The organism is Eikenella sp., from assembly GCF_057315495.1.
On sequence record NZ_DBHKXY010000008.1, the window covers coordinates 1 to 56,694 of the forward strand.

The 56,694-nt window shown below is 55.7% G+C and carries 54 protein-coding genes and 1 tRNA gene; 21 read left to right on the forward strand and 34 right to left on the reverse strand.

The window, feature by feature from the left end; translation table 11 throughout:
- Window positions 1-269: 269 nt before the first annotated feature.
- Together rpoH and lnt are read right to left on the reverse strand one after the other, a co-directional pair.
- The gene (rpoH, locus tag ACO6EE_RS00845; protein WP_485958642.1) at window positions 270-1,121 is read right to left on the reverse strand and encodes an RNA polymerase sigma factor RpoH; all 852 of its coding nucleotides are present in this window, start codon (window positions 1,119-1,121) and stop codon (window positions 270-272) included.
- Window positions 1,122-1,312: 191 nt separating this feature from the next.
- Window positions 1,313-2,947 (reverse strand): apolipoprotein N-acyltransferase, encoded by a 1,635-nt coding sequence (gene lnt / locus ACO6EE_RS00850; RefSeq protein ID WP_485958643.1) that lies wholly within the window; start codon window positions 2,945-2,947, stop codon window positions 1,313-1,315.
- A gap of 221 nt (window positions 2,948-3,168) precedes the next feature.
- Here lnt and coaD point away from each other — a divergent pair, with 221 nt between their 5' ends.
- On the forward strand, window positions 3,169-3,684 hold the full coding sequence (gene coaD, locus ACO6EE_RS00855; RefSeq protein ID WP_485958644.1) for a pantetheine-phosphate adenylyltransferase: 516 nt from the start codon (window positions 3,169-3,171) through the stop codon (window positions 3,682-3,684).
- A 157-nt stretch (window positions 3,685-3,841) separates the two neighbouring features.
- Here the strand turns inward: coaD and ACO6EE_RS00860 are convergent, their stop codons facing one another.
- From ACO6EE_RS00860 to ACO6EE_RS00910, 11 genes are all read right to left on the reverse strand, one after another.
- Entirely contained in the window at window positions 3,842-4,267 is a 426-nt protein-coding gene (locus ACO6EE_RS00860; protein ID WP_485958645.1) for a F0F1 ATP synthase subunit epsilon, read from the reverse strand.
- Between the two features lie 10 nt (window positions 4,268-4,277).
- On the reverse strand, window positions 4,278-5,675 hold the full coding sequence (gene atpD, locus ACO6EE_RS00865) for a F0F1 ATP synthase subunit beta (RefSeq protein WP_070630162.1): 1,398 nt from the start codon (window positions 5,673-5,675) through the stop codon (window positions 4,278-4,280).
- A gap of 40 nt (window positions 5,676-5,715) precedes the next feature.
- Window positions 5,716-6,594, reverse strand: coding sequence for a F0F1 ATP synthase subunit gamma (gene atpG, locus ACO6EE_RS00870; RefSeq protein WP_003823560.1), 879 nt, complete (start codon window positions 6,592-6,594; stop codon window positions 5,716-5,718).
- A gap of 24 nt (window positions 6,595-6,618) precedes the next feature.
- On the reverse strand, window positions 6,619-8,166 hold the full coding sequence (gene atpA / locus ACO6EE_RS00875; RefSeq protein WP_485958646.1) for a F0F1 ATP synthase subunit alpha: 1,548 nt from the start codon (window positions 8,164-8,166) through the stop codon (window positions 6,619-6,621).
- A 9-nt stretch (window positions 8,167-8,175) separates the two neighbouring features.
- Window positions 8,176-8,721: a F0F1 ATP synthase subunit delta gene (locus ACO6EE_RS00880; protein ID WP_485958647.1), complete on the reverse strand. Its 546-nt coding sequence runs from the start codon at window positions 8,719-8,721 to the stop codon at window positions 8,176-8,178.
- Between the two features lie 4 nt (window positions 8,722-8,725).
- On the reverse strand, window positions 8,726-9,196 hold the full coding sequence (locus tag ACO6EE_RS00885) for a F0F1 ATP synthase subunit B (RefSeq protein WP_485958648.1): 471 nt from the start codon (window positions 9,194-9,196) through the stop codon (window positions 8,726-8,728).
- A 54-nt stretch (window positions 9,197-9,250) separates the two neighbouring features.
- Complete coding sequence (gene atpE, locus ACO6EE_RS00890) at window positions 9,251-9,505, reverse strand: F0F1 ATP synthase subunit C (RefSeq protein WP_003823565.1); 255 nt, start codon at window positions 9,503-9,505, stop codon at window positions 9,251-9,253.
- 55 nt (window positions 9,506-9,560) lie between these two features.
- The gene (atpB, locus tag ACO6EE_RS00895) at window positions 9,561-10,430 is read right to left on the reverse strand and encodes a F0F1 ATP synthase subunit A (RefSeq protein ID WP_485958649.1); all 870 of its coding nucleotides are present in this window, start codon (window positions 10,428-10,430) and stop codon (window positions 9,561-9,563) included.
- A complete protein-coding gene (locus tag ACO6EE_RS00900) occupies window positions 10,420-10,773 on the reverse strand; it encodes an ATP synthase subunit I (protein ID WP_485958650.1) in 354 nt (117 codons plus the stop codon). The genes atpB and ACO6EE_RS00900 overlap by 11 nt, the downstream gene beginning before the upstream one ends.
- 176 nt (window positions 10,774-10,949) lie before the next feature.
- Window positions 10,950-11,813 (reverse strand): ParB/RepB/Spo0J family partition protein, encoded by an 864-nt coding sequence (locus ACO6EE_RS00905; RefSeq protein ID WP_485958651.1) that lies wholly within the window; start codon window positions 11,811-11,813, stop codon window positions 10,950-10,952.
- 105 nt (window positions 11,814-11,918) lie between these two features.
- Complete coding sequence (locus ACO6EE_RS00910) at window positions 11,919-12,641, reverse strand: 16S rRNA (uracil(1498)-N(3))-methyltransferase (RefSeq protein WP_485958652.1); 723 nt, start codon at window positions 12,639-12,641, stop codon at window positions 11,919-11,921.
- Between the two features lie 67 nt (window positions 12,642-12,708).
- Here ACO6EE_RS00910 and ACO6EE_RS00915 point away from each other — a divergent pair, with 67 nt between their 5' ends.
- Window positions 12,709-13,497, forward strand: coding sequence for an inositol monophosphatase family protein (locus ACO6EE_RS00915; protein ID WP_485958653.1), 789 nt, complete (start codon window positions 12,709-12,711; stop codon window positions 13,495-13,497).
- Between the two features lie 20 nt (window positions 13,498-13,517).
- Complete coding sequence (locus tag ACO6EE_RS00920; protein ID WP_485958654.1) at window positions 13,518-13,640, forward strand: hypothetical protein; 123 nt, start codon at window positions 13,518-13,520, stop codon at window positions 13,638-13,640.
- Window positions 13,641-13,903: 263 nt separating this feature from the next.
- On the opposite strand, the gene ACO6EE_RS00925 is transcribed toward ACO6EE_RS00920, so the two are convergent.
- The 7 genes from ACO6EE_RS00925 to ACO6EE_RS00955 all read right to left on the reverse strand — a co-directional run bounded on the left by ACO6EE_RS00925 (window position 13,904) and on the right by ACO6EE_RS00955 (window position 23,150).
- Entirely contained in the window at window positions 13,904-14,464 is a 561-nt protein-coding gene (locus ACO6EE_RS00925) for a hypothetical protein (protein WP_485958655.1), read from the reverse strand.
- Window positions 14,465-14,604: 140 nt separating this feature from the next.
- Entirely contained in the window at window positions 14,605-15,417 is an 813-nt protein-coding gene (locus ACO6EE_RS00930) for a symmetrical bis(5'-nucleosyl)-tetraphosphatase (protein WP_485958656.1), read from the reverse strand.
- Window positions 15,418-15,514: 97 nt separating this feature from the next.
- Window positions 15,515-15,901 (reverse strand): RidA family protein, encoded by a 387-nt coding sequence (locus ACO6EE_RS00935; RefSeq protein WP_064085072.1) that lies wholly within the window; start codon window positions 15,899-15,901, stop codon window positions 15,515-15,517.
- A 146-nt stretch (window positions 15,902-16,047) separates the two neighbouring features.
- Window positions 16,048-17,142: a tRNA (uridine(54)-C5)-methyltransferase TrmA gene (gene trmA / locus ACO6EE_RS00940; protein ID WP_485958657.1), complete on the reverse strand. Its 1,095-nt coding sequence runs from the start codon at window positions 17,140-17,142 to the stop codon at window positions 16,048-16,050.
- 766 nt (window positions 17,143-17,908) lie between these two features.
- Entirely contained in the window at window positions 17,909-18,832 is a 924-nt protein-coding gene (locus ACO6EE_RS00945; protein ID WP_485958658.1) for a LysR family transcriptional regulator, read from the reverse strand.
- Between the two features lie 113 nt (window positions 18,833-18,945).
- Complete coding sequence (smc, locus tag ACO6EE_RS00950; RefSeq protein WP_485958659.1) at window positions 18,946-22,428, reverse strand: chromosome segregation protein SMC; 3,483 nt, start codon at window positions 22,426-22,428, stop codon at window positions 18,946-18,948.
- A 92-nt stretch (window positions 22,429-22,520) separates the two neighbouring features.
- Entirely contained in the window at window positions 22,521-23,150 is a 630-nt protein-coding gene (locus tag ACO6EE_RS00955) for a hypothetical protein (protein ID WP_485958660.1), read from the reverse strand.
- Window positions 23,151-23,448: 298 nt separating this feature from the next.
- Between ACO6EE_RS00955 and ACO6EE_RS00960 the strand changes: the two genes are divergently transcribed.
- The 13 genes from ACO6EE_RS00960 (at window position 23,449) to ACO6EE_RS01020 (ending at window position 33,381) form a co-directional block, all read left to right on the forward strand.
- Window positions 23,449-24,330, forward strand: coding sequence for a M23 family metallopeptidase (locus tag ACO6EE_RS00960; RefSeq protein ID WP_485958661.1), 882 nt, complete (start codon window positions 23,449-23,451; stop codon window positions 24,328-24,330).
- Window positions 24,331-24,375: 45 nt separating this feature from the next.
- A complete protein-coding gene (locus ACO6EE_RS00965) occupies window positions 24,376-24,819 on the forward strand; it encodes a bactofilin family protein (RefSeq protein ID WP_485958662.1) in 444 nt (147 codons plus the stop codon).
- A 159-nt stretch (window positions 24,820-24,978) separates the two neighbouring features.
- Window positions 24,979-25,311 (forward strand): hypothetical protein, encoded by a 333-nt coding sequence (locus tag ACO6EE_RS00970; protein WP_485958663.1) that lies wholly within the window; start codon window positions 24,979-24,981, stop codon window positions 25,309-25,311.
- 520 nt (window positions 25,312-25,831) lie between these two features.
- Entirely contained in the window at window positions 25,832-27,100 is a 1,269-nt protein-coding gene (waaA, locus tag ACO6EE_RS00975) for a lipid IV(A) 3-deoxy-D-manno-octulosonic acid transferase (RefSeq protein WP_485958664.1), read from the forward strand.
- 239 nt (window positions 27,101-27,339) lie between these two features.
- On the forward strand, window positions 27,340-27,480 hold the full coding sequence (locus tag ACO6EE_RS00980; protein ID WP_485958665.1) for a hypothetical protein: 141 nt from the start codon (window positions 27,340-27,342) through the stop codon (window positions 27,478-27,480).
- Window positions 27,481-27,527: 47 nt separating this feature from the next.
- Window positions 27,528-27,803, forward strand: a complete 276-nt coding sequence (locus tag ACO6EE_RS00985) for a hypothetical protein (protein ID WP_485958666.1) — start codon at window positions 27,528-27,530, stop codon at window positions 27,801-27,803.
- Between the two features lie 112 nt (window positions 27,804-27,915).
- On the forward strand, window positions 27,916-28,272 hold the full coding sequence (locus ACO6EE_RS00990; RefSeq protein WP_064087568.1) for a RidA family protein: 357 nt from the start codon (window positions 27,916-27,918) through the stop codon (window positions 28,270-28,272).
- 177 nt (window positions 28,273-28,449) lie between these two features.
- Entirely contained in the window at window positions 28,450-29,562 is a 1,113-nt protein-coding gene (gene lptF / locus ACO6EE_RS00995) for an LPS export ABC transporter permease LptF (protein WP_485958667.1), read from the forward strand.
- Window positions 29,559-30,629 (forward strand): LPS export ABC transporter permease LptG, encoded by a 1,071-nt coding sequence (lptG, locus tag ACO6EE_RS01000; RefSeq protein ID WP_485958668.1) that lies wholly within the window; start codon window positions 29,559-29,561, stop codon window positions 30,627-30,629. The genes lptF and lptG overlap by 4 nt, the downstream gene beginning before the upstream one ends.
- A gap of 82 nt (window positions 30,630-30,711) precedes the next feature.
- Complete coding sequence (locus tag ACO6EE_RS01005) at window positions 30,712-31,332, forward strand: riboflavin synthase subunit alpha (RefSeq protein WP_485958669.1); 621 nt, start codon at window positions 30,712-30,714, stop codon at window positions 31,330-31,332.
- Complete coding sequence (locus tag ACO6EE_RS01010; RefSeq protein ID WP_485958670.1) at window positions 31,329-31,949, forward strand: lysophospholipid acyltransferase family protein; 621 nt, start codon at window positions 31,329-31,331, stop codon at window positions 31,947-31,949. The genes ACO6EE_RS01005 and ACO6EE_RS01010 overlap by 4 nt, the downstream gene beginning before the upstream one ends.
- Window positions 31,950-31,955: 6 nt before the next feature.
- The gene (gene tsaA / locus ACO6EE_RS01015; RefSeq protein ID WP_485958671.1) at window positions 31,956-32,438 is read left to right on the forward strand and encodes a tRNA (N6-threonylcarbamoyladenosine(37)-N6)-methyltransferase TrmO; all 483 of its coding nucleotides are present in this window, start codon (window positions 31,956-31,958) and stop codon (window positions 32,436-32,438) included.
- 136 nt (window positions 32,439-32,574) lie between these two features.
- Entirely contained in the window at window positions 32,575-33,381 is an 807-nt protein-coding gene (locus tag ACO6EE_RS01020; RefSeq protein WP_485958672.1) for an RNA methyltransferase, read from the forward strand.
- A 238-nt stretch (window positions 33,382-33,619) separates the two neighbouring features.
- Here the strand turns inward: ACO6EE_RS01020 and ACO6EE_RS01025 are convergent, their stop codons facing one another.
- The gene (locus ACO6EE_RS01025) at window positions 33,620-35,056 is read right to left on the reverse strand and encodes a porin family protein (protein ID WP_485958673.1); all 1,437 of its coding nucleotides are present in this window, start codon (window positions 35,054-35,056) and stop codon (window positions 33,620-33,622) included.
- Between the two features lie 387 nt (window positions 35,057-35,443).
- Here ACO6EE_RS01025 and ACO6EE_RS01030 point away from each other — a divergent pair, with 387 nt between their 5' ends.
- Window positions 35,444-36,268, forward strand: coding sequence for a factor H binding protein domain-containing protein (locus ACO6EE_RS01030; protein ID WP_485958674.1), 825 nt, complete (start codon window positions 35,444-35,446; stop codon window positions 36,266-36,268).
- 177 nt (window positions 36,269-36,445) lie between these two features.
- Here the strand turns inward: ACO6EE_RS01030 and ACO6EE_RS01035 are convergent, their stop codons facing one another.
- Window positions 36,446-37,216: a class I SAM-dependent methyltransferase gene (locus ACO6EE_RS01035; protein WP_485958675.1), complete on the reverse strand. Its 771-nt coding sequence runs from the start codon at window positions 37,214-37,216 to the stop codon at window positions 36,446-36,448.
- Between the two features lie 53 nt (window positions 37,217-37,269).
- Between ACO6EE_RS01035 and ACO6EE_RS01040 the strand changes: the two genes are divergently transcribed.
- Window positions 37,270-37,446, forward strand: coding sequence for a hypothetical protein (locus ACO6EE_RS01040; RefSeq protein ID WP_485958676.1), 177 nt, complete (start codon window positions 37,270-37,272; stop codon window positions 37,444-37,446).
- 95 nt (window positions 37,447-37,541) lie between these two features.
- On the opposite strand, the gene dnaJ is transcribed toward ACO6EE_RS01040, so the two are convergent.
- Window positions 37,542-38,666, reverse strand: coding sequence for a molecular chaperone DnaJ (dnaJ, locus tag ACO6EE_RS01045; RefSeq protein WP_485958677.1), 1,125 nt, complete (start codon window positions 38,664-38,666; stop codon window positions 37,542-37,544).
- Window positions 38,667-38,987: 321 nt separating this feature from the next.
- On the opposite strand from dnaJ, the gene ACO6EE_RS01050 reads away from it, so the two are divergent.
- The gene (locus ACO6EE_RS01050) at window positions 38,988-39,596 is read left to right on the forward strand and encodes a Maf family protein (protein WP_485958678.1); all 609 of its coding nucleotides are present in this window, start codon (window positions 38,988-38,990) and stop codon (window positions 39,594-39,596) included.
- A gap of 106 nt (window positions 39,597-39,702) precedes the next feature.
- A complete protein-coding gene (locus ACO6EE_RS01055; protein WP_485958679.1) occupies window positions 39,703-40,896 on the forward strand; it encodes an NnrS family protein in 1,194 nt (397 codons plus the stop codon).
- A gap of 198 nt (window positions 40,897-41,094) precedes the next feature.
- Here the strand turns inward: ACO6EE_RS01055 and ACO6EE_RS01060 are convergent, their stop codons facing one another.
- Window positions 41,095-41,904: a DUF4198 domain-containing protein gene (locus ACO6EE_RS01060; protein ID WP_485958680.1), complete on the reverse strand. Its 810-nt coding sequence runs from the start codon at window positions 41,902-41,904 to the stop codon at window positions 41,095-41,097.
- 231 nt (window positions 41,905-42,135) lie between these two features.
- On the opposite strand from ACO6EE_RS01060, the gene ACO6EE_RS01065 reads away from it, so the two are divergent.
- Entirely contained in the window at window positions 42,136-42,930 is a 795-nt protein-coding gene (locus tag ACO6EE_RS01065) for a hypothetical protein (protein ID WP_485958681.1), read from the forward strand.
- Window positions 42,931-43,208: 278 nt separating this feature from the next.
- Here ACO6EE_RS01065 and rpoC read toward each other — a convergent pair whose 3' ends face one another.
- The 10 genes from rpoC to tuf form a co-directional block, all read right to left on the reverse strand.
- The gene (gene rpoC / locus ACO6EE_RS01070) at window positions 43,209-47,384 is read right to left on the reverse strand and encodes a DNA-directed RNA polymerase subunit beta' (RefSeq protein WP_485958682.1); all 4,176 of its coding nucleotides are present in this window, start codon (window positions 47,382-47,384) and stop codon (window positions 43,209-43,211) included.
- A gap of 194 nt (window positions 47,385-47,578) precedes the next feature.
- Window positions 47,579-51,760: a DNA-directed RNA polymerase subunit beta gene (gene rpoB, locus ACO6EE_RS01075; RefSeq protein WP_485958683.1), complete on the reverse strand. Its 4,182-nt coding sequence runs from the start codon at window positions 51,758-51,760 to the stop codon at window positions 47,579-47,581.
- 195 nt (window positions 51,761-51,955) lie between these two features.
- Window positions 51,956-52,327, reverse strand: a complete 372-nt coding sequence (rplL, locus tag ACO6EE_RS01080) for a 50S ribosomal protein L7/L12 (RefSeq protein WP_003823693.1) — start codon at window positions 52,325-52,327, stop codon at window positions 51,956-51,958.
- 46 nt (window positions 52,328-52,373) lie between these two features.
- Window positions 52,374-52,877 (reverse strand): 50S ribosomal protein L10, encoded by a 504-nt coding sequence (gene rplJ, locus ACO6EE_RS01085; protein WP_485958684.1) that lies wholly within the window; start codon window positions 52,875-52,877, stop codon window positions 52,374-52,376.
- A gap of 233 nt (window positions 52,878-53,110) precedes the next feature.
- Complete coding sequence (rplA, locus tag ACO6EE_RS01090; RefSeq protein WP_485958685.1) at window positions 53,111-53,806, reverse strand: 50S ribosomal protein L1; 696 nt, start codon at window positions 53,804-53,806, stop codon at window positions 53,111-53,113.
- Complete coding sequence (gene rplK / locus ACO6EE_RS01095) at window positions 53,806-54,237, reverse strand: 50S ribosomal protein L11 (RefSeq protein WP_035573849.1); 432 nt, start codon at window positions 54,235-54,237, stop codon at window positions 53,806-53,808. The genes rplA and rplK overlap by 1 nt, the downstream gene beginning before the upstream one ends.
- 99 nt (window positions 54,238-54,336) lie before the next feature.
- Window positions 54,337-54,879, reverse strand: coding sequence for a transcription termination/antitermination protein NusG (gene nusG / locus ACO6EE_RS01100; protein WP_485958686.1), 543 nt, complete (start codon window positions 54,877-54,879; stop codon window positions 54,337-54,339).
- 17 nt (window positions 54,880-54,896) lie between these two features.
- Window positions 54,897-55,343 (reverse strand): preprotein translocase subunit SecE, encoded by a 447-nt coding sequence (secE, locus tag ACO6EE_RS01105; protein WP_485958687.1) that lies wholly within the window; start codon window positions 55,341-55,343, stop codon window positions 54,897-54,899.
- An 82-nt stretch (window positions 55,344-55,425) separates the two neighbouring features.
- Window positions 55,426-55,501: transfer RNA gene (locus tag ACO6EE_RS01110), tRNA-Trp, on the reverse strand.
- Between the two features lie 7 nt (window positions 55,502-55,508).
- Entirely contained in the window at window positions 55,509-56,693 is a 1,185-nt protein-coding gene (gene tuf / locus ACO6EE_RS01115) for an elongation factor Tu (protein ID WP_003825050.1), read from the reverse strand.
- Window position 56,694: the final 1 nt, after the last annotated feature.

Sequence of the window (56,694 nt, forward strand, 5' to 3'; positions counted from 1 at the left end):
TTTGTTACTTACTGGCAAGGTTCTCTGAAATAGCACCTTTTTTGTTACTTATGCCAATTTTTCAGGTAGCCACCATCCCCATCTGCAAGCAAGCGACATACCATACACCGGCTACCTGAAATCCAAGCGGCAACGATGTTGAAGCGTAACAAGGCAGGGCTGGGCAAATACACAATGCGAGCTCAACCATAATCCATGCGAAGCCCAAACAATACCCAACGAAAAAAAGCTGCCCTTTCGGGCAGCCTTCATTTATCTATACCAGCAGCTCACTCTTCACTCATAAAGCCACGCAATTTTTGAATGGCTTTGGCTTCAATCTGGCGGATGCGCTCAGCGGATACGCCATATTCGGCAGCCAGCTCGTGCAGGGTAAGGCCGCCGTCGTCTTGCAGCCAGCGGCTTTCCACAATGCGGCGGCTGCGGTCGTCCAGCTGGGCAAGCGCGTTTTGCAGACCTTCGGTCTGCATGGCGTAGCGGGCTTTTTGGGCAATTTGCTGGGTGGGCTCGCTGCGGGTATCAGCCAACCAGTCGATGGGCGCGTAGCTGTCTTCGTCGCTATCGCTGTTATCTGGCAGCAAAGCAATGTCTTTGCCGGTCATGCGCTGTTCCATTTCCAGCACTTCGTCCATTTTCACGCCCAAATCGTCGGCGATGGTTTGCGCTTCTTCGGGCGAGAGGGCGTTCATGCTTTTACGCATGCTGCGCAGGTTGAAGAAGAGTTTGCGCTGCGGCTTGGTAGTAGCCACGCGCACCATACGCCAGTTGCGCAGGATAAATTCGTGGATTTCGGCCTTAATCCAATGTACGGCAAAGGAAAACAGGCGGGCGCCGCGATTGGGTTCATAACGTTTTACGGCTTTCATCAAGCCGATGTTGCCTTCTTGAATCAAGTCGGCTTGGTTGAGGCCGTAGCCGTCGTAGCCGCGCGCAATGGACACAACTACGCGTAAGTGCGACAAAATCAGTTGCTTGGCGGCTTCCAAATCGCCTTGCAGCTGGCGCACGGCCAGGCTGTGCTCTTCCTCTGCCGTGAGCAGCGGGATGCTGTTCACGGTGTGAATGTATTGCTCCAAGCTGCCGTGGCCGCTGGGGATGGGCAATGCAAATGCGTTATTCATTGTTCTTTGATTCCTTTTGGTATTTTCCACCGCCTTCGGCGGCATTTATCTTTTCTGTCTCTTTAGTTACAGGGGTGATTAAACACCTATATTGTGTGATTTTGGTTTACGATAGGTTAAATTCTGTATTTTTTAAGTTCTAATTTATTTTCTATATTGCAATAACCAGCAACAACTTCGGGCAACCGTATTTATTTGCCCTCATCTTTCGGCTCGGCACTTGGCTCGCTGCTTTTTTCAGGTAGCCTTTCCTCTATTGCATCGGAAGCAGGTTTGCGCCGAGGCAGATAGCCGGCCAGCATCAGCAATACGGCCAAACACAACAAACTGCACACCAATGGCAGCGAGCCGCCCATTTTCATATACGGGGTTTCGCCACGATAGCCTTCAATGCTGCCTTCGAGCACGGTGCGAGTGTCGGGCGGAGCGAGTTTCACCACTTGGCCTTGCGGGTTGATGATGGCGGTGGCGCCAGTGTTGGTGGCGCGCACCATGTAGCGGCCAAGCTCAAGCGCGCGGGTTTGCGATATTTGCAAATGCTGGTGGATAGCATTGGAGCGGACAAACCAGCCCAAATTGCTCACGTTGGCCAGGAGGCTGGCTTGTTTGGCAGAAGCAATCAGTTCGTCGCCGAAGCCGTCTTCGTAGCACACGTTAAACGCCACACGCTGGTTGGCCAAAAGCAGCGGTGCTTGGGCGCTGCCGCCGCGCTCGAAACCGGCCAGGGGCATATTCATCATGCGGTACAGCGGCTCGGTGATGGTGGGCAAGGGCTTGTATTCGCCGAAGGGAACGAGGTGGTTCTTGGCGTAGAACGGAATGTCGTCGGGGCGGTCGGGGTGGTAATTGCTCAAGTTGATTACGGCGTTCAGGTAGCCTGTGCGCTGCTGGTTGTATTGGGCAATACCCATGGCGAGCGCACTGCCGTTGCGCTGGGCTTCGTAGGCAAATTGGTCGAGGATGCCGGGATTGTATTCCTGCAAGTCCTGCCGCATCACGGGAATGGAGGTTTCGGGCAAGATGGTGATATCAGCATGACTGTTGGCTACTTGCTCGTAGTAGCTTTGCATGGTCTCGTTCAGATAGGCGGTATCCCATTTCAGAGTTTGCGCTATATTGCCTTGCACCAATGCCACGGTGGCGCTGCTGCCATCAGGCTCGGTGAAACGCTCTTGGCGCAGCCGCCAGCCGCCGATGATGACACTGATAAGCAGCATAAGCGGCAATACCCGCCGCTTCCAGCCTTGGTTGTACAACACCAGCACCAGCCACGCGCCGCAAAAGGCACACAGCAGGGTAAGCAAGTGCAACCCGCCCACAGGAGCATAGCCGGCCAGCGGGGAAAGGTCAGCCACCTGGCTGTAGCCCAATGCACCCCAGCCGAAGCCGGTAATCGCCCGCTCGCGGGCAAATTCAGCCAGCGTCCACAATACGGGCAATAAAAGGCCAATGCGCCAGCCACGCGGTAGACGGGCTTTTTCCAGCAACCAGAAGCAGGCGGCGGGATAAAGGGCGAGATAGGCGGGCAACAGAATGGTGAGCGGCAGGGCATACAGATTGGGCAGGCCGGATATGTCGTGCAGCGCGGTGTGTATCCAATAGAACTGTGCGGCGTAGCCCACCAACCCGAAGCAGTAGGCACCAAACACGCTGTTTTGCGGCCGCAGCTCGGTAAGCCGAATCAGGGCGCCGAACAGCAGCGGCATCAGCCAAAAATGGTAATACGGCGCAAACGCCAGCGGCGTGGCGGCTGCCAGCAGCATTACCAGCGGCCAATACACATAGCGCCGACTACACCAATCCTCAAATTTCGCAACCCAATTCATGTTTTCAGGTAGCCTTGATAAAGAAGCGGCATTATATAGCCAAATCATCGCTGCATGGTGTTTTCAGGTAGCCTTTTCTGGCTAGAGGCTACCTGAAAACGCACTGGCTGAAGATAATGCGCAACGGCTTCAACCCGCAAGCCTACCAAAATAAACTTGCGCTGCCGCAGCAAGCGGGGTAGGCTTCGCCCGTTTTTAATTTGTCCTATGCAGAACTGACTATGCAACCACACCACCGCCGCGCGGTTTACGCCGGCAGTTTCGACCCCCCCACCAACGGCCACCTGTGGATGATCCGCCACGCACAGGCCATGTTTGACGAACTTGTTGTGGCCATCGGCACCAATCCCGATAAGCATGCCACCTACACACTGGAAGAGCGCAAAGCCATGTTGGTGGCAATCACTGCCGAATTCCCCAATGTGCGCGTTACCCAATTCCACAACCGATTTCTGGTTGATTTCGCCGACAGCATCCAAGCCGATTTCGTGGTGCGCGGCATCCGCAGCGCTTCCGACTATGAATACGAACGCGCCATGCGTTACATCAATGCTGACCTGCAGCCGGCCATCACCACCGTTATCTTGATGCCGCCGCGCGAATTTGCCGAAGTATCGTCCACCATGGTCAAAGGCATGGTCGGCCCGCAAAACTGGCAGAAAACCATCCGCCGCTACGTTCCCGATGCCGTGTACCGCAAAATCCTGACCGACCATGGCTGTTCGGTTGAGGATTGATACCACCACCCGCCTATCAAAGCAGGCTACCTGAAAATGGTATTGTCGGCAAAGCAGATATGCCCCTTAACCTTAGCCTTTTCAGGTAGCCTGAGTCGCCAAGAAAAATAAAGCACGATGTAATCGTGCTTTATTTTCGTCCGTCAAACCGATTGGTTTAGCGCTTGTTTTTAATACGCAGGTAATTGAGAGCCTTCAGTTCGGCCAACGCAATCGCCAGTGCTGCCTGGGCTTTAGCCATTGATTCATCATCTTTGGCCTGTTTCACACCAGCTTCGGCAGCTTTTCTAGCTTCCTCTGCCCGCGCCTGATCCAGCTCGGCACTGCGCACAGCCACGTCAGCTAAAATCATGATTTTGTGCGGCTGCACTTCCAGAATACCACCGGAAATAGCCACCAAAACCTCTTCTTCCTGCTCCGGCACCTGCAAACGCAGCACCCCAGGGCGCACCAAGCTCATAATCGGCTCGTGACGAGGGTAAATACCGAGCTCGCCGTTTAGGGTCGGCACCACGGCGAAGCTGGCTTCGCCGGAGTAGATACTCTCCTCATTGCTGACCACATCAACCTGCATGATATTCATGCTGCATTCCTCAGTTCAGGGTTTTGGCTTTTTCCACAGCCTCTTCGATGCTGCCCACCATATAGAAGGCCTGCTCCGGCAAGTGGTCGTATTCGCCGCTCAAAATAGCTTTGAAACCAGCTACGGTATCGCGCAGCGAAACGTATTTGCCGGGCGAGCCGGTAAACACTTCTGCCACATGGAAAGGCTGAGACAGGAAGCGCTGGATCTTACGGGCACGCATCACCGTCATCTTGTCTTCATCAGACAACTCGTCCATACCCAAAATGGCGATAATATCGCGCAATTCTTTGTATTTCTGCAAGGTAGATTGCACGCCACGAGCCACATCGTAGTGCTCTTGGCCGAGCACCATCGGATCGAGCTGGCGAGAAGTGGAGTCCAAAGGGTCTACCGCAGGGTAAATACCCAAGGAGGCAATATCGCGGCTCAATACTACAGTCGCATCCAAGTGGGCAAACGTAGTGGCAGGGGACGGGTCGGTCAAGTCGTCAGCCGGTACATATACAGCTTGGATAGAAGTGATGGAGCCGGTTTGGGTGGAGGTAATACGCTCCTGCAAACGACCCATTTCTTCAGCCAAAGTTGGCTGATAACCCACAGCAGAAGGCATACGGCCAAGCAGAGCCGACACTTCGGTACCGGCCAGAGTATAGCGGTAGATATTATCCACAAAGAACAATACGTCACGGCCTTTGCCGTTTTCGTCTTTTTCGTCACGGAAGTATTCAGCCATCGACAAACCAGTTAGAGCAACACGCAAGCGGTTACCAGGAGGCTCGTTCATCTGGCCATACACCATTGCCACTTTATCCAACACGTTGGAGTCTTTCATTTCGTGGTAGAAGTCGTTACCTTCACGAGTACGCTCACCCACGCCAGCGAATACGGAAAGACCACTGTGCGCTTTGGCAATGTTGTTAATCAGCTCCATCATGTTCACGGTTTTGCCCACACCGGCACCGCCAAACAGACCCACTTTACCACCTTTAGCAAACGGACAAAGCAAATCGATCACTTTAATGCCTGTTTCCAACAATTCAGTAGTGCTGGAGAGTTCGTCGAACTTAGGTGCAAATTGATGAATAGCACGGGTTTGGCCAGAACCGATCGGACCTTGTTCGTCCACGGGGTTGCCCAGAACGTCCATGATGCGGCCTAGGGTGGCTTTCCCCACCGGCACAGTAATCGGTGCACCAGTATTTTGCACAGCCAAGCCACGTTTCAAACCGTCTGTACTACCCATCGCAATGGTACGGACAACGCCGTCACCAAGCTGCTGCTGTACTTCCAGCGTCAAATCAGTATCAACCAGTTTGAGTGCATCGTAAACACGCGGAATGGCGGTACGCGGAAACTCCACGTCGACTACCGCACCAATAATTTGTACGATTTTGCCTTGGTTCATTTATCTATCCTAAATATTCAAATCTGCCTGCTCTGCCCACCTATACTGCAGCGGCACCGGCTACAATTTCCGACAGTTCAGTAGTAATCGCTGCCTGACGGGATTTGTTGTAAATCAGGCGTAATTCCTTAATTGCGTTGCTTGCGTTATCCGTAGCGGCCTTCATTGCTACCATACGGGCAGACTGCTCGGAAGCCATGTTTTCACACAAAGCCTGATACACCACCGATTCCAAATAGCGGCGTACCAAATATTCCAACACCAAAATTGGCGACGGCTCATAAACATATTCTCGGCCGTATTCTTCTGCTTCCGATATTTCGTTCAGCACATTGTGACCGATAGGCAGCAAGGTCTCCAAATTTGGCTCTTGGCGCATGGTATTGATAAATCTAGAATACACCAAGTGCACAATATCCAAGCCACCATCAGCATAACGCTGAAACACTTCAGTCAGCGAACCAAGCAGCACTTCCATTTTCGGAGTGTCACCCAGATTCACCGCACTGGCCACCACATTGAGGCCTGCACGATTACAGGCAGCTAAGCCTTTACTACCGAAGCAGATAACCTCCACTTCCACGCCCTGCTGCTGATACTCTTGCACCTGCCCCAAAAACTTCTTCAGCAAATTGGCATTCAACCCGCCACACAAGCCCTTGTCAGTAGTGATCAAGATGAAACCGGCACGTCGAATGTTTTCTCGGCTTTCCAAGATTGGCAACTGCTTATGCTCAGTTTCTACCTGCGCCAAGTGGCTCATCACTATACGCACTTTCTCGGCATAAGGCCGTGCCAAACGCATTCTGTCCTGCGTTTTCCGCATTTTGGAAGTCGATACCATCTGCATGGCTTTGGTAATCTTCTGTGTATTCTGTACACTGCGGATTTTTGTGAGGATTTCTTTCCCTACTGCCATTTCAGACTTTTCCTTTTCTGCGGTTTAAGCCGAGTAGTTGCGGGAGGCTTTAAATGTGCTGATAGCTTCGGTCAAAACTTGCTCGTTCTCATCACTCATCACGCCCTGCTGATTGATTTGATCCAGCACATCGGCGTGCTGCGTACGCATATAGCCCAAGAAGTCAGCCTCAAACGCTAATGCCTTAGATACCGGCACATCTTCGTAAGAGCCTTTGTTAATCGCCCACAAGGTCAAAGCCATTTCAGCAATACTCATGGTGCTGAATTGTTTTTGCTTCATCAATTCAGTAACCACTTCACCATGTTGCAACTGCTTGCGGGTAGCCTCGTCCAAATCAGAAGCAAATTGAGAGAATGCTGCCAATTCACGATATTGAGCCAAAGCTAAACGGATACCACCACCCAGTTTTTTAATAACTTTGGTTTGGGCAGAACCGCCTACGCGAGATACGGAAATACCTGCGTTAATGGCCGGGCGGATGCCTGAGTTGAACAAATCAGTTTCCAAGAAAATCTGACCATCAGTAATAGAAATTACGTTAGTCGGCACGAAAGCAGACACGTCACCGGCTTGGGTCTCGATAATCGGCAATGCAGTCAATGAGCCAGTTTTCCCTTTTACTTCACCGTTTGTACGTTTTTCTACCTCATCAGCATTGATGCGTGCAGCTCGTTCCAGCAGACGACTGTGCAGATAGAAAACGTCACCTGGATAAGCTTCACGACCAGGCGGGCGGCGCAACAGCAAAGAAATTTGACGATAGGCAACAGCTTGTTTAGACAAATCATCATACACAATCAACGCATCTTCGCCACGATCGCGGAAATACTCGCCCATCGTGCAACCAGAATACGGAGCAATAAACTGCAGAGCCGCTGCTTCAGAAGCAGTTGCCGCCACCACAATGGTATGCTCCATTGCGCCATGCTCTTCCAGTTTGCGTACTACGTTAGCAATAGAGGAGGCTTTTTGCCCGATTGCCACATAAATACAGATAACACCGGTGCCTTTTTGATTGACAATCGCATCCAATGCAACAGCTGTCTTACCAGTTTGACGGTCGCCAATAATCAATTCACGCTGGCCACGACCAATCGGTACCATAGAATCCACTGATTTCAAGCCAGTTTGCATTGGCTGATCTACGGATTGGCGTGCAATTACACCTGGAGCGATTTTCTCAATCGGCGCAGTTTCTTTAGCGTTAATAGGACCCTTGCCATCAATCGGCTGACCCAGGGCATTCACAACACGGCCAACTAGCTCTCGACCAACCGGCACTTCCAAAATACGACCGGTACATTTAACTTGATCACCTTCTTTAATATGCTCGTACTCGCCCAATACAATCGCACCAACCGAGTCACGCTCCAAGTTCATGGCCAAGCCGAACGTGTTGCCGGGGAACTCTAACATCTCACCCTGCATTACATCCGACAATCCGTGTACACGCACGATACCGTCGGTCACAGAAATCACACCCCCATAGGTGTTGGCTTCCTGTTTTACATTCAGGTTTTCAATTTTAGATTTTAACAACTCACTGATTTCAGCAGGATTAAGCTGCATGAAACTCTCCTAATTTATCATGGCCGTATACAGGTTTTTCAACTTCCCCCGCACGGACAAGTCCAAAACTTTATCTCCAACTTCAATTTTGATACCACCAATCAGCTCGGGCACCACCTTTAAAGTAGCCTCCAGCTTGTGGCCAAATTTCTGCTGGCAATCACTTACCACCTTGGCGAACTGTCCTTCACTCATCGGGAAGGCACTGTAAATTATAGCCTTCTGTATATGGTCTTTTGCCAGTACCAATGCTTGATATTGGTTATAGACTTCTGGCAAAACTGTCAATCTACCACCTTCAGCCAGCACATACAGAAAATTTTTGAAATCCGTATATTGCGGCGCCTGGATATCGTCCAGCAATCCAATCAAGGCATCCGCCTTCTGGTGAGGAGCAATGCCAGCATCATCCAGCAACGTGGTAAGCTTAGGTTGTCCGACAGCCCACGCCAAATCTTTCAGCTTCTGCAGCCAAAGTTCAACTTGGCCTTTTTCAGATGCCAATTCAAATAATGCTTTAGCATACGGCCTAGCAATGGTGGCAAGTTCAGCCATAGTTTTACAGCTCCTGCTTCAACATACCCAGCAAGTGGGCATGTTTATCGGCATTAATCTCGCTGCACAGAATCTGTTCAGCACCTTTAACTGCCAGCGCAGCCACCTGCTCACGCAGAGCTTCGCGTGCCCGATTAACTTCCTGCTCCACATCGGCCTTAGCCTGCGCAGCAACACGAGCAGCCTCATCAGAGGCCTGCTTTTTAGCATCCTCAACGATTTGAGAGGCGCGTTTCTCTGCATTAGTGATGATTTCGGCAACTTGATCACGACCTTCAGCCATGAGTTCAGCCACACGCTTTTCAGCCTGTTCGAAATCACTTTTTCCACGCTCGGCAGCAGCCAAGCCTTCGGCAATTTTGCTGGCACGCTCATCTAAAGCCTTGGCAATGGGTGGCCACACGAATTTCACGGTGAACCACACCAGCAGGCAAAAGACGATTATTTGTATGATTAAAGCTGAATTAATATTCACTTTACTCAACCTTCACAGTTAGGGTTAAAACAAACGTCAAAAGTTTGTGTAATCTTAACCTGCAACTGCCGGGGCAAACGGATTCACGAAGGCGAACAGCAAAGCAACAGCCACGCCGATCAAGAATGCCGCGTCGATCAAACCGGCAATCAGGAACAATTTGGTTTGCAGCGGTTCAATCAGCTCAGGCTGGCGAGCAGAAGCCTCCAGATACTTTGAGCCCACGAATGCGATACTGGCCGCAGCAGCCACAGCACCGAACGCAACAATCAGGCCGCAAGTGATGGCCAATGCACTATTCAAATCCATTTAAAACTCCTTATCTAAAAGTGAAAGTTAAACTACTACAAAAAACAACAAACTACTAATGGGAACTATGCGCTTGGCCGATATAAACAAAAGCCAAAGCAACGAAAATAAACGCTTGCAACACAATAACCAGAATATGGAATACTGCCCAAATAAATCCAGCCAAGATATGGAAGAACGCCAGCACTGGGTCAATCCAGGTAACTGCTTCACCCGGCATCGCCCAAGCACCACCCAGCATGGCAATCAGCAAAAACACCAACTCACCGGCATACATATTACCGAACAGTCGCATGCCGTGCGAAATGGTTTTGGAAGAAAATTCCACCAGATTCAAAATAAAATTGAACGGAGCCAGCCAAATACCAAACGGCGCGGCAAACAGTTCATGAATCCAGCCGCCCAACCCTTTAATTTTGATATTGAACAGAAAGCAGGTAAGCAGCACGCCAATTGACATGCCTAAGGTAATATTCAAATCTGCGGTCGGCACCACACGCAGTAGGGCATGATGATTACCAGTTACATGCTGCCAAATCCACGGCAACAAATCTACCGGCAATAAGTCCATAGTATTCATCAGGACAATCCAAACAAACAGCGCCAAACCCAACGGCGCCACTGTTTTACGCGATTGCTCGTTGTGAATAATACCCTTGCACAGATTATCGATAAACTCGAACAAGATTTCTATAGCAGCTTGAAAACGCCCCGGCACCCCTGGCGTCGCCTTGCGAGCGGCATACCACATTGCCAGCGACCCGAGAATCGCCAAAAAAGCCGCAATAAAAAGGGAATCCAAATTGACAACCGAGAAATCGGCAATATTTCGCAGACCCTGCCCTTTGCTCACATCCGACAAACTGGTCAAGCTTTGTAAATGGTGCTTGATGTAGTCGGCTGCACTCATGCTTTCACCGGCCATACTTCTTAACCTTCAAAAATATCAATAACACCGCATGACTCACCGCGCCCAGCCCGACAATAAACGGGACGAACACGATGTGTTGGCGATAAAAAACGAACACCAGCGTCATTAACACGAGCGCCAGTACTATTTTTAAACTTTCTCCCAGCCAGAATGCGCTGCCACTCCATTTCGGAAACTTCAGGAAAAACCTTAAAACCAGTACCGCCAAGATGGTGGGCACGGTATAACACAAACAACCCAGCGCTGCCGACTTGGCTGCAACCGTACCGGAAAACACCCAAAAAACAGCAACAAGTATCGCCGTGATTACCAATTGGAGATAAATTGTTGCCGCCATACATCCATCTTCATACACTAAATGTTAGCTTTTTAAATATAAGCAAAAACGCCAACAAAGTCAAGAAAAATGTTAATTCTTGTCAAACAATATCAATATTCAAAGCATTACTAAGGCTACCTGAAAACCATACAGACATAACTTTCAAGCACCTAAAACCTCAGACAAACCTTTGCTCAATCAGGCAACTTCACATCCAGCTGCTGCATCAACCGCGCAAAGGTTTCCGGGCTGTCGAAATGCAACACCACCTTCCCGCGCTTGTGGTTGGCCGTTTGCACTTCTGCGCGCACGCCCAATTTTTCCGTAAGCGCCTCATTCAGGTAGCGTATATCCGGACTGACAGTTTTGGGTTTTTTCTCCTGCGGTGTCTGTTGCGCCAGCTGGCTGCGCCGTTCCACCTCGCGCACCGACCAGCCGTTTTTCACCGCCTTCTGCGCCAAGGAAAGCTGCTCCATCACTGGCAGCGACAACAAAGCCCGCGCATGCCCCATTTCCAGCTGGCGCAAAAACAGCATTTCCTGCACCGGCTCGGGCAGAGCCAACAAACGCAGGCTGTTCGACACCGCACTGCGGCTGCGCCCTACTGCCTTGGCCACGGTTTCGTGCGTAAGGCCGAATTCGTCCACCAAACGCTTCAAACCCTGCGCCTCTTCAATCGGATTGAGGTTTTCGCGCTGGATATTTTCAATCAAGCCCATCGCCAGCGCCTCTTCGTCGCCAATGCTCTTAATCACCACTGGAATTTCGGTCAACCCCGCCAGCTGACTGGCACGCCACCGGCGCTCGCCGGCAATCAGTTCGTATTGCGACAAGCCGTGCTCGCGCACGATAACCGGCTGGATCACGCCCTGCGCTTTAATCGAATCGGCCAGCTCCTGCAGGCCTTCGTCGTCCATTTGCGAACGCGGCTGATAGCGCCCAGGCTTGATGTCGCGCACCGGCACGCTGGTCAGCCTGTCGCCGCTGCTGTCGCCCACCGCACCGGCCAACAAAGAATCCAAGCCCCGGCCGCCGAGGCCGCTTTTCGGTTTTGCCATTTATCTGTTTCCTAATCCAGTTATTTTTTCAGGTAGCCTCTAAGGTAAGGAAGAAGGCTACCTGAAAACTTTCAATTCGCGCATTTTAGCACAGCGCCCATGCCGCTAAAAATCGCCCCACAAGGCCTGCATCGCCGCCAATGCCGCCAGCGCCGCCGTTTCAGTGCGCAACACCCGTGCGCCGAGCTGCACCGCCTGAAACCCATACGAGCGTGCCAAATCCTCTTCTTCTGCCGTCAACCCGCCTTCCGGCCCAATCAGCAACACCGCGCTTTGCGCCGGCGGCAGGCTGCACAGCGGCACACCGCCGTGCGGGCTCAACAACAGCCGCGCGCCCGAATCGGCCGGCAGCGCAGCCAGCACCTGCGACAAATCGGCAATCGGCGCCACCGGCGGCACTTCGTTGCGCCCGCATTGCTCACAGGCCGATACAGCAATTTCCTGCCAGCGCCGCACCTTTTTCTCCGCCCGCTCGCCCGAAAGCCGTACATTCGAGCGCATGGAAACCGCCGGCACGATGCGTTTCACCCCCAATTCTGTGCCCTTTTGCACTGCAAAATCCATCTTTTCCGAAGCCGACACCGCCTGAATCAGCGTAACCGCCAGCGGCGATTCGCGCGATTCCATGAGCAATCGATCCACCCGCGCCAACGCCTGTTTGCGCCCGATTTCCAGCAATTCCGCCTGCGCCGCCTGTCCCCGGCCGTCAAACAACACCAGCGGCTCACCCGCCTGCAAGCGCAGCACTTGGATATGCCGGCACACATTTTCAGGTAGCCTCAGCACCTCGCCGGCAACAAAAGTTTGCGGAACATAAAAACGCGGCATCTGTTGTTTACCCCGAAAAATGGTTAATATCCCGTTTCTATCAGAAAAGCATCGGGAAGGAAAGATTTTGCTCAACCGTTTAGCAGAACTGGTTCGCGAAGTGGCGCAAACCGCCGTAATGCCGCGTTTCCTCAACGCCGCCGTCAGCACCAAAAGCGACGGCACCCGCCTCACCGAAGCCGACCTGCACGCCCAAGCCCTGTTTGCCCAAAAACTGCCGCAAATCATCGACTGCCCGATGCAGGGCGAAGAAATGAGCGCCGAAGAGCAGCATGCCATGTGGCAACACGCCACAACCGGGCTGTGGGTGGTCGACCCTATCGACGGCACCAACAACTTCATCAACGGCCTACCGCACTTCGCCCTCTCCGTGGCCTATATCCGCCACGGCCGCGCCCAGCTAGGAGCCATTTTCCACCCCATGATGCAGGAAATGTTCACTGCCGAACGCGGTCACGGCGCACATCTCAACGGCCGCCCCCTGCCCTTACGTAACACACCGAAAAAACTGCATGAATCTATTGCCGGCGTGGAAGTGAAATATCTGCGTTCAGGCAAACTCGCCAACCGCATGCAAACCCTCCACCCCTTCGGCTCGCAGCGCAGTATGGGCTCCAGCACGCTCGACTGGTGCTACCTCGCCGCCGGCCGCTACGACCTCTACCTGCACGGCGGCCAAAAACTGTGGGACTACGCCGCCGGCGCCCTGATCTACGAAGAAGCCGGCGGCCGCCTGGCCACGCTAGAAGGAGACGACTTCTGGAGCGGCGAACACGTTTTCAAACGCTCCGTTATCGCCGGCCTGCAGCCCGACCTGTTCGACCGCTGGTTGGCCTGGATTCGGGCGAATCAATAGGCAGAAAGGCTACCTGAAACATGCTGCACACCCACACCCTCTTCCGTAATTCCAACCTATATAAAATCGAGTTCTCCCCTAGCGGACGAGATGTCGATTTACACTTCACTGATACCATCACAGGTAAAAACATGGCGGATTAAATTATTTTTCGATACAAGATGACGAGCGACAAGCATCAATCGAAGCCAACTCACCATATAGTGGATTAAATTTAAATCAGGACAAGGCGGCGAGCCGCAGACAGTACACACGTTACGGCAAGGCGAGCCAACGCTGTACTGGTTTAAATTTAATTCACTATAACCACAGGCTACCTGAAACCATCCACACCCTTTCAGGTAGCCTGTTCTCCCACAAAAAAAGCTGCCCATTAAGGCAGCTTTTCCATTTTCATCATACCGGCTTAGCGGCGGCGTTGCTGGCGGTTGCCGCGAGCCGGAGCGGCTTGGCGGCTCACTTGGCAGTTTTCCAGCACGGTTGTGAGGTTTACCGGGTTGCCGGCATCATCCACACTCTGTGCCTGCAGCAGGCCGATGGCGTTGGTGGTGGCTACGTTGGCAGGGGTGGCTTTGCCGGTTACCCAAATCACGCCTTCGCCATAATAGCTGTTTTGCTGCTGGCCGTTGCTGTCGTTGAGCACGCGCCACAGGCCGGGGGAAACTTTATCGTTGATTTTCAGCTGCGCTACCACCAAGGTGCCGCTCTTGATACCGTACATGGCGCCCACTTTTTGCTGCTGGCCGTTACCGGCTTGGCAGGTGTAGTGCACTTCTACGGTTTTGTCGATGCTGTCCACTTGGGCTACCTGAATCTTGCCAATGGCAGCAGTAGCTTCACCGTTGCCTTGCTGCGCTTGCTGACCCTGCTGGGTTTGCGGCTGATTGCCTTCCGGGGCTTTGCTGCTGGAACAGGCGCTCAGTGCCAATACGGCGATGGCGGCGGGGATGACTAATTTGCTGTTCATAGGAACTCCTTCAATTGGTTGGGAAACGCGCTGCGGTAAGCTGTTCAGGCAGGCGCGAACAGGCCGCATTGTAACAAAAGCCCGCCCTGCTTGCCCGCATGTTCGTGTTAATAAACATTAAATCATGTGGCGACAATATGTTAGCCAAATTTCTTAGGCTGCTTGGAGGCTACCTGAAAAATCTGCTGCGTATCTAAATCCAGCGCGGTAAGCTGGCCGCCCCACAGCGCGCCGGTATCGATGCCGCATACCTGCTCGCCGCGATACAGGCCGAGTGCCGACCAATGGCCGAATACGGTTTGATAACCAAGGGTTTGCCGCCCGGGCGCACGGAACCAGGGCATGAGGTCGGATGGCATTTCGGGCAGGGTGGCTTTGTAGTCGAAATCCATGCGGCCGTCGCAGTGTAGGGCGCGCATGCGGGTGAACACATTGGTGGCGAAGCGCAGGCGTTCGGTTTCGTTATCGGCGCAGTCGCTCTCGGGCTTGTTGCCATACATATGGGCAAAAAACCAATCGGGGCGGCTTTGCAAGGCGGCGGCCACTTCGGCGGCACGCTGCTGCGCGGTTTCAGCCGTCCATTGCGGCCAAATGCCGGCGTGCACGATCAGGTTGTTGCCGTGTTGCAGCATCAGGGGCTGGTGCCGCAGCCAATCGAGCAGCACTTGGCGGTCGGGGGCATCGAGGATGTCGGCCACCGTGTCGCTGCGTTTGAGCTTGCCGTGCCCATGGGCAATAGCCAAGAGATGGAGGTCGTGGTTGCCGAGCACGGTGCGGATGCTGCTTTCGTGCTGCTTGATGTAGCGCAGGCAGTCGAGGGATTGGGGGCCGCGGTTGACGATATCGCCTACCAGCCAAAGGGTGTCGCGGCCGTGGTTGAAGCCGATGTGGGCGAGCAGTTCTTGAAATTCGGCGAAACAGCCTTGCAGGTCGCCGATTGCGTAGTGTGCCATGATGTTTGTGTTAGAGGAGATTTATAGTGGGTCAGATAAAGCGAAAGGCTACCTGAAAACGCAAGCTGCAGCAGTTTTCAGGTAGCCTTTATTATGCTTAGGCGTTCAGCACCACCACGCCTTCCACTTCCACTAGCACACCTTTAGGCAGGGCAGACACCTGCACGGCGGCGCGGGCGGGGAAAGGTTCGTGGCAGTATTCGCCCATGATTTGGTTGAAGGTGGCGAAGTTGGAAAGGTCGGTGAGGTAGGCGTTGAGTTTCACCACATCAGCAAAGCTGCCGCCGGCGGCTTCAATCACGGCTTTGAGGTTTTCAAACACTTGGCGGGTCTGTTCGGCAAAGCCGCCTTCCACCACCTGCATGGTGGCGGGCACCAGCGGAATCTGGCCGCTCAAATAAATGGTATCGCCGGCGCGCACGGCTTGGGAATAAGCACCGATGGCGGCGGGAGCGTGGTCGGTATGGATAATGGTTTTGGCCATGATGAAACTCCTTTGAGTCGGTTGTTGGGAAGAGCTTGATTATATCGCCAACACCAATGACAAACCAAACAGGCAGCCGCAGCGCATGCAAAAGGCTACCTGAAAATCGATTTCCCCTTTTCAGGTAGCCTTTGGCCGCAACAGCCCTATCGCCGCCGCAGCAATACCCCGCTCTCAATATGCGGCGTAAACGGGAATTGGTCGAACAGCGCGGCGCGTTCGATGCCGTGGGTTTGTGTGAGCGTGGCGAGGTTGGCGTGCAGGGTTTCCGGATTGCAGGAAACGTAGATGATGTTGTCGAAATTCTGCAGCAGGCGCAAGGTGGCATCGTCTATGCCGGCGCGCGGCGGATCGACAAACACGGTGGAAAACGCATAATCCGCCAGCCCGATGCCCTGCTCCTGCAAGCGGCGGAAACGGCGCACGCCCTGGTAGGCCTGGGTGAACTCTTCGGCGGAAAGCCGCGCCAGGCGGATGTTGGCCGCACCGTTGGCTTCGATATTCCACTGCGCCGCCTGCACCGAGGTTTTCGACAATTCCGTGGCCAGCACGCGGCGGAAATAACGCGCCAGCGGCAGGGTGAAATTGCCGTTGCCGCAATAAAGCTCCAGCAAATCGCCGCCCAGCCCCGCCGCCGCGCCGCAGGCCCAATCCAGCATTTTCTGGCACACCAGCGCATTGGGCTGGCTGAAGCCGCCTTCGTATTGGCGGTAGAGCCAATCGCGCCCGTCAGCATGCAGGCGTTCGGTAACGAAATCCTGCGCCAACACCAGCTTCTGCCCGCGGCTGCGGCCGATAATCATGATGCCCAATTCGCGCTGCAATCGCGCCGCGGCCGCCTGCCATTGCCCGCACAGCCGCTTGTGGTAAATCATGCCCACCAGCATATCGCCGCTCAGGGTGGACAAAAATTCGCACTGATACCACCGCTCCCGCAACAACAGATCGGCCTGTACGGCAGCCAGCAATCGGGGCATCACGGCATTAATCGCGGCAGAAGCGGCAGGCAGGGAATCGATCCGGCGCAACGAGGCCGAACCCGCCTTCTGCCCGGGCTCGAACATGGCATAGCTGATGCTGTCGCCATCGTGCCAAACCCGAAATTCGGCACGCATCCGATAATGCTTTTCAGGCGAAGCAAACACCTGCCATTCCGGTGGGGAAAATTCGGTAAAACGCTGTTTCAGGTAGCCTGCTTTTTGTTGCAGCTGGGCGGTGTATTCAGGGCTGGGCTGGGTCATGGTGGGCGTGGGGAGTAGAAAGTAAAGGTGGGGATTATAGCGGGAAAGAGGGGGCTACCTGAAGGCTAGCCTCTAAGCAACTCGATTGATTTCAGGCAAGATTTAACGTTGCAACAGATAGTTATAAAACTCAATCTTACAGACATTTCTGACATAGAAAGCACTAGCATCGTTTGGCAGTATTTTTATCTGCAAATCATTATAAAAACACTATTTTCTTTTTCACATATTCTTCAACATAATCATCATTATTTCTTGCTTTAAAATACTCAGCATCACATTTCCCATAAATCGGTATATATCGCCTATCTGCTCGGGATAAGCTATTTCCATTTTCAGAAACAAACACTTTGAAATCAAACTCAGAGCTTACCCCCTCTCCGGCAGCATCCGTGTTGACATCAATATAGCCATCGACAATATCTTGGATTAGAACCTAGTTCTACGTTATTAATGTGGCTTAATGAAAAATGGAATTCGATGATTTCCTTATCTTCATCAATATACACCTCGATTAGATTCACTTTGCTGCTAATCAGATTAACAGTAGACAACACCGCATTTATATAGATTTTGTCTCTTAAAGAGCTACCTCTATCCATTACGCCACCTTTTTAAACACATCCCTGAATTCCGCTTACACCAAAATATTGAGAAATTGAGAATATGCCACGTATTTCCGGCGTACTCCCGAGCGCAATTGCTCTTGGCTACCGATTTTCAGCTCTGCAAACACCGTATTTCAGCCAACCTTGCCACTACACCGCTATTCCAACACACTCAGCCCGGGCAAATCGGCGAAGCCGCGGTCGCGGATGATTTGGCAGAAGTTATCGAGGTAGCTTTTATGCGTATCATCGCTGCGCATACCGGCATAGAGCTCGCTGGTGAGCGGGGGGCTGCCGATGGTGCGGGCGACGATATAGCCTTTTTCCAGATAGGGCATCACCGTCCAATACGGCAGGGCGGCAATACCGCGGCGGCTGGCCACCAGCTGGATGATGGCGATGGTGAGCTCGCTGTGGCGGCGCGGCGGGTTGATGCCGGCGGGCAGCAGGATTTTTCGCAGCAAATCAAGCATATCATCGGGAACGGGATAGGTAATCAGGGTTTCGGCGGCGAAATCCTGCGCCTGCCACACGGGTTTGGCCGCCAGAGGATGATCTTGGGCGCAGATGCCCACCATTTCGTAGGCAAACAGTGGCTGGTAACGGATGCCTGCCTGCGGCACGGCTTCGGACACGATGGCCAAATCGGCGCGGTGTTGCAACAAGAGCCCCACCGGGTCGGCCTGGAAGCCGGACACGATATCGAGCTCCACCTTCGGCCACAGCGGGCGGAAATCGCTCATGGCGGGCATAAGCCAGTCGAAACAGGTGTGGCATTCCACCGCCAGCCGCAACTCGCCCGCACCGCCACCGGCAATCTGCGCCAGATCGCGCTCGGCAGCGGCCAGATGCGGCATCACTTCGCGCGCCAGCTGCAACAGCCGCTCGCCGGCAGGCGTGAAATGCAGGGGGGTGGTTTTGCGCTCGAACAGCGGCGTGCCGAAGTGGTTTTCCAAGGCGCGGATTTGGTGCGACAGGGCGGATTGGGTAAGGAACACGCGTTTGGCGGCCAGGGAAACGCTACCGGTTTCAGCCAGGGCGAGCAGGGTTTTTAGGTGGCGCAGTTCGATGATGGATTCCATGTTTCAGGTAGCCTTTGGGGTAGGTCGGCAGGGGGTGCCGACATGTTGTTTTATCTGCCTTTTTGGCTTTCAGGTAGCCTCTGCCAAGGATGAGGCTACCTGAAAATTTAATCTCAATCCGTTTCCGCCATTTCCAGCGCCTGTTTGATGTCCACCGCCACGATGCGGGACACGCCTTTTTCCTGCATGGTAACGCCGATGAGCTGCTCGGCCATTTCCATGGTGAGGCGGTTGTGGGAAATATACAGGAACTGGGTTTGGGCGCTCATTTCTTTCACCAGATTGCAGAAGCGGGCGGTGTTGGCGTCGTCCAGCGGGGCATCCACTTCGTCCAGCAGGCAGAAGGGGGCGGGATTAAGGCTGAACAGGGCGAACACGAGGCTCATGGCGGTGAGGGCTTTTTCACCGCCGGAGAGCAGGTGGATGGTGCTGTTTTTCTTGCCGGGCGGGCGCGCCATGATGGATACACCGGCGGTGAGCAAATCGTCGCCCACCATGTGCAGGCTGGCTTCGCCGCCGCCGAACAGGGTAGGGAAGAAGGTTTGCACTTTTTGATTGATGGCATCGAAGGTGGCTTGAAAGCGCTGTTTGGTTTCGCCATCGATTTGGGCGATGGCTTCTTCCAGCAGCGCGATGGCGGATTGCAGGTCGGCGCGTTGGTTTTGGTAGTAGCCGTCGCGCTCGCGGGCTTCGGCCAATTCGTCGAGCGCGGCCAGGTTCACCGCGCCGAGGGCTTGGATGCGGCGGGAAATGCTGTCGATTTGCTGCGGCCAGTCGGTTTTCAGGTAGCCTGCCTGCTGTTCGGCTTCGAGCGCGGCGATATCGGCTTGGCGCGCCAATAAGTTATCGTGGAAGCGTTTGGCGTTGAGCAGGGCTTCCTGCTGCTGCAACAAGGCAGTTTGGGCGGCCTGCTGCCATTGCGGCAGCTCGGCGGCCAGCGCCTGCTGGCGGGCGTATTGCTGCCTGCCCTGCTCTTGGGTTTCGGCCAGTTCGGCGGCAGCGGCTTGGATTTGCTCTTCCAGCGTGAAGGCGGCTTCGGCCAGTTCTTCCAGCTGCAAGCGTTGTTCGTCTTCGCTGTCTTCGGCGTAGGTGAGGGCGAGCTCGCTCTGGCGGTGCTGCCAATCGGCTTTTTGCTGCACCAGCGCGGCCATGCGGGCGGCGAGGTTTTGCAGCTGCTGGGTTTGGCGGTGGGCTTCGATTTCGGCGGCGCTGCGGCGGCGGTCGGCTTCGAGCACGGCTTGGCGGGCTTGGCGCAGGGCTTGCTGTGCCTGCTGGCTGTGTTCGGCTTGGGCGCGGCTCTCTGCTTCCAGCTCGGGTAGGCGCTCTTCGAGGACGGCGGTCTCTTCGGCCAGAATTTCGGCGGCACACGCCAGCTCTTCCGCCTCCTGCGCCAGCTGTGCCTGTTCTTGGGCAATGTGTTCGCGCCGTTGCCCGGCTTGTGCGGCACGGGCGGCAAGCGCACCAGCCTGCTGTTGGGCGGCGGCCAGCTCGGCGGCAAGGCGGCGTTGCTCGGTTTGGGCCTGGCGCAGCTCGGTTTCGGCTTGGGCTTGCTGCTGCGCCAGTTTTTCGGCTTCGGTTCGGGCTAGCTGAAACTGCGGCTGCCATTCGGCCAAGGCTGCGGTGATTTCGTCGTGGCGGGCGCGGTGGCGCATTTGCTGGCTGCCGCTGTCGGCATGATGCAGCAGCACGCCGAGGCGGTCGATGCGGTGGCCTTGCGGGGTGAGCCATTCTTGGCCGGGCTCGAGGCGGCTGCGGTGTGCCAGCGCGTAATCCAAATCAGGGGCGCACAAGATGCCTTCGAGCCAGTGGGCTAAGGCTACCTGAAAAGGCGGCTCGGCTTGGATTTGGTGGATCAGCGCCTGAGCCGGGCTGGCGGCGCGGTGGGCATGGGCTTCGCGGTCGAACCAGGCGGCGGGGGATTCGGGCAACGGCGACGGCGGCTGGAAATCAGCGGGCAGCGCGCGGGCGTTGAGCCGCTCGCCCAGCACAGCGGCCAGCGCGCCCTGCCATGCTTCGGGCACGCGGATGTGCTGCCACAAGGCGGGGGCATCGGCTTGCTCGCTGCCCTGCCAGAAGTTGTGGCGGGCGTTGTCGGCCAGCAAGGCGGCGAGGATTTTCTGCTCGGCCTCGGCGGCGAGGATGCGGCGTTCGTGTTCCTGTTCGCGTTCGCGGGCGGCGGTGAGGGCGGTTTTCAGGTAGCCTGTTTGCTCTTCGAGCCGTTGCAGTTGCTTCTCTCCCTGTTGGTATTGGGCGGCGAGGGTGTCGGCTCGGGCTTGGGCGGCGGCGGTGTCCTGCCCGGCATCGCTTTGTAGGGCGGCGGCTTCCTGCTGCAAACGGGCTTGACGCTCTTGCAGCCGGCTGATGCTTTGGCGGCTGTGTTGCAGCTGCTGTTGCTTCAGGGCGAGCTCACGGCGGAGGCGGGCGGCTTCGTCATGCCGGCTGTGCTGCTGATCGGCAGCCTGCTGCTGGGCGGTTTCCAGCTCGGGCAGTTGCTCTTCGAGGGCGGCGGCTTCGATGGTGAGCAGCTCAAGCTGCATCTGTTGCTGCTTGGCGGCCTGTTCGGCAGCGGCGTGCTGCTGTTGCAGCTCGGCGTGTTCGCTGTCGATTTTCTGGATGGCGGCTTGGGCGGCGGCCTGTTCGCGTTCGAGGCGCTGACGTTGGCTCTGCCGCGAGCGGATTTGCTCTTCGAGACGGGCGGTTTGCTCGCGCAGCAAGGCGTGTTGCTGGTTGAGCCGGTATTGCTCAGCCTGCTGGTGCTGTTCGGTTTGGCGCAACACTTGCACGGCATCGTTCATGGCTTGGTTTTGCCGGGCGAGTTCGTCTTGCCGCTCGCGGGCGCGTTCGTGTTCGGCGGCGGCGCGGTCGGCGGCGGCAAGCGTGTGCCGCCATTGGGCGAAGTCGTGGCAGTTTTGCGCTTGGTTGAGCTCGGCGGTGAGGCTGCGATAGCGTTCGGCAGCGGCGGCCTGGCGTTGGAGTTTTTCCACTTGTCGGCCGAGTTCGGACTGCAGGTCGCCGAGGCGTTGGAGGTGTTCGCGGGTGTCGCGCAGGCGGTTTTCGGTTTCGCGGCGGCGTTCTTTATATTTGGATACGCCGGCGGCTTCTTCGATGTGGGCGCGCAACTCTTCGGGGCGGGCTTCGATGATGCGGGCAATCATGCCCTGTTCGATCACGGCATAGCCGCGCGCGCCGACACCGGTGCCGAGGAAGAGGTCGGTGATGTCGCGGCGGCGCACTTGCTGCCCGTTGATGTAGTAGCTGGATTCGCCTTGGCGGGTGAGCTGGCGGCGGATGCTGATTTCGCCGTATTGCCCCCATGCGCCCTGCAGGCTGCCGTCGGCATTGCTGAACACCAGCTCCACGGAGGCGCGGGGCGCGGGGCGGCGGGTGGCGGCGCCGTTGAAAATCACGTCTTGCATGCTCTCGCCGCGCAGCTGCTTGGCCGAGGCTTCGCCCAGCACCCAGCGCACGGCATCGATAACGTTGGATTTGCCGCAGCCGTTGGGCCCGATTACGGCCACCAGCTGGCCGGGCACGTGGATGGTGGTGGAGTCGGTAAAAGATTTGAAGCCGGCAAGTTTGATGTGGGTGAGGCGCATGAAAAATAATGAAAAAGCGGAATGCCGTATTTTAAAAGAAAGGCGGTGAGGCAGGCTACCTGAAAAAGGCTACCTGAAACAGGAAGAAGGTTTCAGGTAGCCTTTTGCTGTATCTTCCTGCGCCGTCTGGCGCGCCGATACCAAGCAATACTGAGCCCAAGCCAGCCTGCTCCGGCCACGGTGGCAGCGCGTGTCCATAGGCGGGCATACAGCCGCCAGTTTTCGGTTTCCTCCTGCGGGCTGAAGGCGGCGCGGTAGAGCCGCTCGCTGCCGTCTTTGGTGTAGGCGAGCTCGGTAATCACATGGTAGCTCAGCCAATGGGCTTGGGTAAAACTCTGCACGGGCAGGTTTTCTTCGCGCTGCCAAATGTTTTCATCATATTGGCACAACGGATCGGCCAAGTTGCGGCAATCCAAATTAAGTTGCTTGCCTTCGGCGGTGCGGATGCGGCCGACTACGTGGAGATTGTCGTCATCGTCATACCATTGACGCCGCCTCAGCTCAGCGGCGGCATGATGCGTATAGGCCACCGGAACGCCCAACTGCCGCTGCCGCTTGTGCCACTCGGCCGAAGTGACCAATGCGCCCATACCCAGCCCGGCAGCCAGCAGCATACCGATCAGCCAAAGCCCGGGCAGGCTGAACCAAGCTTTCGCAAGATCGCGGTTCAGACGTTCCCTTTCCTGATGCATCCGCCGTATGGTGTGGAAAAAATTGCCCATTTGCTTTCTTAGATTACGCTGGCCGATATAGTGGATTAACAAAAATCAGGACAAGGCGGCGAGCCGCAGACAGTACACACGTTACGGCAAGGCGAGCCAACGCTGTACTGGTTTTTGTTAATCCACTATAGTATAGCGAAACTGGCAAGATAAGCCACGCATAGGCTCGAGGCTACCTGAAAGCCGCCGGTTGCCCAACCGCAAACCACCCGCCAAACGATAGATTTGCTTTTGCCAAACGATAGCATTTTGTAATACAATGCAAACCTGAGTAATTGCTCATTTTCCAGTTAAATCAATGGATAAGCAAAAGAAAACCGTTACAGTGATGGTGCTGGACGAGCACCGCACCGAAACCTTCGTTATCGCTGAATCTCGGCTGCGCGCCATCAAACCCACCATCATCGGCCTTTCCCTGGCCACGGTGGCGCTTTTGGCCGCGCTGTTGGCTTTGGGTTGGCACTACTACCAAAGCTACAGCCAATTTGCGCAACAGCAACAGCAAACCCAAGCACTCAATCAGCAAATCGAAGACTTGAAAGAAGCCCGCTCCGCCGAAGTAAACGCCAAGCTCAACCAGCTCGCCCAATCCGAAAAAGCCGTGGCCGATCTGCAAAACTACCTGCGCCAGCGCGGCGCAAACGTGCCTGCGCCCAAACCGGCGGCATCATCCGAGCCCGGCAAACCCATCAGCCAAGCCGGCGGCCCGCGCAATATTCTGCCGCCAGCAGACACGCCCGAATTCAGCCAAACTATTGAAAACCTGCTTAAGGCTGCCAACAACGTGCCGCTTGGCCGCCCTGCGCAAGGTGGGCTCTCTTCCGGCTTCGGCCCCCGGCATAACCCGTTTAACAGCAAAGGCAGCGAGTTTCACCATGGCTTAGATTTTCGCGGCAACGTCGGCGACCCCGTACGCGTTACTGCCAACGGCACAGTGGAATTTGCCGGCACCATGAATGGCTACGGCCAAGTGGTGAAAGTGCGCCACGGCTACGGCTACAGCACTGTGTATGGCCATTTATCGCACATCGACGTGCAGCCCGGCCAAACGGTTAAAGCCGGCGACCTCATCGGCAAAATCGGCTCCACCGGCCGCTCTACCGGCCCGCACCTGCACTACGAAGTGCGCCTCAATAACGAGCCGCACGACCCTGCCACCTTCCTCAGCCTCGCAAGATAAAACTGCGCGGCCTTCCATTTCCATTCAATCCGCGGAGAAACAACCATGTTTAAAGATAAAAAAGACCGTTCCCAGCCCGCCGCCGCCCCCAGCACCATCGACACCATCATCGGCGCACAATGCCGGATTCAGGGCGACATCCTCAGCCAGCAATCGGTGAAAATCGACGGCCAAATCCAAGGCAACGTGCAAGCCGGCGGCACCGTCATCGTTGGCGACAAAGGTGCGGTGAACGGCGACATCCGCGGCAGCGATCTGATCGTATTCGGCAAAACCGAAGGCCTGATCGAAGTGAAAAAACTCCACCTCAAACCCAACGCCCGCGTAACCGGCAATATCCGCACCCAATCACTGCAAGTGGAAGACGGCGCCGTTTACACCGGCGATATCCGCATGGATCGCAACGTTGGCAACGCCACCCTCCCCCCGGCTGGCAGCACCCCGGAAAAAGCCATTCCTGCACCGGCAGATAAGTTGGCCAATAAATAGTTGGCCCTATCTGAGCCAACATAAAAGGCTATCTGAAAGTTTCAGGTAGCCTTAATTAGTCATTTTAAATATGAGTAGCAGGCAGTAGGGCTTGCTAATATATAGTTCAGATTCTAAATTCACGCATAAAATAAACACCCACATTTCAGGTAGCCTGCCATGTCCCCCGAACAACAAAACGACATCCTCAGCATCAACAAAGTGCAGCTGCTGCTCTCGGAAAAGCGCACCGCGCTTTCAGTGATGCGCACGGGCATTGCCGTGTTGGCGCTGCCGCTTTCTATTTTTAGCGCGCTGATTGCCACTTCCCGGTGGTATAACGTGATGGAGGTGTGGCCTTTGCTCATGTTGGTGGTGGGCATCAATTTGGGGCTGGCCATATTTGGCATTTATCTGATTGCCCGTTCCATGCGGCTCATGCGCCAATTCGACCGCCTGATTGCCGATATCAAATACAGCCACGATTCGCTGCGGCGGCTGATTAAGTCGTAGGCAGTATTGCCGCGCCAATGAAGGAAAAATAACAGCTATGGAGCTAGAAGATATTCACAACGAAGTATTCCTAGAAGACATCCGAGACCTCACGCAAGCTTTTCCGACTATCTGCAACAAGACTACCGCCGTGCCCACCATTGGTTTGAAAAGCTGCTGCCAAAGGGGATGGTTACGCCCAATCTACATTGCGCCTGCTGCAACGGGAAGGGCACTAGCCTGCCTCATCAGGCTACCTGAAAACATCGGCAAGCCTGCGCAGCTTGGGTTAGCCACAGGCGTAGCAGCCCAAGCCGTCTCAGGCAAACGTTGGGTTGCGGTTTGCCGCCTAATCCAAGATAGGGCTTTTAACTGTGTTGAAACTACGCTTTCAGGTAGCCCCAATCCGCGTGCAGGCTACCTGAAACCGTTTCCCGCAGCCCGGGTATTCGTGCCCAATACCCTCGTTCCACTTCACCCAATCTGATTTTTCAGGTAGCCTCACCCCACCCCAAGGCTACCTGAACCCCCTTATCCAATCATGCTCCCCATCCTCTACCGCCTGCTCACCCGCCTGCTCGGCCGTCCGCTGGCCCGCCACCTGCTCGCCAAACGCAGCCGCCGCTCCCCCGCCTATCTGCTGCATCAAGGCGAGCGTTTCGGCGAGCTGCTGGATAATCCTGTGCAGCACGCCATTTGGGTGCACGCCGTGTCCGTGGGCGAAACCCGCGCCGCCGTGCCGCTGGTGCAGGCTTTGCACCGCCGTTTTTCCGATGCCCCGCTGCTGCTCACGCAAATGACGCCCACCGGCCGCGCCACCGCCGAGAGCCTGTTTCCCGATGCCCAATGCCGCTACCTGCCCTACGACCACCCGGCTTGGACAGCCGCCTTCCTCGCCCAGCATAAGCCGCGTTTCGGCATCATCATGGAAACCGAAATCTGGCCAAACCTGCTGGCCGCCTGCCGCGCGGCCAATCTGCCCGTATTCCTGGTCAACGCCCGCCTCTCCGAGCAATCCGCGCAGGGCTACCGCCGTTGGCCGTCCCTATTCGCCCCCGCCCTGCAATCCTTCCGCCGCGTGCTCGCCCAAACCGAAGCCGATGCCGAGCGCCTGCGCGGCATCGGCGCGGAAAACGTGCTGGTGTGCGGCAACACCAAATACGACATCGCCCCGCCCGCAGCCATGCGCGGGCTGGCCGCGGCGTTTAAGCAACGCATCGGCGGCCGCCCCGTTGTGGTGTGCGCCAGCACGCGTTTCCATCAAAACCAAGACGAAGCGCTGCTGCTGCTGCAAGAGTGGCGGCAGTATCAAGGCGATGCGCTTTTAGTCATCGTGCCGCGCCATCCCGAGCGCTTCGATGCCATGGCCGAAGGTGCGGCTGCACTCGGCCTGCGCGTGCAGCGGCGCAGCGACGAAGCCGCCGTGCGCCCCGACACGCAAGTGTGGCTGGGCGACAGCATGGGCGAGCTGTTCGCCTACTATCTGGCCGCCGATATGGCCTTCGTGGGCGGCAGCCTGGTGGACACCGGCTGCCAAAACATCATCGAACCCATCGCCTGCGGCAGACCCGCCCTGTTCGGCTATTCCACCTACAACTTCGCCGCCGCCTGCGCGGGCGCATTGGCCGCCGGCGCCGCGCTTCAGGTAGCCACCCCCGCCGAATGGTATGCCGCCGTACAGCACTGGCTGGCCGACCCCGCCGAACGCGAACGTTTCTCCGCCCAAGCCGCCGGCTTTATCCAAGCGCACCAAGGCGCCAGCGAACGGATTGCTGAAGCCGTGTGTGCGGCCTTGGACGAGGCTACCTAAAAACGGAGCGAAGCAAAGTTTCTGCGAAGCTATAGTGGATTAACAAAAAACAGGACAAGGCGGCGAGCCGCAGACAGTACACATGTTACGGCAAGGCGAGCCAACGCTGTACTGGTTTTTGTTAATCCACTATAAAACGCCAGCTGCAACGAAGTTAAATAAGGTTCCGAAAGAAGCTGAGTTTCTGTGAAACTAACGTTTCAGGTAGCCCCACAGCGTGATGCCAAAAGGACGATGCGATGGAACAAAACAAGCTGCAGGCTACAGTTCCCGCCAAACCGCCTTACCCGTGGCGGGTGCCGATGATTTACGCTCTATTGGGCGGGCCGTTGGGGGCGGGGCTGCTGGCTTGTTACTACTTATGGCTGCAAAGCGGCTAGCTTTCCCGAGCCGGTTTGGCTGAGGTGTTTGGCGCAATGTGGGGTTGGTGCTGTGGGAATATGTGTTCGGCGGCATTCCCGCGCTGCTGACCGGCTTGCTGTCCATGCGGCTGCGCCTGCACCGTACGGCAAAAGGCGTGGCCTGCGCGGTGGTGATGGGCGCGTGGCTGTCATTGTTATGGTTTGTGGTAATAAACTGGGATGTCAGCACGTTGTATAGCCGCCCGCAAATATTGTTGATGAAAATGCTGGTTATAATGAGCTGCGGCGCGGCCAGCTCGCTGATTTTGTCGGCATTTCTGCCCAAACCGCAGCTGCAATAAATCGGGCCTCCATACCCGGCTTACAGGCTACCTGAAAGCATGAGCCGCAATGAAATGAAGATTTTCAGGTAGCCTTTCCTCCTATTTCCCGTTCCAAAATAAAGGTCTTCCCATGCCTCTCCACCATCATCTCCCCGCCGCGCGCTATTCCGAAGCCGTGGTGGCCAACGGTTTCGTTTTCCTCTCCGGCCAAGTGCCCACCAACCCTGAAGCCGATATCGAAGCGCAAACCGCCGATGTGCTGGCGCAAATCGATCGGATTCTGGCCGATTGTGGCTCCGACAAGGCACATATTTGCGAAGCGGTCATCTACCTGCCCGATATGGCCGACTACGCAGGCATGAACCGGGTGTGGGATGCCTGGGTGGCGCCCGGCAAGGCTCCTGCCCGCGCCTGTGTGCAGGCCGCGCTGGCAGATGCGGGCTGGAAAGTGGAAATCAAGATTACGGCGCTGCAGCGCACAGCATGACAGGCAACGGCCTTCTGCCGTACAATCCGCGCGGTTTCTTTTTATATAGCTAGGGTCTGTTGACAATGACTGGTTTCCGCGTCTTTTGTCCCAAAGACAACGTGCCTTGTATGAAGGCATCGGCTTCGGCTACCGGCTGCTTCAGGCTACCTGAAACCGGCAAAACTACGGAGTGATATGGTTTATCAGAGAAAATTCATTAAAGAAGTATCGCAAACGGCGATGGGCGTATTCGTGCTGCTCTTGGCCACATTGGTGGCGGTGCAGGCGGTGAAGCTGTTGGGCGGCGCGGCCGGCGGTAAGGTGGCGGCAGACGCGGTGGCCACGCTGGTGGCGTTTTGGACGGTGGCGCTGATGCCCATCGTGCTCATCCTCACGGCCTATATCAGTGCGCTTACCGTGCTTTCCCGCTATTGGCGCGACAGCGAAATGGCGGTGTGGCTCTCGTCCGGCCTGTCGCTTTACGGCTGGATTAGGCCATTGATGGCGTTTGCCGTGCCTTTCGCCCTGCTCACGGCATTGGTGTCGATGCTGGTGATGCCGTGGGCAGATGCACGCAGCCGCGAATTTGCCGAAGTGCTGAAACGGCGGCAGGATACTTCTATGGTGCGCCCGGGTGTGTTTCAGGAGTTTGGTGGCAGCACGCCGCGCGTGTATTTTGTGGAAAAATTCGATGCCGGCAGCGGCGAGGCGGCCAATCTGTTTATCCGCGAGCAAAACCCGCAGGGGCGCGACACGCTGATTACCGCCGAACGTGGCCGCTTTGCCGAAGCCGACAACAAGCGCACGCTGGAATTGTTTAACGGCCGCCGCTACAGCGGCACGCCGGGCATGGCGGATTACGACGAAGTATCGTTTGATCGCTTGCATTTGGTGGTGGGTACTGCGCCCAAGCTGGTGCAGCGCGATATCCACCGCCGCACCGTGCCCACCGCCAAGCTGTGGGGCAATACCAACCCCGACTTGCGCGGCGAATTGATGTGGCGCATCACCATGCCGGTGAGCGTGCTGATTTTGGCGCTGTTGGCATTGCCGCTTTCCTATATGGACAACCGCAGCGGCCGCAGCTACAGCCTTTTAAGCGCCATCGGCATGTTTCTGCTCTATCAAAACGGCCTCACGCTGGTGCGCGACGGCATCAGCAGCGGCAAGATTCCGCTGTGGCCGGGTTTGATTGTGCCGCATCTTTTGATGCTGATGTTGGCCGTGTTGCTGTTGCGCGTGCGCAGCCAGCCCTCGCGACCATTTTGGCAGGCCTTGCGCCTGGCCTTGGGAGGCAAACCGGCATGAAACTGCTCACCCGCTATCTGATCCGCCGCTTGGGGACGGCCACGCTGTATGCGCTCTTGGCCTTAGTGGCGCTGTTCTCGTTTTTTGAAGTGATTAACGCCGTAGATGATGTGGGCGACGGCAACTACACTGTGCTTACCCTGATTCTGTATGTGGGCATGCGCCTGTTCGGGCATATGTATACCCTGCTGCCGCTGGCTGTGCTCATCGGCTGCCTGGCCGCCTTGAGCCAGCTCGCCTCCGCCAGCGAATGGACGGTTATCCGCACCAGCGGCGCGTCGCTCAAGCGCATCATTACCACCGTCGCCTCGGTGGGCTTGCTGGCCGGACTGCTCGGCGTGGCTTTGGGCGAATGGGTTGCCCCGCATATGGAACAACGTGCCGAGCGGCTGCGCCTGCATGCCGTGCAGCAAACCGTGAGCCTGGGCGGCAGCGGCCTGTGGTTTCGGCAGGGCAGCGACAACATCAACGTGCGCGAAATGCTGCCCGACGGCCGCCTGCTCGGCATCCGCATCTACCGCTACAACCAACACGCCGCACTGGAATCCGCCTGGCAGGCAGACGAAGGCCGCGTAAACGGCAACGGCACCTGGACGCTCAAACAGGTGGTGCGCACCCATATTGCCGCCGAACGCACCCAACCCGAACGGCTTGCCAGCGTAGAATGGCCCAGCGACGTGGGCGTGGAGCTGCTCGGCGTGCTTTTGGTGGACACCGACCAAATGTCGGCCCGCAGCCTGAAAATGTATATCGACCACCTGCAAAGCAACGGCCAGCAAACCGCCGCCTATGCCACCGTTTGGTGGCGCAAGCTGCTCTACCCGCTGATTTGCACGGTGATGGCCTTGGTGGCGCTCGCCTTCACGCCGCAAAGCTCGCGCCACGGCAACATCGGCGTGCGCCTGTTTCTCGGCATCTGCCTCGGCCTCGCCTTCCACTTCGCCGGCCTGCTCTCCGGCTATGTCGCCCAACTCTCCAGCATGCCGCCCTTCGGCGCCGCCATCCTGCCCGGCACGGTGTTCGCTATTGCCGCCGCCTGGTTGATTAGGCGGCAGGAAGTGCGTTGAGAAAAGGCTACCTGAAAACAGACTTGGCATTTTTCAGGTAGCCTTTATCCCGTTGTAAAATCAATATAATCAAGGAGAAACCATGTTTACAGGAATCGTACAGGGCTTGGGCGAAGTGTTGGCCGTGGATCAGCGTGCGCCTGATTTCCGCAGCCACACCGTGCGCCTGCCCGAGGGCGCGGATGCCGATTTGCGTGTGGGCGCATCGGTGGCGCACAACGGCTGCTGCCTCACCATTACCCGCATACACGAAAACGGCGCAGCGGATTTCGACCTGATGGGCGAAACACTGGCCAAAACCAATCTGGACACGTTGCAGCCAGGCGACAAGGTAAACATCGAGCGCGCCGCCCGCTTCGGCGACGAAATCGGCGGCCACAGCATGAGCGGCCACATCACCGCCACCGCCGAAATCAGCCGCATCGAAGCGAACGGACTGAACCGCACTGTGTGGTTCAGGCTACCTGAAAATCTGAAAGACTATGTTTTCCCTAAGGGATTCATCGGGCTGGACGGCTGCAGCCTCACCATCGGCACGGTAAGCGACAACGAATTTAATGTCCACCTAATCCCCGAAACCCTGAGCCGCACGCTGTTTGGCAGCCGCCAGGCGGGCGAGCGGGTGAATGTGGAAATCGATCCGCAAACGCAGGTGATTGTGGACACCGTAGCGCGGATTTTGGCGGAAAAGGACAACGCATGATGCCGCTGCCGCCGCAAGTGCCGCGCCGGAGCGGCGGAATCAGCCGCCGTGTGTCGGCCGCTTTACTTCGGCTGTTGGGCTGGCGCGTAGCCGGCAGCGTGCCGGATGTGGCCAAATGCGTGGTGGTGGCCGTGCCGCACACGTCGAATTTCGACGGCCTGTATGTGCTGCCTGCTCTGTTGGCTTTGGATTTGAAAATGAGCATCTTCGGCAAGAAAAGCCTGTTTGCCGTGCCCGGCTTGGCGGCATTTTTGCGCTGGGCGGGCGTGATGCCGCTGGATAGGGAGCGCGCCGGCGGCGTAGTGGACGAAGCGGTGGCTGCCTTCCACCGCAACGAGCAGCTGTTTCTCGGTATCTCGCCGGAAGGCACGCGCCACGCCGCGCCCAAATGGAAGAGCGGCTACTGGCGAATTGCCCGCGGCGCCGATGTGCCGGTATTGCCGGTGGCAATCGACTACGGGCGGCGCGAAGTGCGCTTCCTGCCGCTGTTTACCCCCACCGCCGACATGGCCGCCGACCACGCCGCTCTGGCCGCGCTATTCCGCGGCATCGAGCCGAAGCATAAGCAGCGTCTGTCTTTACCGCTGCGTGAAAACCAGACGGCTGAAACCGATTGATGACATATGGAAATTACACTTAGCCCCATCGGCCGCCTCGAAACGCCGTTTAACGACATCACCGATATGCCGATACAGCCGTCTGTGCTGGCCGACACGCGCGGCAAAGCCGTGCTGAATGAAAAATTCGCGCCGGGCTTAAAGGATTTAGACGGCTTCTCACACATCATCCTGCTGTTCTTGCTGCATAAAATATCCGGCTATCAGCTGGAGGTGGTGCCGTTTATGGACACGCTGCCGCACGGCATTTTCGCCACCCGCTCACCCAAACGGCCAAACCGTATCGGCATGTCGATTGTGCGCGTAGAAAGGGTAGAGGGAAATATCGTGCATTTCAAAGGCGTAGATATGCTCAACGGCAGCCCGCTGCTCGATATCAAGCCCTACTATTCCTATTTCGACCAACAAACGCAAGTTCGCAATGGCTGGCTGGAAGGGAAAACGCTGCGGCCGGAAAATTTGCGTTCCGACAAACGCTTTGAATCGTGAACCCACCCACTCAGCACAAAATGCCTTGAATACCCAAAAATCGTGCTTAATCATTGCCCGTACAACTCTTCCAACCAAGCCAGCCAATGCCGCTGGCAAAAAAGCCGTGCTTTAGCCGCCGTTGAAACCAATTGATATGACAGATACCCCCACCGTTCCCGACTACTTGCGCCACATCCACGTGGTGCTCACCCGCACCAGCCATCCCGGCAACATCGGCGCCGCCGCCCGCGCCATGAAAACCATGGGCTTGAGCCGCCTCACCCTGGTCGCGCCCAACCTGATGGCCACGCCGATGACCCCCGAGCCACCCGCTTTCGATGCCGACCGGGCCGCCGCGTTCCAGCTGCCGGAAGAAAGCTTTATCCTCGCTTCCGGCGCGCGCGACGTGCTGGAACAGGCACAAATTGTGGCCACCCTGGATGAAGCGCTGGCCGACACCGTATTGAGCTGCGCCCTCACCAGCCGCCGCCGCGAACTCTCCGCCCCGCTACACACCCCGCGCGAGCTCGTGCCCGAGCTACTGCAGGCCGCGCAGCAAGGTTTTCAGGTAGCCCTCGTATTCGGCAACGAAACTTTCGGCCTGAATATTGATGAAGTGCAACGCTGCAACCGCCTGCTCACCATCAGCGGCAATCCCGCCTATTTCTCGCTCAACCTCGCCCAGGCCGTGCAAGTGGTGTGCTACGAAATTTTCAGCCAAACCGGCATCGGCATGAGCCAGCTGCAACAGGCACACACGCCCGCCACCCAAAGCCAAACGCGCGGCATGGTGGACCACTTGGAGCAAATCATCGAGCAAACCGGCTTTGCCAACCGCCGCAATCAAGAACGCATGATGCGCCGCCTGCACAGCCTCTTCGACCGCGCCTCCCCCAGCCGCGAAGACATCGACCTACTGCGCGGCCTGTGGAACAGGATTTCGCAGCGGCTGAAGGATTAAGCTGCGCTTCTGGCGCAAAAGGCTACCTGAAAATCATGGGTACAGGTTTTCACCCCAGATACTGCTCTGCAAACAGGCTACCTGAAAGTTTCAGGTAGCCTCTTAATCTTGCATCATTGCTTTCGATAAAAACAAGACAAGTCAAGCCATTGCTGCATCAGGAAATACGTACTTTATCTATATACAAAAGGGCTACCTGAACCTTTCAGGTAGCCCTTTTCGTTATTGCCCTGCCCCGCTAAAACGAACGCCCGAACTGGATAAACACGTTGCCTTTGCGGTAGGGGTAGAAGAAGTGGTTGCTGTTTACCCGCTGCCAGGTGCCAACCAGCTGCGGGGTGATGCCGGCGAATTGCAGTTTGCGGTGGAAGAGCACCAGGCTGGCGGCAAGCTCGTGGTCGCGGCGGGTGATGCGGAACAGGTCGGGGGCGTCGTAGCTGCGGTGGCCGGCGCTGATTTGGGCGGAGGTGGTGAGCCCCCAGCCCCATTGCTGCGTCCAGCCCAGGCGCAGGCCTTTGCGGGTGTAGGATTCGCTGTTGTCGGCGGCAGTTTTACGCAACCAGTCGAGGCCGAAGCTGAAATATTGGTTGGGGCTTCGCACGAAAAGCCAGGTGCCGGAAGCGGTGTAGCTGTCGCCGTCGAGCCAGCGGCGGCGGTCGTGTCGCTGCTCGCCGATTTCAAGCGCGCTCAATATTTTATGGCGCGGAGTAAGCCAATATTGCCATTCGGCGCGCACGCCGACTTCGCGCGAGTATTTGTGTGTGCCATACCAACGGCGTTCGTAATAAGGGGTAACGGCGGCTTCGGCACGGGCGGTTTTGTAGGCGGGGCCGCTGCTGAGGCGGGCGATTTGGTCGTCGTATTTGTGGTTGTTCCAATAGAATTTGCCGTAGTCGTCGAGGCTGAGCCGCCAGTAGAGGTTGCCGTGTACGTTCCAGTCGCGATCGGCGTTGAGGCGGTAGGCGAAGCCTTGGGCGGAGTCGGGCTCGGGCAGTGTCCATACGCCGCGCGGGGTGCGGATTTCACGCTCGCGGCCGGCGTTGTTTACGTTGCTGTCGCTGATGAAGTTTACGCTGCCGCCGAAGCTCCAGCGGTCGCGTTTGCGCAGGGCTTCGAGGTATTGCCCGGCGAGCTGTTGCAGCTCGGGCGCGAGATTGGGAGTTTGGCGGAAATGTTCGAACTCTTGCCGCGCATCTTTGTCGGCACGGTTTTCAAACAGGCTCTGCGCCAGCGAAAGGCGCACGGGCGGGATATCGGGATCGGCGGCCAGCACGGCGCGGTAGAGGCCGATGGCGCGCTGGTAGTCGCCCTCGGCACGGGCAATCAGCGCCTGCGCCAAAGCCACCAGCAGCGCATCGTGCGGCCCGGGCAGTTCGAGATAAATCGGCAACAGCAGTGCCGCGCCGTCGGCATTGTGGGTGAGCACGGCATAGCTGAGCGCCTGTTGCAGCAGCTCGGGGCGCTGGAGCAATTCTTCGCGGCTCATTTGCAGGCGTTTGTCGGGCGGCACGGTATTGGGCACGGATGGGGTTTCCGCCTGCGGCGCGGCAGCGGGCGTGATGTCGAAGCCGGTATCCGGCTCGGTGGCCAACCTGTCTTCCGGTGCGGCCAAGGCTACCTGAAAAGGCAACAGCAGCAGGCAGGCGGCCAGCCAAGGCTTGTTCTGTATGCTCATCCAACGCTTTCTTTGCGGCAAAATCTATAAACGGGCGGATTATAGCGGATTCAATATGCCCGCCAAACCTGAACTAACATTTGTAAAATGCAGGAAATGATAATGACTCCGCCCGGCCACCACCGCCTTTTTGTGGACAAAATGGCGAATTTCTCACCTGTTTTCAAGCAGATTTAGCTATTCGGGCTTAACCATTCATATCCTTTTTTACCAATTTTATATTCAAAAAAGAACGTAAATTTTCTTGCCTAAATTAACCAACAAACCAGCTTTCCACTATCAATAAATATCAAACTCTTTGATATTCATCATGTTTAATGCCAAACATCGTGCTATACTGTAACCGATTCGAACAGCATCCCCTGCAACAAAACGAAAGGATCTGCCATGAAAAAACATCACATTCTTTACATTGCCATCACTGCCCTTACCCTAGGCGGCTGCAGCAGCGCAGGCAGCTCGCTGGCTAATGCGATTACTGATCCGTTTACCCCGAAAGAAGGCGGTTATCGCCAACTGAGCAATATCGGCTCGGATGAATTTACCGGCACCGGCCTGCTGCCGGGAGCGGCGTCCAAAATCCGGGTTACCGATGACCAATTTATCGGTACGTCAAATCATGAGAAAGAATACTCCAGCCGAGACTCTATCCAGATCGGCCACAAACGGCAGAACGCCTTCACTGCCCTGCCCTATGTGCTGAAAAATGCGGCCAACCAAGAGATCGAAAACGGCGTTTTGGAAATTTACAAACAATCCTACTCCGCCGTGGTGGGCGCGCAACTGCACAGCAGAACCGAGTCCGGCCATCCTGCTGTTCCAACTAGTGATTTTTATGTTCGCTCCATCCAAGGCGAGTTTACCAGCAACCTGCCCACCCAAGGCATCATCAATTATAGAGGCCGAGCAATCGCGGGCTCGGATAACCGCAGCGACGGCTTGAACTATCAAATTGATTACGGCACAAGAAGAGGCCATGGCTCGATTACCGGCTTAAACGGCTTTGGCAATATCGATTTGGCAGATTCACCAATCACCCAAAATCCGCAAGGCCATAATGTGATTAATGGTGCAGCCACCTCAGCCCAGCATGGTGTCGGCAGTTACGAGCTCGGCATTTTTGGCCCGCAGGCCAATGAAATTGCCGGCAAGGCACATTTCAACAATCAGCCGAACAAGGAAGTCGGTTTCGCCGGCGGACGGGTGAACTAAATCGGCTTGAAGCGATGGCTGGCAAATTTTGCCCATGCGTTTTTGCTCAACTTTCCCTCTGAAACGCGCCAATCCCTAACTGCAAAACCCCAGCCATAGCCAAAAGGCTACCTGAAACCCCAGTAGGTTTTCAGGTAGCCTTTCCTGCATCTGGCATGTACAAAACATTCAAGCGTTTTATTCGCCCACAGCGGCCTTGCGGCTGTGCACAGCAATGTAGCCCATGGGTTTGGCCGGATCGTTGAAGGTACGGTACATGCGTTTGAAGGTTTCGCGGTTTTCGGCTTTGAGCGCGTTTCTCACGATTTGGAAGGCACGCCGCCAGCCTTCGTCATAAATCAGGCCTTTGGGCGAGAGCAGAGTCATGCCGCCGCTGATGGTGGTGATGTTGCCAAAGCCGCTGCGGTGGAAAAGATCGGTCCAGCCGCTTTCGGTGAGCGGGGTAACTTTCACTTGGATGGTGTCGCGCAGGCGTTCCACAGCTTCTTCGGTGTTGTGCTCGCTCACCACCACATCGTGCGTGAGCAGCACGCCGCCGGGCTTGAGCACGCGGAAGTACTCGGCCACCGCCATTTCTTTGTTGGCCAGCGGCAGCATGGTGAGCATGGCTTCGTTGATGACGACATCGAAGCTGTTGTCGGGGAAGGGCAGCTCGGTGGCGTTGGCATGCTGCACCTGCACCAGGCTTTCCAGCCCGGCGGCGCGGATGTTTTGCCGGGCTTTCTCCAGTGCGTTTTCGTCCAAATCCACGCCGGTGATGTGGCAGCCGAAGCGCTGCGCCAGCCCCACGGCGGTGGTGCCCATATTGCAGGCCACTTCCAACACCTGCGTATCGGGGGCGAAGCGGGTTTGGTTGATCAGCCATTCGGTGGCAAAACGGCCACCTGGGCGCAGGCGGGTTTTGCCGAGGCGGGCGAGGAAATGGTGGCCGGTTTGGTCTTTCTTCATGAGGTTCTCCTGTGTGAATGCGGTGGGCGGAGCTGCCGCGCCAAAGGGCTGCCATGCGTCATAGCCACGCAAACGATTTGGCAAAAGGCTACCTGAAAAACAGACGGTGGTTTCAGCCACACGCGCGGATGCGCGGCGGCTGGCGGCAGTTTGGGGAAACGGAGAAGTGGTTTGAAGCGCCGATGAATGATGATGTTGATTTATGTGGCGCGGAGGTGTTTATACTGTAAAAGTGTGCTCGCGGCAAGCGGCAGGCTACCTGAAAAAGAAAGGCTACCTAAAACGCCCGATTGGATTTCAGGTAGCCTTTTGTGCGGCGGGCGCCTTAGTCGAACAAATCGTTTTTCAAATCGCGCAGTTTGTCCATAAACGATTTCTGGCGCGGGGTTTGGGCACGGTCGAGGCCGGTGGAGATTTTTTCAAACTCTTCCAGCAATTCGCGCTGGCGCTCGGTGAGGTTGACCGGGGTTTCCACCACGATGTGGCAATACAGATCGCCCATCGAGGAAGAACGCAGTGATTTCATGCCCTTGCCTTTCACGCGCATACGGCGGCCGGTTTGGGTTTCTTTCGGGATATTCAGCTTCACGCGGCCGTTGAGCGTGGGTACTTCCACTTCGCCGCCCAGCGCGGCGATGGTAAAGCTCACGGGCAATTCGCAGTGCAGATCCAAGCCGTTGCGCTCGAAGATTTCGTGGCGGCGGATATGCACCACCACATACAAATCGCCGGCCGGCGCGCCGTGCGAGCCGGGCTCGCCCTCGCCGGCAAGGCGGATGGGCTGCTCGTTTTCGATGCCGGCAGGAATGTTCACATCCAGCGTTTTGCGGCTCTTCACGCGGCCTGCGCCGTGGCATTTAACGCACGGCTCTTTGATTTCGCGACCGGAGCCGCCGCAGGTGGGACAGGTTTGCTGCAGCTGGAAAATAGCCTGGCGCACGTGCACCACACCGGAGCCGTGGCAGGTGGAACAGGTGGTGGCGGAGGTGCCGGGTTTGGCGCCGGAGCCGTGGCAGATGTCGCACTCTTCGTGCGAGGGGATAGTGATGCGTTTTTTGCTGCCGGCAGCGGCTTCTTCCAGCGTGATTTCAATATCATAACGCAGGTCTTCGCCTTGGAAGTTTTGCTGACGCGTGCCACCCCCGCCGCCGAACATCTGGCTGAAAATATCGCCGAAATCGAAGCCGGCCGCACCGCCGAAACCACCAAAGCCGCCGGCATTGCCGTCTACCCCGGCTTGGCCGAATTGGTCGTAGCGGCTGCGTTTTTCGCGGTCGGAAAGGATTTCGTAGGCTTTTTGGATGGTTTTGAATTTCTCTTCCGCTTCCTTATTGTCGGGATTGCGGTCGGGATGGTATTTCATCGCCAGCTTGCGGTAGGCCTTTTTAATTTCGTCGTCGGAGGCATCGCGGGAGACGCCGAGGGTTTGATAATAGTCTTGATCGCTCATGGTTGCTAATGGGTAAATAAATGCTTTGCCGCGCAAGATTAGGGCGGGGGCGGGAAAAACAAGCTCTCCGGCAGATTATAGTGGATTAGAGTAAGAATGCTACGGCGTTGGCTCGCTTTGCCGTACTAGCTGTACTGTCTGCGGCTCGCCGCCTTGTCCCATTCTTACTTTAATCCACTATAACTTTGCTTCCGCCTGTTGTTGCAAGGTGCAAGCCCGCCGCATTACCCCGCCCGTACAAATTCACCCGTTTTAGCTATCGCGGAAAACGGGATTTTCAGGTAGCCTTAGCGGCTTCCGCAGCTATGTTAAAGAAACGCCATGCCCAACACCATCTATCTGGCCTCGGCCAGCCCGCGCCGCCGCGAAATTTTGGTTTCATTAGGTTTCCAGCCCGTGCTGCTGGCGTCGGAAATCGACGAAACGGTACAGCCGGGCGAAGCGGTGGCGGATTATGTGGCGCGGATGGCACGGCAGAAAAACGCGGCAGCACGGCAACTGGCGGCGCAACGCGGCCTTGCCTTGGCACAGCCGCTGTTGAGCGCCGACACAGTAGTGGCGCTGGATAATGCCATTTTGGGCAAACCGCGCGATGCGGCGCACGCCCGCGAGCTGCTGGAAAGCCTTTCCGGGCGCGAACACCAAGTGTGGACGGCGGTATGCGTATCGCGCGGCGAGCAAACGCTGGAAGCGGCACAGCGCAGCGATGTGCGGTTTAAAGAACTGAGCGAGCAGGAAGTCGCGGCCTATATCGCTAGCGGCGAACCGCTGGATAAAGCAGGCGCATACGGCATCCAAGGCATCGGCGGCGTGTTTGTGGCGCACCTTTCCGGCAGCTTCAGCGGCGTGATGGGGCTGCCCGTGTTTGAAACCGTGCAGCTGCTGCGCCAACTGGGCGCACCCGTGCCACCGTTTGCCAAGGCTACCTGAAAAAGTATTGCCGCATGATTTAAGGGCTACCTGAAAAGCCTGCCGCGGTTTTCAGGTAGCCTTCCCCGTTTAACTCCCTACCATACAAACCAATAATCGACACATCATGAATCTGCTTTCCAAAAACCATCCCGTTTGGGGCATGGCCTTCCGCCCCTTCTATCCGCTGGCCGCCCTCTACGGCATGCTTTCCATCCTGCTGTGGAGCTTCGGCTATCAAGGCACGGCCGCGCTGCCCAATTATTTCTGGCATGCCCACGAAATGATTTGGGGCTATGCCGGCGCGGTGGTGGTGGCCTTCCTGCTCACGGCGGTAGCCACCTGGACGAAACAACCGCGCACCTGGGGCGCGCCACTGATGATGCTGGCGCTGCTGTGGCTGTTGGCGCGCGCATTTGCCTTTGCCGCGCCGCTCACTTTGGCTAGCGGCATCGCAGGCGTGGCGTTCTATTGGCTTGCGGCTTGGTATATGGGCGTGGCCGTGGTGCGCAGCCGCAACAAGCGCAATTATCTGGCGGTGGCCGCGCTGTTTATGTTCGGCCTGCTGCAGGCGCTGTTTCATTGGCAGCTGGCACGGCATAATTTCTCCGCGCTCGCCGGCGGGCTGTTTGCCGGGCTCTCCGTGGTGGCCGGCTTTATCGGGCTGGTGGGGATGCGCGTGATTCCGTTCTTCACCGCCAAACGGCTCGGCTGCGAGCAGGTGGGCAGCCATCCTTGGGTGATGACGGCTTCCTTGGTGGTGCCGCTGGCCATGGCTCTGCTCTACGGCTTGCAGGCGGTGCTGCCGCCTTCGGCAGCCGATGCGGCGCTGGCTGCCGCAGCCATACTCAGCATAGCGGCCGGGTTGCTGGATATCGTGCAAACCGTGCGCTGGTGGCGGCCGGAAGTGGCTAAAGAGCCGATGCTGTGGGTTCTGTTTGCCGGCTTCCTGCTCACCGGCGCGGGGCTGACGGTGATGGGCTTGGGGCATTGGCTGCCGCGCTGGCAGAGCCTTGGCGTGCATTTGGTGGCCGTGGGCGGCATCGGGCTGATGACGGTGGGCATGATGGTGCGCACCGCGCTGGGACACACCGGCCGGCCGCTCTACCCTGCTCCCGCCGCCATGCTATTGGCGTTTTGGCTGATGGTGGCCGCTGCGCTGGCGCGTGCCGCCACGGCGGTGTTGATGTATTTGCTCCCCGCCGCCTACCAGCCCGGCCTGTGGCTCTCCGGCCTGCTGTTTGCCGCTTCGCTGCTGCTCTACACCTGGCGCTACCTGCCCTGGCTGACCGCGCCGCGGGTGGACGGCAAAGAAGGCTGAGTGGCAGGCTACCTGAAACTGTCCCGGCATTTTTCAGGTAGCCTTTAGCTGGCCCATAGAGGCTACCTGAAACAGAACAAACGCAGTTTTCTATAACACGCCAAACGCAAACAGGGCGGGCAAAAATTGCCCACCCTGTTTTTTTAGATGCAGCAATAGCCGTGAGCCCGCAGGCTGAGGCTACCTGAAACCGCCAGCTCAATGATGGCTGCTGCCGATCTCGAAGGTTAGCGTGGCATAAGCAGCCAGCTGGCCGCACACAGCCTGGTCAGAGAAATCGGTTTTGTGCACCACGCGTACTTTCCAGCTGCCTTGGCGCAGCGGAATGATGCCTACCGTGCCGTCGGCACGGGTAGTGTCGGAGAACGCCTGCGGCTCGAGGCGGTGTGATTTGTCGGCCGGGTCGCGGTGGGAGAAACCGTCAAACGTGGCCACCACCGTGGCATCCGGCAGCGGCTCGCCACGGAACAACACCCGCACCGGCAACACTTCACCCACGCGCACATTGGCCGGATTTTCCAGCGGCACGATCTCCAGCAAATCGCCCACCGGCCGGCTGATCAGCTCCTTGCTCGCGCTTTCGTGCCCCACGTTTACCACCGCTTTGCCAAACATGCTGGTTTGCTCGCAATAAGTGGCATCTTTCATCTGCGTCAGGTTTTGCCGCTGCCAGCCCGCCGCATTGCGCGACCAGAAAGTCGGGCGGTATTGCGCCAACAGCAGATAGCTGCCGTCGGCCACCGCCCGCGGCGTTTCAAACTGATAATTATGTTGCCCGCGCCGCACCAAATCGATTTTGCCCTGCGGCGTGAGCAATTGCAGCGGCTTGGGAAACAGCGTCAAACGGTCGGCTGCAATCGGCTCCAACTCGGGATAGTGCCCATAGCCCAGCTCGGCCTTCAACACCTCGCCGCCATGCGTATGCGCAGCATTCACCCACACCTCATGGCCATGCGCGGCCACCGATAAACCGGCCAACAGCACGGCAGACAATAAATGGCGGAACATAAAAACTCCTTTACAGATTGTTCACACAGACCGTGTGTTATACCATAACTATCCTGCCTAGAAAATATAGTCAACGTACTTATTACTTCCTGCAACGTGCCAGCACGCCTGGCAGGATAAGACCGATTGCTTCCGCTAGCGCAGGCAATGCCATCCAGGCTACCTGAAAATGCTGCAAAAACCGACCTGCCCTGCCGCCGCCCTTCACGAGCGGCACGGCTTGCGTGTAAGATGCGCAACGGCAACCGCCCCACACCCCTATTCATCATGATGCAAGGCAAACCAAACTGGAAACGATACCGGCAGCAGCTGCAGGCCAAACTGCACGCCCTGCGGCCAAAACGGCAAGCTAAGTCGCAGGCCCCCCAACCCAAACCGCAGGCAAAGCTGCACGCCCTGTGGCAAAAGCTGCAGGACAAACTGCGCACCCTGCCGCAGCAGTTGCGGGCAAAACCGCAGCTGTCGGCTGCGGCCGCCATAGTGGCCGGCTGCCTGCTGCTCGCCTTCGGGCTTTTATCCGGCGGCAACCGCAAACATCCCGCACCCGCCGCCGAAACCACAGCTTCGCAGGCTTCGGCACCGGCCGCAGGCAGCGCATCCGGCGTCGAAACGGCCACCGTATCGGTGGAGCTGGTTACCCCCGAAGTGTCGGACGGTAATGCCGAAGACGACCCGCTCACCGCCGCCGAAGCCAACCCCGAGCCGGAGCATGCCCTGCCGCCCACCACCGCCGACCACATGAACCCCGTGTGCGAAACCTATTTCCAACGCGCCCGCGCCTGCTTCCGCCAAGCCCCCGACGGCCAGGCCGATGCGCTGTTGCAATCGCTGGAAGCCACGCGCGGCGACCTCTCGCAATTGGATGCTGAAGGCTGCGAAGTGGTGAGCCAGCAGTTTGAAGAAATGGTGCAGCAGATGGGCTGCGAACAAAGAGCCGCAGACAGCAAGCCGGCTAATACCAACCCGCCGCCGGCCAAACCTGCCGAAGCCAAACCCCAAGCCGCTTCGGCAGTGCATAAGCGTTAAAGCAAAAATGATCAAAAGGCTACCTGAAATGCTTGATTGGCTTTCAGGTAGCCTTTTATGCTGCTCACATAACTAAAGTGCTTCACTGCATACTGCGCTGGCTCACTTTGCCGTACTGGCTGTGCTGTCTTCGGCTCACTGCTTGGTATGAATCAAGAATCCCTCCAGCTATCGCAGGCTACCTGAAAACCAAACTTCCTCCACCCACCAAACCATCCGCCTACGAAAAAGGCTGAACCCGCTTATTACGGTTTCAGCCTTTTGCTTTTCAGGTAGCCTTATTCGGCTTCATCCACCTGCTCGTTCACTTGCGCTTCGTGATGCGCCTGCCACTGCACACGGCGGCTGCGGTGGTAAGTGAGGCCGGTACCGGCCGGAATCAGGCGGCCGACAATCACGTTTTCCTTCAGGCCGCGCAGGTCGTCTTTCTTGCCCATGATGGCGGCTTCGGTAAGCACGCGAGTGGTTTCCTGGAAGGAAGCCGCGGAAATGAAGCTGTCGGTAGAGAGCGAGGCTTTGGTGATGCCCAGCAAGATGTTGTCGAAACGTGCCGGCTCTTTGCCTTCGGCAACGGCGCGTTCGTTGGCCTGCATTACGTCGCCACGCTCCACCTGCTCGCCGGTGATGAACCCGGTTTCGCCGGCGTCGGCAATGTTCACGCGGCGCAGCATCTGGCGGATGATCACTTCGATGTGCTTATCGGAAATGCGCACACCTTGCAGGCGGTACACTTCCTGCACTTCTTGCACGATGTAGCGTGCCAGCGCTTCGATACCTTGCAGGCGCAGAATGTCGTGCGGATCAACCGAGCCGTCGACGATAATCTCGCCACGGTTCACTACTTGGCCGTCGTGCACCAGAATCTGTTTCTCTTTGGAAATCAGGGTTTCGTGTGCCGCGCCTTCCAAATCGGTAATCACCAGGCGCTGTTTGCCTTTGGTTTCCTTACCGAAAGACACCGTGCCGGTTACTTCGGCCAGCATACCGGCATCTTTGGGCACGCGGGCTTCAAACAGCTCGGCCACGCGCGGCAGACCGCCGGTAATATCGCGGGTTTTGGAGGAAGCCTGCGGGATACGCGCCAGCACGTCGCCCTTGCCCACTTCCTGATCTTCGCGCACGGTAATCACCGCGCCCACGGGGAAGGCCATGGAAACGGGGGTTTCGGTGCCGGGTACGGTAACCTCTTCGCCGTTTTCGTCCAACAGTTTCACAGTGGGGCGCAGCAGCTTACTGGTGCTGGTGCGGCGTTTGCCGTCGATCACCACCAAAGTGGAGAGACCAGTGATTTCGTCGGTTTGACGGGTAACGGTTACGCCTTCTTCCACGTTTTCAAAGCGCACGCGGCCAGCGTATTCGGTAATCATCGGGCGGGTATGCGGATCCCATGTGGCCAGGGTTTTGCCGGCTTTCACCGCAGAGCCGTCCTGCACCAGCAAAGTGGCACCATAGGGCACCTTGTGGCGTTCGCGCTCGCGACCCACTTCGTCGTGAATCACCAATTCACAGGAGCGGCCAATCACCACCAATTCGCCTTTGTTGTTAGCGACATAGCGCATCTGACTGCTGAAACGGGCGGTACCGTTGGATTTGGCTTCCACTTGGCTGGCGGCGGCGGCACGGGAGGCGGCACCACCGATGTGGAAGGTACGCATGGTTAGCTGCGTGCCGGGCTCGCCGATGGATTGGGCGGCAATCACGCCCACGGCTTCGCCGGTGTTCACCAGTTTGCCGCGTGCCAAATCGCGACCGTAGCACTTGGCACACAAGCCATAACGGGTTTTACAGGTAATCGGGGTGCGGACTTTCACTTCGTCCACGCCGGAGCGGTCGATCAGATCCACCAACTGCTCGTTGAGCAGGGTGCCGGCTTCCACCAAGGTGGTGCCGCTGGACGGATCCACCACGTCTTGCGCGGTTACGCGACCCAAAATGCGGTCGCGCAGGGCTTCAATCACGTCGCCGCCCTGTACCACGGCTTTCATCACGAAACCGTCGTTGGTGCCGCAATCGTCTTCCACCACAACCAAATCTTGGGTTACGTCCACCAAGCGGCGGGTCAGGTAACCGGAGTTGGCCGTTTTCAACGCGGTATCGGCCAGACCTTTGCGCGCACCGTGGGTGGCGATAAAGTATTGCAATACGGTGAGGCCTTCACGGAAGTTGGAAGTAATCGGGGTTTCGATAATCGAGCCGTCCGGCTTGGCCATCAAACCACGCATACCGGAAAGCTGTTTAATCTGGGCGGCAGAACCACGCGCACCGGAGTCGGCCATCATGTAGATGGAGTTGAACGACTCTTGATCCACTTCTTTGCCTTCGCGGTCGATTACTTTCTGTTTGGAAAGATTATCCATCATCGCCTTGGCGATTTTATCGCCGGCGCGGCCCCAAATATCCACCACTTTGTTGTAGCGCTCGCCGTTAGTTACCAAACCTTGGCGGTATTGGTCTTCGATTTCTTTCACTTCGGCGTTGGCTTCGGCCAAGAGTTTGGCTTTTTCTTTCGGCACTTCCATATCGTCCACGCAAATGGAGATGCCGCCTTTGGCTGCAAAGCTGAAGCCGGTGTACATCAGGTGGTCGGCGAAAATGACCGTATCGCGCAAGCCGCACAGGCGGAACGAGGCGTTAATCAGGCGGGAGATTTCTTTTTTCTTCAGTGCCTTGTTGATGTATTCAAACGGCAGGCCCTTGGGCAGAATTTCGGACAGCAGGGCACGGCCAACCGTGGTTTCGTAGCGTTTGGTAACCGGTTCGAACTCATCTTGGTCGTTTTTCACCCATTCCTGCAAACGCACGGTGATTTTGGTGCCCAATTCCACCTGCTTGGTGTAGTAAGCGCGGTGCACTTCTTTCACGTCGGAGAACAGGCTGCCTTCGCCTTTGCCGTTGATTTTGTCGCGGGTCATGTAGTAGAGACCCAATACAATATCTTGAGACGGCACGATAATCGGCTCGCCGTTGGCGGGCGAGAGCACGTTATTGGAGGCCAGCATCAGGGTGCGGGCTTCCATTTGCGCTTCCAGGCTCAACGGCACGTGTACGGCCATTTGGTCACCGTCGAAGTCGGCGTTGAACGCGGCGCACACCAAGGGGTGCAGCTGAATAGCCTTGCCTTCAATCAGGATCGGCTCAAAAGCCTGAATACCCAAGCGGTGCAGGGTCGGGGCGCGGTTGAGCATAATCGGATGTTCGCGGATCACTTCATCCAAAATATCCCATACCACCGGTACTTCCTGCTCTACCAGTTTTTTCGCTGCTTTCACGGTAGCCGCTTCACCGCGCACTTCCAGTTTGTGGAAGATGAACGGTTTGAACAGCTCCAAGGCCATGCGTTTGGGCAGGCCACACTGATGCAGGCGCAGGTAGGGGCCTACGGTAATCACGGAACGGCCGGAGTAGTCTACGCGTTTACCCAACAGGTTTTGACGGAAGCGGCCGCCTTTACCTTTAATCATGTCGGCCAGCGATTTGAGCGGGCGTTTGTTGGCACCGGTCATGGCTTTGCCGCGACGGCCGTTGTCCAGCAGGCTGTCTACTGCTTCCTGCAACATGCGTTTTTCGTTGCGCACGATGATGTCGGGCGCATGCAGCTCCAGCAGGCGTTTGAGACGGTTGTTGCGGTTGATCACACGACGATACAGATCGTTCAAATCGGAAGTGGCGAAACGGCCACCGTCCAACGGTACCAGCGGACGCAAATCGGGCGGCAGCACGGGTAGCACGTCCATAATCATCCATTCCAGCTTCATGCCGCTGCGCTGGAAGGCTTCCAGCACTTTCAGGCGTTTGGCCAGCTTTTTGATTTTGGTTTCTGAGCCGGTGCTTTCCAATTCTTGGCGCAGGATTTCGATTTCGGCCGGCACATCCAGCACACGCAACAGTTCACGAATACCTTCGGCGCCCATTTTGGCATCGAAGTCTTCGCCGTATTCATCCAGCTTGGCATAGTAGTCTTCTTCAGTCAGCAGCTGGCGGCGTTGCAGCGAGGTCATGCCGGGATCGGTTACCACAAAGGCTTCGAAATACAGCACACGCTCGATGTCGCGCAAGGTCATGTCCAACACCATGCCGAGGCGGGAAGGCAGTGACTTCAAGAACCAAATATGGGCAACGGGCGCGGCCAGCTCGATATGGCCCATGCGCTCGCGGCGTACTTTGGAAAGGGTAACTTCCACACCGCATTTCTCACAGGTTACGCCTTTAAACTTCAATCGCTTATATTTGCCGCACAAGCATTCGTAGTCTTTTACTGGGCCAAAGATTTTGGCGCAGAACAAACCATCGCGCTCCGGCTTAAAGGTACGGTAGTTGATGGTTTCCGGCTTCTTGACTTCGCCGTAAGACCAAGAGCGGATGGTTTCGGGCGAGGCAATGCCGATTTTGATGGCATCGAATTCTTCTTCCATGCCAGCAGCTTGCAGCGGGTTAAACAGGTTCGACAGATTCATTTTTGCTCCCAATCAGGATTTTGTATTTTGCTCACTCTGTTTCAGACAGCCTATGAGGCTACCTGAAAAATATGGGCGGGCGGCTTGGCCGGGTTTTGCCCGGCGGCAAACGGCGACTCGGCGGAGAATATCGCGCCGGCACAATGGCTGTTTCTATTTTCAGGTAGCCTCTGAGACTACCTGAAAAGCCCCGTTTAATACCGCTCCATATCGATATCCAAGCCCAGCGAACGGATTTCTTTTACCAACACGTTAAACGATTCGGGCATGCCGGCTTCGATTTTGTGTTCGCCTTTAACGATGTTTTCATACATCTTCGTGCGGCCGGTTACGTCGTCCGATTTCACGGTCAGCATTTCCTGCAGCGTGTAGGCGGCGCCATAGGCTTCCAGCGCCCACACCTCCATCTCACCGAAACGCTGGCCACCGAACTGTGCTTTACCACCGAGCGGCTGCTGGGTCACAAGTGAGTACGGGCCGGTAGAACGGGCGTGCATTTTTTCGTCCACCAAGTGGTGCAGCTTCAGATAGTGCATCACGCCCACGGTTACCTTGCGGTCAAACGGTTCGCCGGAGCGGCCGTCATACAGAGTGATTTGGGTTTTGGTGCCGTTGAAACCCAGTTTCTGCACTTCTGGATCATCGCTTGGATAGGCCAACTCGAGCATGTCGTAGATTTCCTGCTCTTTGGCACCGTCGAACACCGGCGAAGCGAAGGTGGCACCGCCCTTAAGATTCTCGGCCAAAGTGAGGATTTCTTCATCACTAAGCGATTTCAGGTCTTCTTTTTTACCGCTGCTGTTATAGAGTTTTTCCAAGAAGGAGCGGATTTCTTTCACTTTGCGCTGTTCGGCCAGCATTTTCTCAATGCGCTGACCAATGCCTTTGGCGGCCCAGCCCAAATGTACTTCCAAAATCTGACCGATGTTCATGCGTGAAGGTACGCCCAGCGGGTTGAGCACGATGTCTACAGTGCGGCCATCGGCCATGTAGGGCATGTCTTCCACCGGCAGAATGCGCGATACCACGCCTTTGTTACCGTGGCGGCCAGCCATTTTGTCGCCAGCCTGCAGGCGGCGTTTGATGGCGATGAACACTTTGACCATTTTCTGCACACCGGGTGGCAGCTCGTCGCCCTGGGTCATTTTTTTCTTCTTGATTTCGTATTGCTCGTCGGCCTCTTCGCGTTTCTGCTGCAGACTGAGCTTAATCAGCTCAAGCTGTTTGGCCAGTTCTTCGTCGGACAGGCGGATGTCGAACCAATCGTGCTTGGTCGGCAGAGAAGCCAGGTATTCGGCAGTAATTTCTTTGCCTTTACCCAGTTTCATCGGGCCGCCATTGGCTTTTTGGCCGACAATCATGCGCTCGATACGGTCGAAGGCATCGTTGTCGAAAATACGCAGTTGGTCGTTCAAATCCAAGCGGTAGCGTTTCAGCTCGGCATCAATAATGGATTGTGCACGCTTGTCGCGCTGGATGCCTTCGCGGGTGAACACCTGTACGTCGATTACCGTACCGCTCATGCCAGTGGGCATACGCAGCGAGGTATCCTTCACATCGGAGGCTTTTTCACCAAAGATGGCACGCAGCAGTTTTTCTTCCGGCGTGAGCTGGGTTTCGCCTTTGGGCGTTACTTTGCCCACCAATACGTCGCCAGCTTCCACTTCTGCGCCGATGTACACGATGCCGCTCTCGTCCAAACGGTTTTGCATGCGTTCAGACAGATTGGGAATATCGCGGGTGATTTCTTCCGCACCCAGCTTAGTGTCACGAGCCACCACATTGAGCTCTTCGATATGGATGGAGGTGTAGCGGTCGGCGGCAGCCACTTTCTCGGAAATCAGAATCGAGTCTTCGTAGTTGTAGCCGTTCCAAGGCATGAAGGCGATGGTCATGTTCTGACCAAGCGCGAGTTCGCCCAAGTCAGTAGAGGCACCGTCGGCAATCAAATCGCCGCGCTGCAACACATCGCCGGCTTTCACTGCCGGGCGTTGGTTGATATTGGTAGATTGGTTGGAGCGGGTGAATTTCACCAGGTTATAGATGTCCACACCTACTTCACCGGCTACAGTTTCTTCGTCGTGCACGCGGACCACGATGCGGTTGGCATCCACATACTCCACCACGCCGCCGCGACGAGCCACGATAGCAGTGGCAGAGTCAACAGCCACGGAGCGCTCGATGCCGGTACCGACCAGCGGTTTTTCGGCACGCAGGCAGGGCACGGCCTGACGTTGCATGTTGGCACCCATCAAGGCACGGTTGGCGTCATCGTGTTCCAAGAAAGGAATCAGCGAAGCAGCCACAGACACCACTTGGCCGGTGGCCACGTCCATATACTGCACGCGGTCGGCGCTGGCCATGATGGTTTCGCCTTTTTCGCGACAGGTAATCAAATCGCCTTTCAGGTAGCCTTTCTTATCCACTTCGGCGTTGGCCTGCGCAATCACATAACGGCCTTCTTCAATGGCAGACAGATAGTCGATTTCATCGGTAACCTTGCCGTCTACCACGCGGCGGTACGGAGTCTCCAAGAAGCCGTAATCGTTGGTGCGGGCATAAACCGATAATGAGTTAATCAGACCGATGTTCGGGCCTTCAGGCGTTTCAATCGGGCACACGCGGCCATAGTGGGTCGGGTGTACGTCGCGCACTTCAAAGCCGGCACGTTCACGGGTCAGGCCGCCCGGGCCGAGTGCTGAGACACGGCGCTTATGGGTCACTTCCGACAGCGGATTAGTCTGATCCATAAACTGTGACAGTTGGCTGGAACCAAAAAACTCTTTGATGGCAGCCGATACCGGTTTGGCATTGATCAAATCGGTCGGCATCAGATTGTCGGCTTCTGCCTGATTCAGGCGCTCTTTTACTGCACGTTCCACACGTGCCAAGCCAGAGCGGAACTGGTTTTCGGTCAGCTCGCCCACAGAACGCACACGGCGGTTACCCAGGTGGTCGATATCGTCCACTTCGCCATGACCGTTGCGCAATTCAACCAGCGTGGCAATGGAAGCAACAATGTCTTCAGTGCTCAGAATAAATCCACCTTTTTCCGCTGCTCCAGCCAAAGTTTCGTTCAACAAACGGCCATACCACGATTGCTGCTGGTCTTCAGACAGTTTTTGCTCGTAGGTGCGGGTGTTGAATTTCATGCGGCCAACGCGCGACAGATCATAGCTGGCCTCATTGAAGAACAAGCGATCAAACAGCATTTCTACTGCTTCTTCAGTAGGCGGCTCGCCGGGACGCATCATGCGGTAGATGGCAATACGCGCAGCCATTTGGTCAGCCGTTTCATCCACTTGCAACGTAGAAGAAATATAGCCGCCATACCCCAATTCGTTGATGTATAGGGTTTGAATTTCGTTCACACCCTGAATTTCCAGCTGTGCCAATAATTCTTCGGTAATTTCGCTATTGGCTGGCGCTAGAATTTCACCAGTATCAGGCACGATAACGTCTTTCGCTAGCATTTTGCCGATCAAAGCCTCAGCATCCACCCGCAGGCGCTTCAAACCAGCTTTCTCAATATCGCGCAACCCTTTGGCAGTAACCCGTTTGCCCGCGGCAACCAGCACTTTACCGTCTGCATTGCAAATATCGGTTTTTACGGTTTCGCCCTTCAATCGCGACAAGACCAGTTCGGTCTCTACGCCATCTTTGTTTAGATAGAATGTTTCCTTGTCGTAGAAGGTATCCAAGATCTGTTCGGCACTGTATCCCAATGCTTTCAGCAAAATGGTTACTGGCATTTTGCGACGGCGGTCGATACGGAAGTAGAGCAGGTCTTTTGGATCAAACTCTAAATCCAGCCATGAGCCGCGATAGGGAATAATACGTGCAGAAAACAGCAACTTGCCTGAAGAGTGAGTTTTGCCCCGGTCATGTTCAAAGAATACCCCCGGAGAACGGTGCAGTTGAGACACAATTACGCGTTCAGTTCCGTTAATGATGAATGAGCCATAAGGAGTCATCAGCGGGATTTCGCCCATATAAACTTCATTCTCGCGCACTTCTTTCACCACATTGGGCTTAGAAGATTCCTTATCCAAAATCACCAATCGGATACGGGCACGCAACGGGGCAGCATAAGTGATGCCACGCAACTGGCATTCGGCAATATCAAATAATGGCTCCCCCAAGATGTAATGAGTAAATTCCAACCGAGCATATCCATTGTGACTCACAATCGGGAAAATAGAATTGAATGCAGCCTGCAAGCCTTCGTCCAAGCGCTTATCAAAAGCAGTTTCCTGCTGGAGAAATTTTCGGTAAGACTCCAGCTGGGTAGCCAGCAAATATGGCACTTCCAGCACACTATCACGCTTAGCAAAGCTCTTTCGGATACGTTTTTTTTCAGTAACTGAATAACTCATTGTTGAACACTCCGGATAATGAGAGAGATTGATTCCCACTTGAACGATAGCAACATCCACTACCACTCTAAAATTTACATATATTTGCCATAGAAGCCGGCTTGGATAGCAAATATATGTAAATTATTACTTAATCCTAATCTCCAAGCGAAACAAGGCTGGCAGATACCTGCCAGCCTGTTAGCGAGAAAATACTTATTTGATTTCCACTTTGGCGCCAGCTTCTTCCAGCTGTTTCTTGATTTCTTCAGCTTCAGCAGGAGTAACGCCTTCTTTGATGGTCTTCGGAGCGCCATCAACCATGTCTTTAGCTTCCTTCAAGCCCAAGCCAGTAATGGCACGAACCACTTTAATCACGCCTACTTTTTGATCGCCAGCGGCGGCCAAAATAACGTCTACCTCAGACTTGGCTTCAGCTTCACCACCAGCAGCACCAGGACCAGCAGCAATAGCAACGGCAGCAGCAGAAACGCCGAACTTGGTTTCAAATTCTTTTACCAAGTCGTTCAACTCCATTACAGTCAAACCACCGATTGCTTCCAAAATGTCTTCTTTAGTAATAGCCATGCTATCAAACTCCTAATTGAATGAATAAGTAAAACATAAAAAATAGTTAAGCAGATACTTCTTCAGCAGCTTTTTTCTCAGCCAGAGCAGCCAAGACGCGAGCCATGCCAGACAACGGAGCCTGCATGAGGAACAGCAATTTGGACAACAATTCTTCACGACTCGGAATTGCAGCCAGCTGACCCACCTGAGCGGCATCCATCACCGCACCGTCATAAGAGCCTGCTTTAATGATCAGCTTCTCATCTTTTTTAGAGAATTGGTGCAACACTTTTGCAGCAGCTACAGCATCTTCAGATGCTGCATATACCAACGGGCCAACCATATGCTCAGCCAACCCAGCAAAAGGAGTGCCTTCCACCGCACGACGAGCCAACGTGTTTTTCAAAACACGCAAGTACACTCCTTCCTTACGAGCATTGGCACGCAATTCGGTCATACTAGCAACGCTGATACCGCGGTATTCGGCAAGCACCATGGTCTGAGCATTGCCGATACCGGCAACAATCTCTTCCACAACTGCTTTTTTAGTTTCAATACTAAGACTCAAGGTCTACCTCCTACTGTTTATCAAAGAACGTCTAGCGACATCCACCAGCTCGGCAACCTGAAAAGACATTTTGCAAGCAATTGCTTGCTCATAATCTCAGGACCACCGTCTACGTAGGGTAAAATATTAAATCTCACGATCCCTACGGTCTTGGACTCTACTTACAATCAAGCATAAGCAGTCCATATTTCAGGCAGCCTCCGCAGCTAGCAAAGGCTACCTGAAAATTTCTTCTAATTAGACACGCTACCAACATCTACACGGACACCAGGGCCCATGGTGCTAGATAATGCGATTTTCTTCAAATACTGACCCTTGGTAGCAGCTGGCTTCGCCTTCACCACTGCATCCAACAGGGTATTGAAGTTTTCGCGCAAATCAGCCGCCGCAAAAGAAGCGCGACCAATGGTAGCATGCACCACGCCAGCCTTATCAGTGCGATACTGAACCTGACCGGCTTTGGCATTGCGCACAGCTTCTGCCACATTTGGCGTAACCGTACCCACCTTCGGATTTGGCATCAAACCGCGCGGCCCCAAGATAGTACCCAACTGGCCAACAATACGCATCGCATCAGGAGAGGCAATAACAACATCAAAATCCAAGTTACCCGCTTTTACCTCAGCGGCCAGATCCTCAAACCCAACCACATCAGCGCCTGCTTCTTTTGCCACCTCAACATTGGCACCTTGAGTAAATACCGCCACACGAACAGTTTTACCAGTACCTTTTGGCAATACAACAGATCCACGGATTACTTGATCAGATTTACGTGAATCCACGCCCAAATTGATAGCAACATCAACAGACTCATCAAATTTGGCTGTAGCCGTTTTCTTCACCAACTCAATTGCTTCATCAATTGAGTAGTGCACATTTGAATCAATAGAAGAGCGCAAACCCTGGAAACGTTTAGACAACTTAGCCATTACACACCCTCCACATCCAAGCCCATGGAACGGGCAGAACCAGCAATAGTACGAACCGCCGCGTCCAAATCAGCCGCAGTCAAATCAGGCTCTTTAGTCTTGGCAATTTCTTCCAACTGGGCACGGGTAACCTTACCCACCTTGCTAGTCAACGGATTTGAACTACCCTTCTGCAAACCAGCAGCTTTTTTCAGCAAAATACTGGCCGGAGGAGTCTTCATTACAAATGTAAAAGACTTATCCGCAAACGCAGTAATCACCACTGGAATAGGCAGCCCAGGCTCCACATTTTGCGTAGCCGCATTAAATGCCTTACAAAATTCCATGATATTCAAACCACGCTGACCCAGTGCCGGACCAACCGGAGGAGAAGGATTAGCCTTCCCTGCAGGGATCTGCAACTTAATATAACCTACAATTTTCTTTGCCACATTTAGCTCCTAAATAACGGGTAACACGCAGAAATTCTGCTCCCCAAAAATCAAGCCGCGTATTATAACTAAACTCTTACTCATTGCCAAGCAATCAGACTAAATCTTCTCTACCTGACTAAAATCCAGCTCAACAGGCGTTTCTCGACCAAAAATTTGCACCAGAACTCGCAGCTTATTGCGCTCATAGTCGACAACATCAACCAACCCGTTAAAGTCAGAAAATGGGCCTTCGCTTACCCTGATCTGCTGTCCAACCACAAACTCAACTCGTGGCTTAGGCTTCTTCTCAGAGCCAGCAGCATCCGACACCTGAGACATTATCACATCAACTTCTCGTTGAGAAATTGGCAAAGGATGGTTAGCAGTACCCCCAATAAACCCATTAACCCTAGGTATACTCTTGACTAAGTGCCATGATTCATCAGTCATTTCCATTTCTATCAATACATAACCTGGAAAAAACTTACGCTCACTAACTGTCTTCCGACCATTCTTAATACCAACAACCTCTTCAACTGGTACCAGAATCTGACCAAAAAGCCCCTCCATCCCCTCTCTTGCGATCCGCTCCTTCAGAGTCTTCTGCACATTCTTCTCGAACCCAGAATAAGCTTGGATGACATACCAATTTTTAGCCATTTTCTCGCCCCTGCAAATTACTCAGCAATTTTCGTAAATAACCACACCAAAAAAGAATCCACCAACCACAAAAATAAAGTTAGCACTGCCGTGAACATCAAAACGAAGAATGTATTGCGCCAAGCCTCGTTTTTAGGCGGCCAAACAACCTTCTTAATCTCAACAACAGAATCCTTGATATACCGAATTAACCCAGGACCAGTATCACACCAGAAGAAAACAATTAGCCCAGAGAGCAACAACGAGACCCCTAAAATGGTACCTCGCACATATAGCGGCTGCTGAGACAGAAATGAAAAACCAATCGCCCCACCGATAACCAAAGCAGCTGCCAAAAATAATTTAGCGCCATTTCCTTTTCCAGCCTTACGTTGAGCAACTTGCCCTCGATCACGCAATTCCTGGCGAGCCTGCTTCAACGAAGCAACGGACATCTCTTTTACTTTCTGCTTACGATCACTCATTTGCAACCACCCTAAACTTCATAGTTCTTTATAAAACAGCATAAAACAAAAGACTAACCGGGAGGCCGGTTAGTCTTTCTTTTGGCAGGCCAGGAGGGTCTCGAACCCCCAACCCTCGGTTTTGGAGACCGATACTCTACCAATTGAGCTACTGGCCTCTAACCTTTAAGCGATCACGGAAGCCACCACACCGGCACCTACCGTACGGCCACCTTCGCGAATCGCAAAGCGCAGACCTTCTTCCATAGCGATCGGAGCAATCAGTTCTACGGTGATGGTTACGTTCTCACCTGGCATAACCATTTCCACACCAGGCTCCAGCTCTACAGCACCGGTTACGTCAGTAGTACGGAAGTAGAACTGTGGACGGTAGTTGGCGAAGAACGGGGTGTGACGACCACCTTCTTCTTTGCTCAATACGTATACTTCGGCTTTGAATTTGGTGTGCGGAGTGATGGTGCCAGGTTTAGCCAGCACTTGACCACGCTCAACTTCTTCACGTTTGGTACCGCGCAGCAGTACGCCTACGTTGTCACCAGCCTGACCTTCGTCCAGCAGCTTGCGGAACATTTCCACACCGGTACAGGTGGTTTTCTGAGTGGGTTTCAGACCAACGATTTCGATCTCTTCGCCCACTTTGATGATACCACGCTCTACACGACCGGTTACCACAGTACCGCGACCAGAGATAGAGAATACGTCTTCGATCGGCAGCAGGAAGGGTTTGTCTACGGCGCGCTGAGGAGTGGGGATATAGCTATCCAAAGCAGCAGCCAGTTCGAAGATTTTTTCTTTGTAGCCGGCATCGCCTTCGAGGGCTTTGAGAGCGGAACCTTGTACGATCGGGCAGTCGTCGCCGGGGAAGTCGTAGCTGGAGAGCAGGTCGCGAATTTCCATTTCAACCAACTCAAGCAGTTCGGCATCGTCTACCATGTCGCATTTGTTCATGAATACGAGGATGTAGGGTACGCCTACCTGACGAGCCAGCAGGATGTGTTCGCGAGTCTGCGGCATAGGACCGTCAGCAGCGGATACCACTAGAATAGCACCGTCCATCTGGGCAGCACCGGTAATCATGTTTTTTACGTAGTCGGCGTGACCGGGGCAGTCTACGTGAGCGTAGTGGCGACCTTCGGTTTCGTACTCTACGTGGGCGGTGTTAATGGTAATACCGCGGGCTTTTTCTTCCGGAGCATTGTCAATCTGATCATAAGCTTTAGCTTGACCGCCGAATTTTTCAGCCAAAATAGTGGTCAATGCTGCTGTAAGTGTGGTCTTACCATGGTCAACGTGACCAATGGTGCCAACGTTTACGTGCGGTTTGCTACGTTCAAATTTTTCCTTAGCCATG

Coding starts and splice junctions, on each gene's coding strand:
- rpoH (WP_485958642.1), bottom strand. CDS start 1,121: ATGAATAACGCATTTGCATTGCCCATCCCCAGCGGCCACGGCAGCTTG.
- lnt (WP_485958643.1), bottom strand. CDS start 2,947: ATGAATTGGGTTGCGAAATTTGAGGATTGGTGTAGTCGGCGCTATGTG.
- coaD (WP_485958644.1), top strand. CDS start 3,169: ATGCAACCACACCACCGCCGCGCGGTTTACGCCGGCAGTTTCGACCCC.
- ACO6EE_RS00860 (WP_485958645.1), bottom strand. CDS start 4,267: ATGAATATCATGCAGGTTGATGTGGTCAGCAATGAGGAGAGTATCTAC.
- atpD (WP_070630162.1), bottom strand. CDS start 5,675: ATGAACCAAGGCAAAATCGTACAAATTATTGGTGCGGTAGTCGACGTG.
- atpG (WP_003823560.1), bottom strand. CDS start 6,594: ATGGCAGTAGGGAAAGAAATCCTCACAAAAATCCGCAGTGTACAGAAT.
- atpA (WP_485958646.1), bottom strand. CDS start 8,166: ATGCAGCTTAATCCTGCTGAAATCAGTGAGTTGTTAAAATCTAAAATT.
- ACO6EE_RS00880 (WP_485958647.1), bottom strand. CDS start 8,721: ATGGCTGAACTTGCCACCATTGCTAGGCCGTATGCTAAAGCATTATTT.
- atpE (WP_003823565.1), bottom strand. CDS start 9,505: ATGGATTTGAATAGTGCATTGGCCATCACTTGCGGCCTGATTGTTGCG.
- atpB (WP_485958649.1), bottom strand. CDS start 10,430: ATGGCCGGTGAAAGCATGAGTGCAGCCGACTACATCAAGCACCATTTA.
- ACO6EE_RS00900 (WP_485958650.1), bottom strand. CDS start 10,773: ATGGCGGCAACAATTTATCTCCAATTGGTAATCACGGCGATACTTGTT.
- ACO6EE_RS00905 (WP_485958651.1), bottom strand. CDS start 11,813: ATGGCAAAACCGAAAAGCGGCCTCGGCGGCCGGGGCTTGGATTCTTTG.
- ACO6EE_RS00910 (WP_485958652.1), bottom strand. CDS start 12,641: ATGCCGCGTTTTTATGTTCCGCAAACTTTTGTTGCCGGCGAGGTGCTG.
- ACO6EE_RS00920 (WP_485958654.1), top strand. CDS start 13,518: ATGCTGCACACCCACACCCTCTTCCGTAATTCCAACCTATATAAAATC.
- ACO6EE_RS00925 (WP_485958655.1), bottom strand. CDS start 14,464: ATGAACAGCAAATTAGTCATCCCCGCCGCCATCGCCGTATTGGCACTG.
- ACO6EE_RS00930 (WP_485958656.1), bottom strand. CDS start 15,417: ATGGCACACTACGCAATCGGCGACCTGCAAGGCTGTTTCGCCGAATTT.
- ACO6EE_RS00935 (WP_064085072.1), bottom strand. CDS start 15,901: ATGGCCAAAACCATTATCCATACCGACCACGCTCCCGCCGCCATCGGT.
- trmA (WP_485958657.1), bottom strand. CDS start 17,142: ATGACCCAGCCCAGCCCTGAATACACCGCCCAGCTGCAACAAAAAGCA.
- ACO6EE_RS00945 (WP_485958658.1), bottom strand. CDS start 18,832: ATGGAATCCATCATCGAACTGCGCCACCTAAAAACCCTGCTCGCCCTG.
- smc (WP_485958659.1), bottom strand. CDS start 22,428: ATGCGCCTCACCCACATCAAACTTGCCGGCTTCAAATCTTTTACCGAC.
- ACO6EE_RS00955 (WP_485958660.1), bottom strand. CDS start 23,150: ATGGGCAATTTTTTCCACACCATACGGCGGATGCATCAGGAAAGGGAA.
- ACO6EE_RS00960 (WP_485958661.1), top strand. CDS start 23,449: ATGGATAAGCAAAAGAAAACCGTTACAGTGATGGTGCTGGACGAGCAC.
- ACO6EE_RS00965 (WP_485958662.1), top strand. CDS start 24,376: ATGTTTAAAGATAAAAAAGACCGTTCCCAGCCCGCCGCCGCCCCCAGC.
- ACO6EE_RS00970 (WP_485958663.1), top strand. CDS start 24,979: ATGTCCCCCGAACAACAAAACGACATCCTCAGCATCAACAAAGTGCAG.
- waaA (WP_485958664.1), top strand. CDS start 25,832: ATGCTCCCCATCCTCTACCGCCTGCTCACCCGCCTGCTCGGCCGTCCG.
- ACO6EE_RS00980 (WP_485958665.1), top strand. CDS start 27,340: ATGGAACAAAACAAGCTGCAGGCTACAGTTCCCGCCAAACCGCCTTAC.
- ACO6EE_RS00990 (WP_064087568.1), top strand. CDS start 27,916: ATGCCTCTCCACCATCATCTCCCCGCCGCGCGCTATTCCGAAGCCGTG.
- lptF (WP_485958667.1), top strand. CDS start 28,450: ATGGTTTATCAGAGAAAATTCATTAAAGAAGTATCGCAAACGGCGATG.
- lptG (WP_485958668.1), top strand. CDS start 29,559: ATGAAACTGCTCACCCGCTATCTGATCCGCCGCTTGGGGACGGCCACG.
- ACO6EE_RS01005 (WP_485958669.1), top strand. CDS start 30,712: ATGTTTACAGGAATCGTACAGGGCTTGGGCGAAGTGTTGGCCGTGGAT.
- ACO6EE_RS01010 (WP_485958670.1), top strand. CDS start 31,329: ATGATGCCGCTGCCGCCGCAAGTGCCGCGCCGGAGCGGCGGAATCAGC.
- tsaA (WP_485958671.1), top strand. CDS start 31,956: ATGGAAATTACACTTAGCCCCATCGGCCGCCTCGAAACGCCGTTTAAC.
- ACO6EE_RS01020 (WP_485958672.1), top strand. CDS start 32,575: ATGACAGATACCCCCACCGTTCCCGACTACTTGCGCCACATCCACGTG.
- ACO6EE_RS01025 (WP_485958673.1), bottom strand. CDS start 35,056: ATGAGCATACAGAACAAGCCTTGGCTGGCCGCCTGCCTGCTGCTGTTG.
- ACO6EE_RS01030 (WP_485958674.1), top strand. CDS start 35,444: ATGAAAAAACATCACATTCTTTACATTGCCATCACTGCCCTTACCCTA.
- ACO6EE_RS01035 (WP_485958675.1), bottom strand. CDS start 37,216: ATGAAGAAAGACCAAACCGGCCACCATTTCCTCGCCCGCCTCGGCAAA.
- ACO6EE_RS01040 (WP_485958676.1), top strand. CDS start 37,270: ATGCGTCATAGCCACGCAAACGATTTGGCAAAAGGCTACCTGAAAAAC.
- dnaJ (WP_485958677.1), bottom strand. CDS start 38,666: ATGAGCGATCAAGACTATTATCAAACCCTCGGCGTCTCCCGCGATGCC.
- ACO6EE_RS01050 (WP_485958678.1), top strand. CDS start 38,988: ATGCCCAACACCATCTATCTGGCCTCGGCCAGCCCGCGCCGCCGCGAA.
- ACO6EE_RS01055 (WP_485958679.1), top strand. CDS start 39,703: ATGAATCTGCTTTCCAAAAACCATCCCGTTTGGGGCATGGCCTTCCGC.
- ACO6EE_RS01060 (WP_485958680.1), bottom strand. CDS start 41,904: ATGTTCCGCCATTTATTGTCTGCCGTGCTGTTGGCCGGTTTATCGGTG.
- ACO6EE_RS01065 (WP_485958681.1), top strand. CDS start 42,136: ATGCGCAACGGCAACCGCCCCACACCCCTATTCATCATGATGCAAGGC.
- rpoC (WP_485958682.1), bottom strand. CDS start 47,384: ATGAATCTGTCGAACCTGTTTAACCCGCTGCAAGCTGCTGGCATGGAA.
- rpoB (WP_485958683.1), bottom strand. CDS start 51,760: ATGAGTTATTCAGTTACTGAAAAAAAACGTATCCGAAAGAGCTTTGCT.
- rplL (WP_003823693.1), bottom strand. CDS start 52,327: ATGGCTATTACTAAAGAAGACATTTTGGAAGCAATCGGTGGTTTGACT.
- rplA (WP_485958685.1), bottom strand. CDS start 53,806: ATGGCTAAGTTGTCTAAACGTTTCCAGGGTTTGCGCTCTTCTATTGAT.
- nusG (WP_485958686.1), bottom strand. CDS start 54,879: ATGGCTAAAAATTGGTATGTCATCCAAGCTTATTCTGGGTTCGAGAAG.
- secE (WP_485958687.1), bottom strand. CDS start 55,343: ATGAGTGATCGTAAGCAGAAAGTAAAAGAGATGTCCGTTGCTTCGTTG.
- tuf (WP_003825050.1), bottom strand. CDS start 56,693: ATGGCTAAGGAAAAATTTGAACGTAGCAAACCGCACGTAAACGTTGGC.